Origin of the sequence: Atopobium sp. oral taxon 199 str. F0494 (assembly GCF_000411555.1) — a bacterium.
Classification (GTDB): Bacteria; Actinomycetota; Coriobacteriia; order Coriobacteriales; family Atopobiaceae; genus Lancefieldella.
The window spans coordinates 1,153,430-1,210,460 of sequence record NZ_KE150486.1 but is presented as its reverse complement, the minus strand read 5'-3'; the positions used below and the strand labels follow the sequence as shown (position 1 = coordinate 1,210,460).

Here is a 57,031-nt window from a genome sequence, read left to right as displayed (position 1 = left end):
TTCTGTGGTACACGTCGCTTTGTCAAGCAGTGGGCGGCAAGAAAGATCCTTGGTATGGGATTTATGCGCTATGTAACCGCCTTGCTGACCTTATAGACCCAACATGCACAGCATGCGAGCAGGGCTGGCGTGTGGTTTGCTCGATGTGCGGTAGGGCTTTACCCGATGGAAATTATTGCCATCATTGCGGCGCAAGGGTGGTGAGCGAGAGTGAAAGATCATAGTGCAGTAACGTGTTACAGAGACGCCTTTCTCTTCTGTTTAATCTTGCTTCTCTCGGTCTTCTTAGAGCCCCTTTTGGACGTCCTTAATCTTTGGGACGTCCTTTTTATTCCATCAATCGTCCTTATCGCTTTGATTTATGGCTATGGCGTTTGGTGGCTCTGGTCACAACTTAAAGCTGAGGAGGGCATATGAGAGAAGCCATTTTGTTGTCATGTTTGGTAGTTGTGCTCACCTGCGTTATTGCAGCCGGCACTATGAGATGGGACTAGCTATGGAACCATTACTTTCCGGAGTTGTAACTCCGGAGGAATTGACTGATTTTAAACAGCAATCCGCACATCAGGAGCCAAAAGAAGCAGTTGTTAGGCTCTTGGCCCCATCGGGGAGTACTGCACCTCACTCGATTGTGATTCGCTGCCCCATTGAACTTCGCGGGACATATGAAAAGTGGCTCGTAAGTGTTGGGAATCGCAACCAATGGGACGCAGTCGTTAAAAGCTGGCTGGAATAAGCGCTTACAACGTGCAAACAATAAGGAGCAATAATGCTGACTAAACAAGAGCGCGAGGAAATCACGCGGAGAGTGAAAGACGAGCTAGACAGAGACTACATAGATTACACGGTTTTTTACAGAGCAATAACTGGCAAAGACGTTTCGATTGGCAAATCTTTAGATTATGACAATCGAACGATGTTTTCTATCATCCTCGACCTTTGCGACACGTCGAACATGATCGAGCTACCACGCGATAAAGACGGCGTACCGATACACATTGGTGATACCGTCTGGTATGACGGTGAAGTTTACAAGGTGTCAAGTATCAGATATGACGACATCGGACTTTTTGGCATAGAAATATATATACGCCGTAATACCGAGAGGTTCCGCGCTTTTTGGCGCAAGCCAAGTGAAATCACCCACGCTGACCCTATCAGCGAGTATGAGCGCATAGCACAGGAGATTGAGGAGATAGCAGCTGGAAGCAGCGGAACTGTCATAGCTGATGACTTGCGACTCGTCGCCAAGGAGATACGAGAGCTTAGTGATAGCAATGACTGAGCGCCAAGAGATAGCAGAGCGGCTACGTGAAAACAGCACTGCGCACACCGCCGACGAAGCGTTACAGATTATCTGCAAGTGCACCGTTAGAGCAATGAGGGGCTCCAAATCAGTTATGGAAGTTCTTGCTGACCTCATAGATCCTACATGTCACGTGGTCATCTGTGGTCAATCAGACAAATACCATGCCTGTAAGACGTGCAGCGAATGTCACTTTGGATGGCATGAAGACATATATGACAAGGACTTTTCATTCTGCCCTAACTGCGGTGCAAGGGTGATACGAGATGAAGCCTAACAACTTCCGCGTTCCCGTAGCAACGGTTGGGCGCAAACCAACAGCTGACGAACTGTACTTGAAAGCGTTGATAGCAAAGCATGAGTGTTTGATTGCATACCTGCAAAGTAATGTCACGAATCAAGCTCTCGAAAAATGCAGATACGATTTCGACGCAGCAATCGCGTATTACAAGCAACTAGTTGAGGAGGGGCGATGAAAGAAGAGGAATATGTCGGTGGCGCCGATGGTAACGGTGGGTATTGGCTCACAGACGAGCTAATTGTGAGATGTCGAGATTGTAAGTACATAGAGACAGTTGATCTAAGTTCCCATTTTGATGGAGACCATAGGCACGATCAGCAGCAATGCACCCGTCTTCGTAGTCTCGATTGTTTTACCATGCCGGTCGATTTAGATGACTTCTGCTCTTTTGGAGAGAGGAAGAGCAATGCGTAGCTGTGAAAATTGCATATATGCAAGATGTCTCCTCGCATCTTCTCCTGGAATGTCTGATGTATGGATATGCAAGGCCCGCGCCGGTGAGATACAGACGCGTCTAATCTTACGTGCCCTTACATGCATAGCATACAAAAGTAGATACAGACTTCGTGTTAAAAGGAAGAAGGAGAAATGACTGATAAAGAAACCCTTGCACAGACCATCGAAAACATAGAAAAAGTATTTAGCCAGTTCCGTCTAGCATGTATGCACTATTGCGGCATTCTCGCCGATGAAGTTTGCCAAGCACCAGAACCCATTATGAAAGCAGCCGAAGATGCAGAAAAAGCCAATCGTGAAACGCAACGCCAAAGGGATATGGTGCTGCAGGCTATATCTCGGAAGAGATATTAATGGGAAACCAATACAGCCATACACATCATTTCCCGATGCCGCTACCGAGTCAGAAGCTCAAGCTATGGCCGAACTGTGGGCTGCTCATCTCACTATAGACGGCAAGGTAAAAAGCACTAAGCTCGTCTCTCTTCTCGCCGAATATATCGATATTAAGAAGAACAACGGAGCGAGCCCCAATACCATACGTCAGTATAAGACCTTCACGAAAATCCACATAAGCAACTACCTTGGCGCTGCTGATGCTCGTGAGCTCACATCATCTGACTTTACATCATTCGAGCAACAGCTTCTAAAGGATACTAAGTCAGGTGGTGAGGATCTCTCGAGAAACACGGTAATGTGTCTCCATCAGTTTCTACGTGGAGCTTATAACTATTTTGTATCAGCAGGCGGAATATGTGAGACGAATCCGCTCTTTAATACAGCCAAGCCCTCACGAGAAATACACGAGGCAACGACACTAGAAGAGTGGAGTTTCACCGAAATAGATCATGCACTTACCACAGAGCTTGAGAAAGCCTTTACCAGCAATACCTTTACCCTCAAAGCTGCTCACACCTTCGCTGCATGGTTGACCCTTAGGACGGGTCTCAGGTGTGGCGAGGTATGTGCTCTTCGGCGTAAAGACGTTAACCGGCTGCAGGGCTACATACACGTTGGTGGCACTGTCATTGAAGAGCCGCGTAAAGAGCCCTATAGACGTGATGTGACAAAAGGTAAGAAGTGCCGTAATGTCGCTATAACTGATTCAGACCTTTTAATGATCAACCGCTATCTAAAGCTTCAGACAGCTTTTCTTACGGATGTTAGCGGAGTATCGCCGCTAATTACTGCTAACGGCTCATACGCACGCCCCACGAATGTCTCACGCTCTTTCACACACTTGAGACGCTCTCTTATACTTCCGGCGAATATTACGTTTCACTCACTTAGGCACACGCATGCCTCGTGGTGCTTGGCTAACGGAGTCGATCTTAAAACGCTTTCGGAAAGATTGGGACACGCCGATGAAGCCACAACCCTCAGAATCTACGCACACGTGCTCCCTGGGCGTGACAGAGCAGCTGCAGAGACGTTTGAGAGGGTTTCACGCACACTTTTAGACGCACGCTAAGTTTTTAGGAGCATTTGCAATAAGTTGCAATAGGCATTTTTTAGCAGTTTTTACAAAGTACTAAAAATATCTGTTCAACTGTATGTTCTCTTAGCACCCGTCTTTATTTGACAGATAAGAAGTAATTATCTGTCAAGCCATTAGAAAGGACTAATGTTTGATGAAAATATCAGAACCGATGCAGAGTTTAAGGGACGCTCTTTCGGTGCGCCGCATTGACTGGGAAGATAAGTCAGATTGTGTGAACCGTGGAAGCTCCGGACGCTACGTAATCGAGCGCACGCTCTTTCGTAGTGGCAATGAGACCATAAGTGCCATCTATGCCTATAACGAGGACTCCTGCGGCCGCTATGGCCTTACCTACGGCTGGCCTGACATGGTTGAGGTTATGCCCTTAGATGACATCGACTATGTAGATCCAAGACCTATGACGACAGATCAAATACTCGAATGCATTATCGCTTAAGGAGAAATCATGAAAAAGCAAGACATGTATGACAGCGATGTTATGGCAGCTCGTCCGCTTGAAAGCTTCCTGCACGATTCAAATGCTCACGATGATATGAAGATCAAGCGTGTGCGCTTTCGCCTGGGGAAAGAAGGCGTATGTACCTTCTGGCTTCTCTGTGAAGCCTTAGCACTCACTGACGGACACATTCTCTCTTATAGAAATGACGAAGACATTTTGACATTGATGGACTATCTCTGGTGTGAAAGTTTCGAAGAAGTCGAGCGCAATTTATCGTGTTTCGCGGACGTTGGACTCATCAATTCCGAGTACTTGCGCGATGGTCGGATTGTATCGGAGAGGATGCTTGAAAATGCTTTCCAGGTTGGTAAAAAGAGGGCTGCGGGAGCAAAAGCGGCGTCTAATAGATGGGCAAAAAAGAAGCAATGAACAGCATATTTATACGACCGTATAGCGACCGCATATACGGTCGTAGTACGACCGTTATACGACATCGCATTACAAAGATAAAGATAAAGATAAAGAAAAGACTTACTACTAAACCTTACTAGTAGTAGGCGAACACATGTATCAATGATTTTGGAAAGAAAAAAGAACAGAACAGGAGTGAACAATGAGCGAGACGAAACCAGAAGATGTCTTCAGAGGAGAGCAGTGCTTCATTTCAGGTCCCGTCACCGGCGTTGAGAATCGCAACAAACCAGCTTTCGACGCAGTTAAGAAGTGGCTACTCTACGAAGGGGCTGAGGTTGCATATAACCCAACTGAAGATATAAACCCAGATATAAGTTGGGAAGAAGCTATGCGTACATGCATTCGAGTGTTAGCTGAATATCCCTTCAGTGTGCTCGTATGCTTGCCTGGATCACTTGAAAGTTCTGGTTCGACTCTTGAGCAGTCTATTGCCGAAGCGCTCGATATGAAGATTGTGTATCTTGACCAATCTGCAGTAGACAAACTCAAGGCAGAGGTTGGTGTGTAATGGGGTTCGGAGGGTATGCCTCGGCGCTTGAGTTCTTCGAAGGTGTCAGGGCCGCAGCAACAGAGGCTGATAGAACTTGGCGCGAACTCTCGGTCATGCAAGCGTCAGAGGGGGTTAAGGCTCAAAGATACACATCGGCTGTAGCACCTGGATCAAACCACGATGTGATGGGATTGGTTGATAAGCGCATCGACTATGAGCGCAAACTCCACCGCCAGCTTGAGCAGGACTATGCACTCATAGGCACTGCCTGCGAGGTACTCTTTGGTAAGGATTGCAAAGGATCAGGAGGGATTGAGAGCCTGCTCGGCTCTGACTATGCCAGCGTGCTTTACTGGCGCTATATCGGCCACATGAGCACACGGGAGGTCAGCAGTCTTGTAGGGTGTTCAGCAGCAACGTGCATCACCATGACAAACGTTTCACTAGAGACGTGCGACTCGCTTGGATTTGATAAGGTCATCAAAGGTGCTGGAAGCGATGAGGGATAGCGGCCAATGTGGTGTTTTACTGCCTTTCAATTGTGTAGAAATTGTAAACCAATACATAAAAATAACTTGCTATATATAGGTAATAGTTATATACTATATATAGCAGGAGAGGAGGTGAGAGATGGAAGAAAAGATATGGCAGCTATTCCTCGCAGTCTTCACAGCAGTAACCACAGTAGCAGTCGAAAAGATTGCAGAGGAAATAAAAAAGTCCCACCCCGGTAAAGAGTAAGGACTTTAAGCCAAGGGGTATCAGTTCCAGCTGGTACCCCAACTAGCTCTAGACTACCACAAAAGGAGCAGACAATGAACAACATAATCCTCATACTGGCAACCGTAGCAATTACCCATATTGCCTATCGATGGATACGCCGAAAGGAGAGATAGCATGTCAACAAGCGATGCGCAGAAGAGAGCTTCAGCAAAGTACCGGAAGCGCAATGTTAAGACAGTGGCAATAAACTTCTATCCTTCCGAAGCAGATCTATATAGCTATCTCACCGCACAAAAAAACCGTTCTGGATACATAAAGGACCTTATCAAACAAGATATGGAGAAACCAAGGAGATAGACAAAGAAATTCTTTGCTGAACACTTTGAACGCAAATTGTGCAAATATGCTAGTGTGCGATAGTTGTCGGAAGTCAGCGCATCACTTTTAGGTGGTGCGCTTTTTCTTTAGCTTTTGATTGGGGCGTCATGGCAAAGAACGTACGGCAGACCAATGGGAATGCCCGTCGAAAGCTTAGGGCATGGCTCATGGCTCAGCAGTTGCCTTGCGCAATTTGCGACGAGCCAATCAACTACAGCCTGCCGGCAAACCATCCAGATGCCTTCGAGGTGGATGAAGTTGTACCGGTATCACGATACTGGTTGAGGTTGTACAACGCTCAGCAGCGCTGCTGGGCGGGACCCTATGAATCAGGACAGGCGGCAGCCCTGGACCGTGCCAACGTACAGGCTGCTCACAGACATTGTAATCGCGAGAAAAGTAACAAAGTCGTTCATGGGATGAACGCCGGAAAAATATACCGTTCTCGACAGTGGTAAGGGGCGTGTTAACCCTCCCCGCCCAGGTAGTAGCGGCACTCTCGGCGGCATAGAGCCGTTTTTTCAGACCGTCCAAACAATGGGTGCACGCCCTCATGTGCACATATGCACGCTTACAGAAAAGGAGGTGTAATGACGCCACAAAACCCGCTGACCCAGTCAGAAATTGACTACATTCTGAAAGCCAAAGAACAACATGTCCCAAATAAGAAGATTGCGGAGACATTAGGCCGGTCTATCAGGGTCGTGCAGAAGTACGCCGCAAAGTACAGAAAGCGTGAAACAACGGTCAAAGATGCCCTCAAAGAGCTGCCTGGCGTCTCGTATGCAGTCCCATTCCGTGAGGGTGAACGGCAAAATACTGCCGCACGTCTCAGAGAAGAACGCAATCTGCTCAGGGAAAGCTTACTTACTGCCGAGACGAGAAACATAGCGACCATCGCAAAAGAGTATCGAGCCGTCTGCATGCAAATTGAAGAGTTGGAGGGAGCAAAGGTCGATGACAAGCAAGACCGCACAGACGACCCACTTGAGCGCTCCCTCAAGCTCGTTGTTGGATCCTAGGTATTGTATCCATGAACCCTATGAAAAATCACTGTCGCCGCTCGTAGTCACACTCGCCGACCAAGCAAATGTAACATTTGCTGACTGGCAACTAAGAGATTTGGAAATCATCGCCGCCGTTGATGAGCAGCTCCAGTTTGTACAGAGAATCATCGGCCTTGCCATCCCGCGTCAAAATGGCAAAACGACAATCATCATGTGGTATTCCATCATGCTTGCCATGGTTTTTGGAGCACGGATTCTCTGGACGGCGCACAACTATTCAACAACCATGAAGACCCTTGAGGACTTCCGAAACATCTTGGGAACGAAAGTTCACGATTCTGTTCGTGGCATCAGGTACTTCAATGATCGCCTTTGCAGAGTGTCATCTAAGACGGCGCAGGAAAGCTATACGTTCAAGCCTTATGCAGCCGATAAGAACGAGGGCTTCATTGCCTTTTCAACCCGTACTAAGACAGCAAACCTTGGCAACACCTTTGACATTGTCGTCATCGACGAGGCACAAGAACTTTTGCCTGAGCACGTCCAGGCTCTTTTGCCAACAACCTCAAGCGGTCCTATGGAGAACCCGCAGTACATCTATATGGGCACACCTCGCCGCGCAGGATCTGTAGCAGACAAGTTTGAAAAGATGAGATCACGAGCCCTCGCTGGAACCGACGTTGAAAACACTTGCTGGATTGAATATGGGCTTGAAGAGGTAGGAGACGTCTCAGATGAAAGCCGTTGGTATAAGGCAGCGCCTTCTCTTGCCGCCGGCATCGTTAACGTCACTGCTCTGCGTGAGATACGCAAGCAGATGGACGATTTGCAATTCGCGCAGGAGTGCTTGGGCGTATGGCTGACGCCGCAGGAGCTTGCAGGAGGAGCCGGAGCGCCTCTTATTGACAAGGAGACGTGGGATGCCTGTAAAACGCACTGTGCGCCGCAGGGAAAACCTACAGCCTATGGCGTCAAGTTCTCCGTCGATGGCACATACTTCGCGGTATGCGTGGCTGTCAAAGAAGATGATCACATCCACGTGGAGCTTGTCGATAAGCGTGCCAGTATCGGTGGGAAGAAGGCGCTTGCCGATTTTGTCACAAAACGAGCGCAGACTGTGCCGGTAGTGATTGATGGCAAGGCAGGCGCCGAGTCGCTTATCAAGCGCATCGGTGAAGCCGCTCCTGAAGAAAACCTCATAAGTCCAACGCCAGCTGATTTGGTAACGGCAAACGTTGACTTTGTCGACGCTGTCAGTGAGCAAACACTTACCTGGTATGAGCCGGACATCCTAGATGAGGATGAAGAAGATGAGCTAACAAAAGCGATAACCCAATCGTATAAACGCCCCATTGGCCGTACGGGCGGCTGGGGATTTGATGGTGAGGGTGCAGCTGTAGCAGAAGCTGCGACCCTCGCCTTTTGGATGGCAAGCCAAGTTGAAGACGAAGAGGCTGGGGAGGTCTACTTCTGATGATCGACAGAGGACTAAGTGCGTCTATGGCCGCTGCAGCCAACTTATCACCTAAAAACCGTGAGACTGTCATGGAGCTTGTGGAGGTGTGGCGCAGGCATTACTACCGAAACCGCCTTCGCGACAAGTACTATGCCGGAGACGTCAAGGTTAAAGATCTGGGTGTTTCGGTATTGCCGGAGATCTCCTGTAAGCTTGATCCCAGAATCGACTGGGCCGCGAAATGCGTTAACTGGTGGGCGGACCGCGTGCAGTTTGAGGGCTTTAACTCTACAGACAATGCCATAAAAGACGAGCTCTATGCAATTGCTCATCAAAACGATATGGACAACCTGGTTCGTAAGGTCACCATGAGTTCACTTCGCCATTCGGTAGCCTTTGTGAGCGTCACTTCCGGCAATACAGAGCTTGGTGAGCCTGATGTCGTGGTGTCGGGATATCCTGCCACAGCGGCGTCAGCTCTTTGGTCTGATGCCTTAAAGCGGATCACAGCGGCGCTTGTAGTTGTTGACGTCGAGTGGAACCGTGCACATAACATCAAGACACCCAAGCTGGTATACGTCTTTACCGATACTCAGTTCATAGTACTCTCTCTTGTCGATGGGCGCTGGGTAGCTGATGAAGCAGAGCATGCCATGGGACGAGTTCCCGTAGAGCAGGTGGCCTACCACGGGACCTTGGAGCATCCCTTCGGTACTTCCCGTATCACCCCGACGGTAATGAGCCTTGTTGACGATGCGCAACGTGAGATCATGAACATGAGCGCAACAGCTGCTTTCGCTTCTGCCCCACAAAAGTTCTTTATGGGAGCCGATAAAGAACAGGCGAAAAAGATCGCAGAGACTCCTTTTGGCGCCTTCATCGGGTCGATCTTCGTTGGAACGCCAAATAAGAACAAGCAAATACCGAACTACGGACAGCTCCCTCAGCTGACCATGCAGCCGCACAGCGACTACATGAGACTCTTGGCATCGATGTTCTCAGATGCAACAAATGTGCCTTTGTCCTCACTCAGCTTCACGACCGCAAACCCGACATCCGCCGACGCGATCATAGCTAGCCAGGAAGACGCCATTATTGACATCAACAGTTATATCCTAGCTTGTAAGCGCGCCTTCACGAATGTCGCTACTATGGCGCTCTCGGTGACCCATGACCTGAACTTCTTTGAAGCTCTCAAGGCCTATGACATAACGACACTGTTTGCTAAGCCGGAGACGCCCTCTCCGGTATCTATGTCCGATGCGGTCACTAAGCGCGTAGCGGCCTTCCCATGGATGGCAAACTCCGACGTACCTCTGCGCGACCTCGGTTATAAGGATGACGAACTGAGGGAGCTTCAAGCCGACCGCAAGCGCCTGGCTGCACAGAACCTTGTTCGGGAAGCAACGCAAAGTGAGTAAACATGAATATCTCTAAGCAGGCGATGGATGCATATCACAGCAATCTATCCAAGCTGCAGGGCAAGGCCAAGCAGGCATTCGAGAAGCTCGTAAGCGCCGGTATCAAGGTCAACCCTGACATGTCTGATAGTGAGTTTATGGAGCTCATCAGCAACTCCCTTATCAGTACGACCCTCTCCTATGGGGATGCTGCAGGGTCTGTAGCCCTTGATTTCTTCGAGGAGTCTACAGGCCTCGAGGCGAAGAATACCGATCTTGCAAAAGTACCGCGTTTTGTTAACGACAAGTACCGCGAGAAAGTCGATCAATACGCTGCCAATAATGCTTTGCATGGAGATGAGTTCATGGAAGCCTGCGGCAACATCATGCAAAGCGAGGTTCTACAACAGGCGAACAGAACGATGATAAACGCCGGCAAGCGCTATGGTTTGAGGTTTGCCCGCGTACCGCAAGGCGGCGAATGCGCTTTTTGTGCCATGCTGGCGTCCCGCGGATTCGTATACTCAGAGGCTGGCGCCAACTCCCACTATCACAACCACTGCAAGTGTAAGGTGGTTGCCGGCAAGCCTGGGACGAAGGTCGGCGGATACGACCATACGAAAACAGAGAAGAGTTTCAATACCATCTGCAAGAATCTCGGTATCAAGGAAAGCCTTGAGGAAGTCGAAAACAACAAAGAGTTGAGAGACAAAGTCCTTGCAGAAGCTGGTAGGAGAAATAAAGACTGGCTCTATAGAGGAGAGGTAACGAAACCTTGGTACATCAAACCACGTGAAAAGCTATCGGCTGATGAGAAACGCGGGATAGATATCCTCTCCTCAATGGGATTCAGTCCTGTCGCGCTACCTGAAGATGCACCGGATGGCAGTAAGAACATTGATTTTTGGCTTCGAGATCAGCACCTCTTCGTTGAGCATAAGAATGCAGGTGGCGGTAAACATTCCATTGAGGATAACCTCGGATCCGCTAAAAAGAAATGGGACAACCTGAAATGCGATCAGCCAAAAATTGTGATCCTTACAACCGAGGGAAGCACTCGCTCATATGAAGACGACATGAGATCTATCAGGAGGTGCAAAAGATACTATGACGAAGTATGGTACGTCCCTCCGGGAGGAACAGACTTCCTGATTATAAAAAACGAGGGTTGACCCCCCCCATTACTGGGCAGGACCAACCCTGTTAACCACAATATACCACAGTTCCCGCTAGTTTAACGGCAAAACACGAGATTCTGGTTCTTGAGATCTGTGTTCGATTCGCAGGCGGGAAGCCATTATGTGTAACCAACCAGCCGCACGGCTGGTTTTTTATTAGGCCGCACGGCCGGAAAGGGGCAAGAAATGCCAGACCCAACGACAGATCCAGCGCTTGAGCCAACTGCCGATCCGCAAGCTGCACAGCAAGCAGGCGAGAATACGCTCGAATACTGGAAAAGCCAGGCACGCAAATGGGAGAAGCGCAGCAAGGAAAACTCAAGCGCCCAAGAAGAGCTTGAGCAGCTCAAAAACTCCCAGAGCGCAGCACTTGAAGAGGCACTCAAAAAAGCGAAGACAGCTGAAGAGGAGCTTGCCGCTCTTAAGTCAACGGAGGCAACACGAGCTTTGAAGGCTAAGGTTGCCGCTGATGTCGGCATTCCGGAAGCGCTCATCCATGGTGCCACCGAAGAGGAGATGCGCTCTGCTGCAGAGGCTATGGTTGCGTATTTCAAGCCCAAAGCGGGGGCAAAGGTCCCCAATCCCGGCAAGTTCACTATGGGAAGTCCAAACGACGATCCCAAGCGTGAAGTTGCCGCACAACTATTTGGCCATACCAACTAACGAAAGGAATCATCATGGCTACTCCGTTTTCTACTACCAACATCAAGCTCCCTTCTCAGGTTGCTGACGAGCTCGTTAGCAAGGTGGCGGACACCTCTGTGATTCAGACACTCTCCGCCTCCTCTCCTGCTATCTTTGCCAACCGCTCCTCTATCCTCTTCACCAAGGATCCTGAGGCGGAAGTCGTCGGCGAGAATGCGCCGCACAATCCCTCCGAAGCTAAGACAGAGCCTATCGACCACATCATTAAGAAGCTGTCTGTCACGGTCCGCTTCTCCGATGAGGTTCGCTGGGCTGATGAGGACAACCAACTCAAGATTGTCGACGCCATCGTCGACAAGTCCTCCGCCGCCCTCGGCCGTGGTCTTGACTATGTCGTCTTCCACGCCTTAAATCCGCTTACCGGACTGGCTGTTGCCGGCCTGACTGCGCTGACCGCAGGAGCCACTGCAGTGACCGCTACGACTGACGCTGCTGCAGACCTCGATACGATGGCCGACAAGGTAGACCAGGGATATGATATCTCCGGTCTTGCACTCTCTAAGACCCAAGCCTCGGCGCTTCGCAAGGTTCGCGTCAAGAACACTGGACTGCGTCTCTTCCCCGAGATTCCGCTAAACCTTAAGACCGGCTCTGTTGATGGCATCCCGGCTGCAACGTCCAATACCGTTTCCGGCGCCCTTGCTAAGACGCCTACCAAGGTGCTTGCTATCATGGGAGACTTCTCCCTTATCAAATGGGGCATCGTCCGTGATATCAACCTGGAGATCATTGAGACCGGCGACCCCGACGGCCTTGGCGATCTCAAGCGCTTGGGCCAGATCGCCTACCGCGCTGAGGTCGTATACAGCTGGGCTGTTATCGATCCCAAGGGCTTCTCCGTCCTAAAGAGTGCCTAACATGGGCGCCAAAGCCCCGGAGCATCCCTTTGCCACGCTTGATGACCTTAAAGCACTCTATCCAGCGCTTGAAGACAGTGAGAGGGAGCGGGCTCAAAGCCTGCTCTCTCTTGTCACTGCCGCTGTTGCCTCTCTTTGCGATTGGGCTGATAAGGATCCAGCTGTGCTCAAGCTTGTTGTCTGTCAGGCAACGATACGAGTTTTGCAAGCAGGAGAAGAGACGCCTATCGGCGTAACCAGTCAGTCTTGGATGGCGTCACAATTTCAAGGTTCGACATCGTATGCCAATCCCACAGGAGATATCTATTTCACGACGTTTGAGAAGAATCTGCTTGGGGTTGATGAGGGAGACGTGCTCTACGCAAATCCCTTGCCAAAGGAGCCGTGATGTATCACCCAAAGATGACATTGTTTGTAAAAGAGCGCACATCGTCCGGTAAAGACCGACTGGGCAACGAGACTTTTACGTATGCTGAGCCGGTACCGGTCGAGGGATGTATGTTTGCCCCCGGCCAGCCAAAAGACCTTGTGATTGAGCGCCCAGAAGGCGTTGAGATCAGGGCAACCGCCTACTTCCCAAAGGGATGGGCTCAAAGGCTTAAGAAGGCCAAAGTCAGTACAGATGGCAAGCTGTGGCTTACGGTCATCGGAGAGCCCGTCGAATACCCGGATAAGATGTTGCCACCTCGGTGGCCGTGGCGCTGCATTGTACCTTTAGGAGCGACTGATGGCTAAGACATACAGCGCATCCACTGCTCACGGTACGGTGCATCTACGTTATGAGCCAAGCAAGCTTGATGAACTGCTTAAAGGCGACAAGATGCAGCGAAAACTCTTAAGAAAAGCTGAAAAGGTAAGAGATCGCGCAACGTCCATGTATGGAGGACGCCGCTATGGGGCACGTGTGACCGTAGGAAAAAAGCGTGCTCACGGCGTTGTCTATACCGCCGACAGACATGCTATGAGATCAAACGTCTTACATAACACACTGCAGAAGGCTCTGGGAAACAGTAAAGGATAACTATGATCTTTAGCTCTATGGAGTTTATGGTGAAGTGGGTATCCGAGACGCTCAAAGTCCCCTGCTCGACTAGGGTTCCTCGTGATACTCCGAACACCTTTACTCAGATTGACCGTACCGGTGGAACTATGGATTATCCACATGATAGCCCTGAATACACTGTGTCAATCTGGGCTAAAAGCGAAGCTGAGTGTGAGCAGCTTGCTCACGAACTCGCAATCGCACTTAAACTAACGCCCCCTACTGACAAACACATCAACCAGGTTGATGTTCCAAACGTGTTCAGCTATGGGGTGCAAGACGGTGGCTATACCACTTGGCAAGTCACGTTTCAAATGCAAATAAACATCAAAAATGAGGAGGTCTAATTATGGCCGTTGATGCAAGTAAAGTATTAGTCGGTGCTCTTGATCAAGAGACCACGGGGGCGGTTTTGGATGCCCCCGTTGGTACTGTTCTTCCGACTGATGTAACAGGCGCTATTAACGCTGCTTTTAAGGATTCGGGCTACGTCGATAGCGATGGTGTACAGCTCACTACCGACTTCTCGACAAAAGACATCACCGAAGCAAATGGTGCAGCGGTGCGACAACTCTTAGAATCGTTTAACGGTGAGATTAAATACACCGAACTCGAAATGAGTGAGCGTTCGCTTATCCGCGCCTTTGGCTCCAAGTCGGTAACTACTACTCCCGCAACAAATAGCCACGGCACACAAATCAAGCTCGCCATTGGCGCGCGACTGCCTGAGGTTCGCTCTTGGGTTTACAAGATAAAAGATGGCGCTGCGAAGGTACTAATCGTTATCCCACGCGGGCAGGCAATTCCACCGAGTGAGATGACCTTCCAAGCTTCTGAGCCTATCAAGGTGCCCATCACACTCAAGTGCCAGCGTGATGCCGCCGGCAACAGTATCTATATCTATCTGGACGATGGAGTCGTGACCAAATAATGCTGAAACTCGTAACCAAGCACGCCACACTTGACGTTGAGGTCAATGGTAAGGTGTGCCATATCCCACTTGAGCCGACACTAGCAGATGTACGCCGTGCCGGCATGGTAATGCCGGATACAGAAAATCTCGAAGCCGTTGAGTGGTTCATCCGCTTTCTTGAGCCCTATATGCCTAAGGTAGAAGAGCTCAGTGTTACCGATTTGTCGGTACTTATGAGTGAGTGGAACAAACTCCGTACAGATGCCGGAGGCGCTACAACGGGGGAATAATAAGTCTCGCGTGTTTGGTTGTCGAGCACACCGAGGCACTTGAGTATGACCTTATGACAACAACAAGCTTTACTCTGGATGATTTGGGAGGGCGTCTTAGTTTTAGGGCGCTCTCCTCTTTTGTGAAAAGACTTCCCAAAACAAGTGAGACATGGCAAGAACTCAATCCTGAGTATGCCGAGTTTGCAACATGGGAGTCGAGCGCAATCATTCCTCAGCTTCTGGCCACGATTTCCGATCAGTTGAACTGGCTGATGTGGCTTTATAGCTCAACCAACTCGACCAAGAAACAACCGAAGCCGAAGCCACTTAAGCGTCCGGGAGTCAAAGAAACAACAAAGCGCTATGGCAAAGACCCAATCCCCATCAGTGAATTTAACGACTGGTGGGACAACAACTAACCCTTATAGGAGGTGAACATGGCTAACACAGAGGTAGGCTCCGGGTACATTTCTATCATTCCTTCCTTAAAAGGGTTTAATAGCAATGCAGCGTTTGGTGCTTTTAGTGGCATGAAGCTTGCTGCCCTCGGTGTAACTGCCTCAGTCGCCGCCATTGGATCGGCAGTTGTTGCTGTCGGAAAACAGGCTTTTGACTCTTATGCAAACTTTGAGCAGCTCTCCGGTGGTGTTCAGAAGATCTTCGGCAGCGCGTCTGACCAGGTAATGAAAAATGCGCAAGACGCCTATGCTATTGCCGGCGTTTCCATGAACCAATACATGGATCAGCTGAATAGCATGGGAGCAGCCCTCAAGCAATCCTTTGGCGGCGATGTCGTCAAGGCCGCAGCCGCGGGCAACATGGCGATCACCGATATGGCAGATAACGCCTCTATCTTCGGAACTAATCTTCAGTCCGTCCAAGATGCCTACCAAGGCTTCGCCAAGCAGAACTACACCATGCTTGACAACTTGAAGCTCGGTTACGGCGGCACGAAGACCGAGATGGAACGTCTCATCAAAGACGCCAACGAGTTCGAGAAGGCAAACGGCCGCGCCGGAGATCTTACGATTGAAAAGTACGGCGATGTAGTCCAGGCAATACATGACATCCAAGAGCAGCAGGGTATTATGGGCAACTCTGCCCATGAGGCATCCGAAACTATTCAAGGTTCTATTCAGACCATGAAGGCGGCTTGGGAGAACTGGCTCACTGCTATCGCCGATCCCAACGGCGATATCGAAGGCATGTCCGAGAAGCTGCTTAAGTCGGTAGGAGATGTAGCCAAGAACCTGATCCCAACGATTGCCCGTATTACTCAGGGGCTCTTTGCTTCACTTCCTGGAGTCATTTCAGGAGTCAGCTCAGAGCTCGGCAACCTTATCCATACCGTCATTGAAAATATCGACTTCAAAGCCATAGCCCAAGGCATCGCCGATGGGCTGCGCGGGGCCTTTGATGCCGCAGTGTCTCTGCTTGGCTCTCTACCGGAGCTTGCCGGTAGTCTCACACAAAACTTAAGCGGGCTTTTTGAGGGCGTTGACTTGAGTAGTATCGGTACAGATATTGCTGACAGCATCTATAACGGCATTACCGGCTTTATGGATGCCAACAAAGTTGCTATTGACCGGTTTATTGATGTCACCGGTATTGATGTCTACGCAATATTTGGTTCACTGGAAGAGGAGTTTAGCTCCATCTTTGACTTCTTCAGCCAGCTTGGCGAAAGCATCAGCAACGTACTTAGTGACTCTGACGCCATAAACCAAGTCGGTGAGATCTTCCAAAGTGTAGGCGAAATCATCACTACCGTCTTAACAGGGATGATTGATCTTACGGGATCACTCTACAGCATCCTTCAACCCTTTATTGATCCTCTCATTCAGCTTGGCGTTTCTATCCTCCCGGTCATTAACGCTGCCCTAGGGTTGCTCAATGGCGCTTTCAACCTTCTAGTATCGGTTCTGCAGGGTGTGTTTGCCATGCTTCAACCAGTAGCAAACATACTCGGCGCTGCTTTAAGTGTGGCAATACAGGCGTTGCAGCCGTTACTTTCTGCCGTCAGTGCAAATCTTTCAAACCTTGGTAGTGCCTTTACGATACTGGGCAATATCGCCTACTCAATATTTTCTGCTATTGGCACTGCCATATCCGGATTTGCAGCCTTTGCACAATCAGCATTTTCTGCATGCTCAAGCGCCGTTTTTGCCGTTGGTAATGCCTTCCACTCATTTCAGTCTGCTGTGGGAAGCGTCATCGGTAACGTACGTAGCAAGGTTCAAGGAGTCGTTGACTTCATCGCAGGTGTTCCCGGTAGGATTATGGGATTCTTCAGTGGTATGCACATTGAGCTACCCCATATCAAGCTTCCACACTTCTCGATTACAGGCAGCTTCTCTCTTAATCCACCATCGATACCACACCTTGGAGTGGAATGGTATGCCAAAGGAGCCATTCTTACCAAGCCGACTATCTTCGGCTCAAATCGCAACGGCCTTATGGGCGGTGGTGAAGCAGGCGACGAAGCAATACTGCCAATCGACAATCTTAAAGGCTATGTCGTTGATGCTGTCGAAACCGCTGATACCGGACAAATCAACGTTGTAGAAGAACTCCGAGCACTCCGCGATGACATTCGGAGCTTGAAGATCTACATGGATGGCCGCGAAGTCGGAGGAATTGTCACTCCCTACGTTGATGCAATCCTTGGTGAGAGAAAGGTGGTGGCGTATAGATGACAGCCGAAATTGTCGTAGGCGGTACACCTCTCTGTGAGACCTACCAATGTTTTCTCACCTCATATAACGATGATCCGCCGGAGCAAAAGGTCTCGCATGTAGAGATACCAGGTTCCGACGGCATCATCGATCTATCTGAGTGGATGGCCGGCAGACCCCTATTTGAGACACGCTCGATTGATTTCACGCTTTATCCGATTGAGTGCGACGGATGGGAAGACATTGAACAGCTTCTTACTGCTCTTAGAAATTATCTGCACGGCAGAACCTATAACTTTACTCTCTCATGGGATAAGCCCTATACCTATCGCGGACGCTTTGAAGTTGTGTCTCAAAAGCTCTACACAAAGACCGTTGGCGTAAAGATTAAGGTTACGTGTGACCCCTACAAATCAAAAGGAGTCTATGAGTACGTCCTTAACGGAGAGCTCGGCAAAACCTACATCGTAAACGGTCCCGCTAAGGTAGTTACCCCAGTAATAACTTGCACCACTTCTACGATCATCAACATCAACGGCCAAAGCTTTGCTTTAGACGCTGGTTCTTGGGTAAATGAAGATGCTAAGTTACACAACGGCAAAAACATTGTTGTGGTAAACACTACTCCCAACTACGGTACAGCCATATGGCGCGACTATAAGGGTGACACGTGGAGCAAGTATGAAAGTCTGCGTTTTGGCTATATGGCCAGAGCCGGCATCGGTCGCCTTAAAGGCATCAAGTGGTCTGCCTATACAGGCAGGACATGGGACAGCATACACGGTATGTGGCATGACAACGCTTATGTTGGCGACAACGAATCTCACGATGGCAACGACATAACCCTTACCTTTGAATGGAAGGATATCTGATGAGTACCAAGACAAAGAATCTCAAGCTTATAAAACCTGATGTAACCGACGAGGTTACGCAAACCATAAAGGACCTGGCAACAAACTTCGATTTGCTCGATGCCCTCTATCCGGTAGGCAGCATCTACCAGTCTACCAAGCCGACCGACCCCGGAACCTTCCTCGGCGGTACCTGGTCGCCTATCAATGGCGTCTTTTTGCTGGCGCAATCTCAGAAGCACCCAGTAGGCTCTACCGGCGGCGAGGAAGAGCACACGCTTACTGTGGCTGAGATGCCTTCGCACAACCACGATACTTCCATGCACTATGGCACCGACTGGGGCGGCGGTAACCAGTGGTCAGCGGCATCTGCTGACACACACACTGACTACCGCTTTAGAGTAGACGCGACTGGTGGCAACCAGCCACATAACAACATGCCGCCTTACAGGTCAGTCTTCATGTGGGAAAGGACGGCATAACCGATGTATGCCATGAACTATGCGGGGCAAGTGCTCCACAACCCGCGTACCGATATACAGGTCATAAGCGCAGAGCTGAAAGAAGAGTCGGGACAATCCCCGACTCTTACTTTTAAGATTGCACCCACACACCCGCTTTGGTCTACTTTTGGCCATGATGCAGTCATGGCAACCGAGCGTGAAGTCGAACTTAAAGAGATTGAGAGCGGAGAGATCCTTTTTCGCGGCCGTATACGCTCTGTATCCATGGACATGGATGGACAGAAAAAGATCGTTTGCGAGAGCGCTATGGCCTACCTCAACGATACGACCGTACGGCCTTACAAGACCTATGACACGCAAGAGATCGACTGCCCTGTCAATGCTCCACAAGAAGCCGATAAGCTCTTTTCATGGTTTATCGACCAGCACAACAAACACGTAGCAAATCGCTGCTCAACATTTCGTATTGGCATCAATGCAGGCATTGATTATGGACGTCTGCAGCGTGGCACTGGAAGTCGTCCGACCACGATAAAAGAGATGCGCGACAAGCTTACAAAGCTCTGTGGGGGCTATTTCCGCGTGCGATACGATGACTACGGCTCTGTTATCGACTGGCTACCTTCTCGCGGTGCTGCGGAGTCTACACAGGCTGTAGAGCTCGGGCAAAATCTTTTAGATCTCTCAACCGGCGCTGACGGTAAGGATATCTTTACGGCTGTTGTGCCAGTTGGAAAAGCAGGCGAGGGCGAGCACGAGCACGACGTTACCATCGATGATGGAGAGCAAGACGGCGTGTATGTAGCCGTCAGCCCTGACTACTATATCCTTGGCGACGCAATCGTTGATAAGACTAAATCAGAGCGCTACGGAGTCATCGAGAAAACCGTCCAGTATCGAGACATAGCCGACAAAAAGCAGCTCGCCGAGAAGGCTATGGCCGAGCTCGCAGCAGCGCGCTTTGATGACGCTATCGAGGTGTCAGCCTTTGACCTGCACTACGCAGATAAGAGCATTCGACCTATTAACTTCCTCGAAAGAGTGTCTGTCGAGAGCAAGCCGCACGGACTGTCTCGCATGATGCTTTGCGTGGGCCGTACGATTGATATCTGTGACCCCACTCACACAAAGTATAAGTTCGGTGCCATTGCATCTACGCTCACTAAGGAAGGCACAAGCGCACAAGACGACGCAGACGCTCAGCAACGACGCGTCACAGCGCTCTCAGCGTCCACTCGCACTATCGCGGAGGACACCAAGAAAACCACTATTAAGGTGGCAGAGGTAGATGACCGCGCTGTCAAAGCTGACAAGAAAGCCGAGGAAGCCAAAAAGACCGTTGTCAAAGTGGAAGAGCAAGTCACTACGGCGACTAAGAAGGCGGATGCCGCGGCGTCTAAGGTGGAAGAAGTAAGTACCAAAGCCGAGAAGGCAGCGCAAGCCGTCACGACGGTTGTATCTGATGTTGCAGCGGCTAAAGCAGCAGCTACGGAAGCCAAAGAGACCGCAGAGGCAGCCGGTCAAGAAGCACATGACGCCAAGACACAGGCCAAGACTGCGGCCACGCAAGCTGCAGCAGTAGACGGCAAGGCAACAGAAGCAAAACAAATGGCCAGTGCAGCCGGTACAGTTGCCACACAAGCTGAAGAGACGGCTACAGCCGCTAAGCAAGCAGTAGATAAGCTCGGTAATGCTTTTAGCACTGACGCAGACGGAGCGCACGTAGGGAGCAAGTCAAGCGCTCACACGACAGTTGACCATCAAGGGCTACATGTCATGGATGGTAATACGGAGCAGACCTCTATTACCAAAGGGTTGATTGAGCTCGCAAAGAACAACGTATCGGCTGTCATCAAGCTTTGCGCTGGTGCATTGGTAATCAGTGCAAAGAAGATTAAAGACAGCGTTGGGGAGTGGTTGTGTGTCGAATGGCACTCGGAAAGTCTCCGCATCAAAAATGAGCAAGATTTCTACGTAACGGCTCTACGGGCTGGAGTTAACGCACTTACTCTCGGCCACAGCTCGCGCATCTCCTTTGATGCCGAGCAGTACGTTATGAGCTATCACGAAGATGACCCATCGCAGCGTACAGCGGCCGGAAGTTTTGCTCACATGGTAAACCTGCTTACCGTCACGCCATGGGTCACGATGAAGGTAACAGATGGCTCAAATGTCATACCTCGTGCATATGTCAAGTGGCGTATTTATGGTGGTTTTTTGCTCTTGGATGTATACGTTCCGGCCGGATACTCCGGTGTGCACACCGTTGAGAAGCTTCCGGAGAAATGGCGCCCGGCTGACAGCAACTACGTAGTACTTGCAACACAGCAAGCGCAGTCTACAGCTGGCGTATGGGTTGATGGCGTGGGCGGCTCATACGGCGATATATGGGTTTACAACAGCAGCTCTGGGTACTGTAGTGGGCTATGCCTTGTCATGCCTAAGGCTTTTGCGTAGGGGAGGTGAAATCACATGGAAGATAGTGAAATCGCCACCGAAGTTGCCAAACTACAAGATCGTGTAGAGATACACGATAGACGGCTTACTGAGCACGGAAAGCAAATAGATCAGCTCCGGATGGACGGTATTGCAGTGCGCACTGAGCTTAATAACATCTCCGCCATGCTTGGCGAAATTAAAGGTGACCTTAAGGAGCTGAAAGAGAGACCGGCCCAGAGCTGGCGAGACGCAATAAAGCAGCTGACACAGCTCGTGATAGCTGCAATTTTTGGTTATTTTTTCAACCGTTTTTCACATTAGAGAAAGGATCAACCATGATCAATTTAACCGTACGTATGAAGAATAAAGCTTTTTGGTTAGCCATTGTGCCGGCTGTACTTTTGCTTGTGCAGGTATGTGCGGCTCCCTTTGGCTATAAGTGGGATTTTGTCGTACTGAACCGCCAGATTGCAGACATTATCAATGCCGCTTTTGCGGTGCTGTCGATTTTGGGCATCGTCAATGACCCGACTACACAGGGTCTCGGCGACTCTGCACGCGCAATGACATATACAAAGCCATCTGAGAAGCCAACTCATACTGCTATGGAGGGTGGCACTAATGCTTAAGGGTATCGATGTCTCCGGCTACCAGTCCATAAGTGGCGGTACCTATGACAGCAGCTACGTGGAGACGGCTTACAGCGGCTCTGACTTCGTGATTGCCAAAGCAACACAAGGCACGCGACCAATGAATAGCTATATGACGGCTCAGCTTGAGCGAGCACTTTCTGACGGAAAGCTGATTGGCGTATACCACTACGCAGACGGTGGAGACCCCGCAGCTGAAGCTGACGCTTTCCTCGACCGTATTAGTGGCTATATCGGCCGCGCTCTCTTAGCACTCGACTGGGAGACTACTGACAACGACGCCTGGGGCTCCACGACCTGGCCGCGCCGCTTCGTTGATAGGGTACACGAGCGTACCGGTATATGGCCGGTGGTATATACCTATCCGGCTGGACGTCCTCACGTGGCATCGTGCGCGAGTGATTGCGCTTTGTGGATTGCAGGCTATCCGGACAATCGCTTCTCGTGGGAGCTGCCGGAGATGATTTATAACACCGGCGCGTGGCAAGATTGGACCATTTGGCAGTTCTCAAGCTCAGGTGGTCGATGCGACCTTAATGTGGCGCAAATCGAGCCTGCTGGCTGGGCGAGAATTGCAGGTGGCACCGATACCGCCTTTACCCCGCACTGGGTACACAACGATTATGGCTGGTGGTATGCGCTAAGCTCTACGACGTGGTACTACGATTGCTGGGCGTTTATTGATGGCTATTGGTACGCTTTTGATAAGGACGGCTATGCTCGCAAAGGCTGGTACTTTGACGGTGAGCACTGGTACTATCTCCGCGAGGTCGAAGACGGCTACGAGTGCTCTATGGCTGTTGGTTGGCAGGATGTCGGACGCTATCGCTATTACCTCAAGCCGGATGCGGGCGCTCCCATGGGTGCTATAGCTACCGGGCTTTTTAAGGTTGACGGCAAGATGTATCTTGCCGGAGAAAATGGCAACCTCTTAGACAAGGGTGTACATGTGTTGGACGGCCACGCTTACGCTGTGGCTGAGGATGGCTCGGTACTGTCTGACAGCACCGTGCAGGCTGACACAGACGCACAGGGACGCTTGACAGCATTGCACTAAGGCTCAAGTGGTATACTGTAACTGTTGATTTTTGGGAGCAAGCTCTCCTCAAACAAACCCCCTCTCGCTTCGTGCGGGAGGGGGTTTTTTATGCCGGTTTTACCATTACAAATGAGCAGGTAAACGGCTTACTACAATCGATTTTAAGAGCTTAAACTACAGTAGCCGGAGTATCACAGCCGGCTATTTAAGCTCAAAAATGATTGATTCTTTGATAAATACACTTTGTCCCTTTTCTGTCCCCTACTTTGTCCCGAGAAAATGAAAAGACCTGTTCAGGCATTACGTACAAATTGTAATGTTTAGACGAATTGAACCTTTTTAGAGTTTATAAAACCACAGTTAAAACCGTATGTCTGAAACAAACAACATGGCGGAGGAGGAGGGATTCGAACCCTCGTACCCCCGAAGGGGTAAACGGTTTTCGAGACCGCCGCATTCGACCACTCTGCCACCCCTCCAAGGGTGAAACGGCGCCCGCAGGCGCCGTGAAAGCTCTGGCGGAGAGTCAGGGATTTGAACCCTGGAGACGCTTTAGGCGCCTACACGATTTCCAATCGTGCTCCTTCGGCCACTCGGACAACTCTCCTTATAAAAGTGCATGCGTCAGTATAACTGAATTTTACACAAAACGCACGGTCATTTTTGCTTTCCGTTAAAGTGGCGAGAAAAACACAGGTATAGTATGGGTCTGCTTTGAAATCACCGCGCAGCCGCAGACTTCGCTATCCTTTGTTAGCTATCCTTTGTGTAGTGGTTGTGTCGCGCTTATGTGTGTCCGTTCTTGGGAGGTCAGGATGCCGCCGTTCTTCTCGCCCTGTGGCATGGATTATATTTCCGTAGCCGTGCCTTCATGGCTTGACCTTACAACGGTTATCGTCGGCGCGCTTGCAGGCATTATCGTGGCTCGCAAACGTCACTTAGATCTTGTAGGTTTCGTAGGTTTAGGACTTCTGGGAGGCCTTGGTGGAGGGCTCATCCGTGACGTAATGATGCAGCATGGCGGCGTCTATATGCTCGATAGTCCCTATGCCATACCAGCCGCTGTTCTCACGGCTCTTATTGTCTTTTTCTTTCCGCGGCCACTCGACAAATTTCCGCGCGCCCTCGAATGGGTTGATATCATCTCCGTTGCTTTGTTTGCCGTAGTCGGCACCGACAAAGCTCTCATCTATCATCTGCTTCCCATGTCCATCATCTTGATGGGGTCTATCACCGGCGTGGGTGGCGGCATGCTGCGTGATGTCTTTTTGGGCGATATCCCTCGCATTTTTCAGCGCAGCAATCTATACGCGTTTTGCGCTGTAGCGGGCTCCACATCGTATTGGGCGGCCGTAACCTACGCCCACATCTCAAAACCGTGGGCAGCCGTCCTGTGTGTCATTGTCACAGTTGGCCTGCGCCGCTGGTCACTTCATTACGATGTGCTTTCCCCCGCCGACGTCGATTTGACCCCTCATGTCATGGAGCGAGTCCACAAGTTCCGCGCAAAGCCCAACTCAAAGCTCACGCAAGAAAAGCCCGAGGACTGAGAATTTTTCTCGCCCGCTCTTGCTCGCTCTTCTGAAGGCCGCTGTTTCTCAATCGCCTGAAAGCACTTCTTGCTTACTTGGTTCTATTTCTTGACCATACCGTTTCGCACTGCCCACTTGCGGCGCTCGGTATCGGACAGAATACGCTTACGCATGCGGATGTTTTGCGGCGTAACCTCAACCAGCTCGTCATCCATAATATATTCCAGCGCCTCTTCCAGCGTAAACGTACGTGGAGGCGTCAGCTGCACGGAGATATCCGCCGTTGCCGAACGCTGATTACCTAAATTTTTGGTGCGAGCAATGTTGACTACCATGTCGCCAGGCTTTGAGCGCTCTCCTACCAGCATTCCCTCATAGCACTCAGTGCCCGGAGCGACAAAGAGCTGTCCGCGTTCCTGCAGCGTACCCAAGGCATAGGCAACGGCCTTCTCGGTAGACATTGATATCATAGCGCCATTTTGCCTGCCGCCAATATCGCCAGCGAAAGGACCATACTCCAGGAAAGTATGATAGAAAACAGCGTCACCATGGGTTACATTGAGGACGCGCGTTTTGAGGCCCATAATGCCGCGTGTAGGAATCTTGAACTCAAGGTGCGTCTGCGTTGCGCCAGTATTCATGCTGACCATGGTGCCGCCCGCGTTGCCAAAGACCTCAATGACTTTACCGGAATACTCACCGGGGCACTCGACAACGGCCTGCTCAATGGGCTCAACCTTGTGTCCTTGAGCGTCCTTCTTAAAAAGAACACGCGGACGCCCTACCTGAAACTCAAAGCCCTCGCGGCGCATATCCTCCATAAGGACGGAAAGGTGCAAAATACCGCGGCCGGAAACCTCAATGCCCGTCTTATCGGGAAGCTCCTCGATATGCATGGTGACATTGTTTTCCGCTTCGGTCATCAAGCGCTCTTTGAGCTGACGGCCTCCTACAATGTCTCCTTCACAACCCACTAAAGGCGAACTTGAGGGCTCAAAAATGATGGATAGCGTGGGAGGATCAATCTCGATAGGATCAAGCTCAACGGGATTTTCAGGATCAGTATATACATCGCCAATATCAGTCGATTCAATGCCTACAACGGCTCCAATATCGCCAGCGGCAACCTCAGACGTCTCTTTGCGTCCCAAATAATCAAAGGTAAAGAGCTGTTTTACCTGACTCATAGCACGAGATCCGTCATTTTTTACCACGAGAATCTTATCGCCCGTATGGATGGTGCCCGAATACACGCGCCCAATACCAATTCTGCCGACATACTCTGAGTGATCGATGGTCACACACTGCATGGCCAAAGGACCTTCAATGTCCACATCAGGAGCAGGCAAGCCCTCAACAATCATGTCCAAAAGCGGCAGCATGTTGTCATTGTCGTCTTCCGGCTTAAGCCGAGCATATCCATTTACCGCGGAAGCAAAAACCACGTGTTCCATCGTAAACTCAAGCTGCTCATCAGTGGCGCCAAGATCCATCATCAAATCGAGGGCGTCATTCACTACTTCTTCCGGGCGGGCACCATCGCGATCAATCTTGTTCACCACCATCATGATAGAAAGACCTGCATCAATGGCGTGGCGCAGAACAAAGCGTGTCTGCGGCATAGGGCCCTCAGCTGCGTCAACTAGCAAAAGCGCGCCGTCGGCCATTTTAAGCACACGCTCGACTTCGCCGCCAAAATCCGCGTGGCCAGGCGTGTCGATTACATTAATCTTAACGCCGTCATATTCAATCGAAATATTTTTGGCCAGAATGGTGATACCACGCTCGCGCTCCTGATCATTTGAGTCAAGAATACGCTCCTGAACCTGCTGATTTTCACGGAACGCGTCCGTGGCTTTCAGCATTTGGTCAACGAGCGTGGTCTTGCCGTGGTCGACGTGGGCGATAATGGCGATATTTCTAATCTTTTCCTGACGCATAGGCTTCATTTCTCCCTGTCCGTACGCGTAGCAAGAAGTACCGCCGCGCACGGCTTTTTTAAACGGTTAGCTTTGGTACTTTAGTCCAAAATCGCCGATAAATACAGAGTTTATTTTCGATACGCAGTAATTTACACGGAATTGGCGCGGGTATCGGCGTGGCATGGACGTGGGCGAAGCGCTTACCGCGGCGTGGCGTAGGTACAAGCAACGGTGTGGATAGCAGCACCGCATTCTTATAGGAGGGGCTCAAGCTCCCCTGCCGGAGCAGGATCTGTCCATGTGAAGGCGTCCCCTTTTCCCTTACCTTCCACCAGCGAAAACGCTGAATAACTTCGGTAGTTCCTCTCGCCAAATTCAAGGAGCACCGCATCGTTGTAGGCGCCATGTTCATCGGCAACGGCGCCTTCATAGACAAGCGCGTATCTCACGGGCATACCGAGATTTTGTTCCACATCACCCGCGTGCCGCGCCAAAGTCAACACTCGCTTTCGCGCTTCCTCCAAAAGCTCTTCGGGGCCATCGTCAGAAAACTCATAGCTGGCCACCATGCCCTTGTCGTCTTCAACCGCCAGCACTACGTTAAGCGTCCCACCTTCGGCGAGCACGTCAAAAGCATCGCCCATCAACGCAGAAGAGAGCTCGTCAAGTTCGGGCGAGACGCCATCTCGGCGCTTGTTCACCTTGTGCTCACGACTAGGCACGATGCCTCCTCCTATACGCTCCACTACAAAACATGCACTTCATCCCTGGTGAAGTTGACGTAAGCATGGTCTCCCACGTTATAAATCTTATGTGTGCGGGGGTTGAAGTCGGTAATTTTCACAAGCGTGTCGCCAACCATAACCTGGTAATTTTGGTAATGACCCATAAAGCGGGAAAGCACCACATCACACGTCAAGACGCCTTCATCGGCAAGCCTTGCTGACTCGGGCCGCAAAACGATGCAGCAGCTGTCCCCTTCCTTCAGGTGGGAGCATCCGCTTACCTCAAAGTTGTGGCCCTCAAACTCACACAAAGCCGTGTCGGCGTCGGTCTTTTTCGTAATCGACGCGTGCAAAAAGTTTGACTCGCCAATAAAGTCGGCGACAAATTCATCGATTGGGTGATAGTACACCGTCTGCGGATCGCCAATCTGGTCGACAACGCCCTTCTTCATAATGATGATGTTATCCGAAAGCGCCATTGCCTCGGACTGGTCGTGCGTCACGTAGATAGCAGTGATGCCTGCCTCTTGCTGTATCCGGCGAATCTCATTGCGCATATCCACGCGCAACTTCGCGTCAAGATTGGAGAGCGGCTCGTCAAAGAGCAATACGCTGGGCTCTATGACAAGGGCGCGAGCCAAGGCGACGCGCTGCTGCTGACCGCCGGAAAGCTGGTTGGTCATGCGCTCTTCCATGCCTTCAAGTCCGACAAGCGCAAGAATGTGCAGGACCTTCTCGCGAATAGTAGCCTTATCCATCTTACGGAGCTTGAGTCCATAGGCGACATTATCAAAAATGTTATAGTGTGGCAGCAGGGCGTAGCTCTGAAATACCATGGCGGTATCACGCTTGTTGGGCGTCAGTTCGTCGATTTGCTCGTCACCAAGGAAAATCTTTCCCTCATCGGGGCTCTCAAAACCGGCAATCATACGCAAAATAGTGGTTTTGCCACAGCCTGAAGGCCCAAGCAGCGTTACAAACTCGCCGGGAGCGATAGTAATATTGGCGTCTTGCACGGCGTAGAAGTCTTTGCTGGTCTTTTGGTCTTGGTAGATTTTGGAAAGATGTTCGAGGCGGATCCCTTTTTTCTCTATTGCCATGAGCTACTCCTCCTTGAGCGCGCGGCTAGTTCCAAAGTGCTTTATAGCCCAGTTCATCAGCAAAACCGAACCGTAGGTAATAACAATCAGGATTGTCGCAAAGGCGCACGCCATGCCATACGATCCTTTGCCCGCAAATTCATTGATTTGAACGGTAATAAGCAGATACTGCGGGGTTACCAGCAAAATAACGGCGGAAATTGCCGTAATGGAGCGCACGAACGCCGTAACAAGGCCTGAAAGGAACGAATCCTTAATAAGTGGCAGGGTAACCGTCATGAACACGGTAAAGCTGTCTGCGCCCATATCGTAAGCAGACTCCTCGATGGACTTGTCAATCTGGCGCAGCGCCGAAATGCCCGAGCGTGTGCCCGTAGGAAGCGAGCGCACTACAAATACGATGATTAGAATAATGCCCGTACCGTAGAGACCCTGCAAAAAGCCGGTATGCATAACGCCGCTGGAAAAACCTCGGATGTAGCCGACACCCAAAACCGTACCGGGAACAGCCATGGCAAGCATAGAAACGGCCTCGATAAAACCGCGGAACCTGAAGCGCCTCTTTACCACCAGATACGAGATAATCATCGAGAGAAGAGCGGTGATGGGCGCCGCGATGAGTGACAACATGAATGAGTCGTGGAAGGCCTGCAGACCGTGATACTTAGTGAAGACCTGTGTAAACCATTTTGTCGTAAGCTCATAGTTGGAACCCCAGGAGCGGACAAATGATCCGTAGGGAACACACAGGTACATACCTACGACAAAGAGGGCAACCGCTGCACAAAGAATGGAAAGTGGAATGCGAACTGAATTGTCGGTAATAAGCATACGTGCACGCGTCGCCTTTCCCGACAGCGTCGAGGTACTTTTCGCCTCCAGCACAAACTTTTGTACCGCAAACATGAGCAGGGTAATCGAAAGCAGGATAACTGCCATAGCAGCCGCTCCCTGCTTGTCATAGGCGCCGGTAATCTGCAGGTAGATAGTTGTTGCCAGAGTGTCGTACGAACCGCCGATAATCATGGGGTTTGCAAAGTCGGCAATCGACTCGATAAATGACACGAGAAACGCGTTACCTAATCCGGGTAAAATAAGCGGCAGCGTAACGCTGGTAAACACTTTCCAGCGGCTGGCGCCCATATCGCGCGCGGCCTCTTCCAGGGACGGGTCAATGTTTTTGAGTAGTCCTCTGAGCATCATGTAACACACGGGGAAAAAGGTCATGGCCTGTACGATGAAAATACCCCAGAACCCGTAGATATTGTTGTCAAAAATTCCCAAGAGACCACGGGTGATAAGGCCTTTTTTGCCAAACATCATAATCATGGAAAGCGACAGCACAAAGGGAGGAGAGACTACCGGAAGCATGGACACCACACGGAACAGCCCCGTCATAACGCGTGTGCGGAGCTTTACATACACCTCAACATAGGCGAAAAGGAGTCCTACAAGCGCGGACAGGATACCTACGGCAAAACCGACCCTCAGCGTATTGGTAATGGCGTTGATAAATGTGGGCATCGCCAATACGCGCGTAAACACGTCAAATGTAAATCCCTTATCCGATACAACGGAGTCAACCAAAAGAATGGCCAAGGGATACAGGATAAAGAGGGTGAGAAATGCGATGAGCACGACAATGGTCGATACCAAAATCGGGTCGCCCAGCAGCTTCTTTCTTTCAAGCCGCGCGCTTTGAGTCTTTGCCATACCGGTTCCTAACTCCATCGCACTGTATGTTCTATTCAAAACCTGTACGCAAAACCGGGTAGACAGAAATCTGTCTACCCAGCATGCGTTAGAAACCTACAGATGCTCTACTGTCGCCATACCTTATACGTATTATTCTGTCTTAAAGCGGTTGTCTCCGCCGCCTAGGGCTGTCATTACATCTTTAACGTACTGCTCGGTATTCTTCTTCGCGTCCTCAAAGTTGTAATCCATAACGTTGTTCGGATCCAGACCGTACTCCTCGGCAATCTTTGGCTGCTGAGCGTTATCAATCACCAGGAACTGATAGGAACCGTTCTCCTGAGCGAGGTTCACGCAGGCGGGAGACAGGGCGTATTCAACCCAAAGCTTTGCCGCATTGGCGTGCTCCGCTCCCTTGAAGATCGCTGTTGCACCAACCTCATAGGATGCGCCTGAACTTGGAATCTGAAGACCGATGTTGTCATGCTCCTGGTCAACAATCTGGTAGATACCGTCGTGGAGCATGCCGATGCCGATAACGCACTCGCCAGTGCCAATGGCCTTAGAGGGGCCAGAGCCGCTCTTGGTATATTGGGCGATGTTTTTATCGAGATCAACAAGATACTGCACACCCTGGTCGTGACCATACTTCTGAATAACGGTATTGATAATCAGCTTCGCAGTACCGGCGGTATTGTAGTTGGACGACCAGATAAGACCCTTATACTTAGCGTCAGTGAGGTCCTTGTAGTCCTGCGGAGGATCAACCTTGAGACGCTCAAGCTCGTTCTTATCGTACATAATACCCAAGATGCCCTTGTAAATGCCATACCAATCGTTATTCGTGCTCTTGAACTTATCAGAAATCAAGTGGGACGCGTTCTTTGGCTCATACTGCTCAAGCAGGCCTTTTGCGGATGTCACATTATAGGGATCAGTTGTGCCACCGAACCACACGTCAGCAGACGGATGTCCGTTTTCTTCCTCAATCTTTGCGGCAACTTCACCGGTGGACAGACGCTGCGCCTGAACCTCAATGCCATACAGCTTTTTGAAGTTGTTGCACACGGCATTCATATACTCCTCTTCACAGGAGCCATACACTACCAGCTTGCCCTCTTCTTTAGCGGCTTTTACCAGCTCTTCAGAAGCGCCAACAGTCTCAATAGAGTTGACGTCGGCCGCGCCTTTTGAGTCACCGCTCTTGTCGGAATCGTCTTTTTTGTCTGAATTGTTGCACGCTGCAAGACCTAGGCCGGCCGCAATCGCGCTCATGCCAAAAAAGCCGCGACGAGTAAGGTTAGTCATAAGAACTCTTTTCTCTTTTGTGGGTATCCACAGCTCCAATGAAAAGAACGTACTCTTAGTAAAATCCTACTCACTTTTTTGTGAAATGTTGCGACTTTTCGCCAAGCGGACAATATTAACGCCTTGCGGTATCCGCTTTGAATTTTTTCGACAGTAAAAAGGTCAGAGACGCACGCCTCTGACCTGAATGTTTGGTGGAGAATAGGGGGATCGAACCCCTGACCTCAGGCTTGCAAAGCCCGCGCTCTCCCAGCTGAGCTAATTCCCCGTACAGATACGCCTAAACACACCTCAGGCGCTTTTAATAATCACCCCAGCGGCGACTCGGCTATCGCTGGGGTGACTATTGTCAAGAAAGTGGTGGGCCTGACAAGGTTCGAACTTGTGACCTCCCGGTTATCAGCCGGACGCTCTGACCAACTGAGCTACAGGCCCAACGCAGGAAGCAATAATACAACGCAGCTTTCACAGGGTCAACACTTTTTTCGATTTGTTTTAAGAATACCCAACAATGGGTACAACTATCCAGCAAACATGAGATGATAGTAACTCTTTTGAGGCACTTCTCGTCTCAGAACGCGCAGGACGTTTATACAGGGGTACCAGCAGTGTCATTGCGAAAGATGGATATCAAGTCAGTCGTCGTCGGTGGGGGTCCCATCGCGTCAATTATTGTGCTCGAACCTCAAGATGCGCTCCATAAATCCTCTTTGAGGCTTCCGATTCGCATTGGCCACATAGAAGCTATGGCTATCAGCCTTGGTGTTGACCAGACGCCGCAAGGCCGCCCTCTCACCCACGACCTCATGCGCTCCCTGCTTGACGCGCTCAACGCGGACCTTAAAAGCGTGCGGATTACTGGGGTTTCGGGCACCACCTTCTTTGCGCAGCTGGAAATCATCTCCGATGAGGGAAAACACCACTATATCGATGCTCGCCCCTCTGACGCCGTTGCCCTTGCCGTCCGTACGGGATCTCCCATCTATGCTGATGAAATGGTTCTTGAAACCGCTGCAGCGCCCGATTTCGCCGATGTCGAGAAGGACGTCAAAAAGCAAGAGATAGCCGATTTCCATGAGTTTGTCGAGAGCCTTAATCCCGAGGATTTCTCGTAGAGATCTCACCCTCTCGTAGGTGCAGGATTCTTTTCCCTACCTTTTACCTTCCCTATCCTTTGCCTTCACTTCTGCTGTCTCGCGATAGCAAAAGGCACCCGAAGATATGCCTTCGGATGCCTTGTTGGAGCTTATGGCCGAGAAGAACTTCGCGTTCCCTCACTGTCACAAAAACGCCTGCGCTCGCTTTACGAACAACGAACGCACCGTCTTCTTCCTCGCTACTCTTCGTCCTCGTCAATCAGAGCGTCATCGAACTCGTCTTCGCCGTCGCCAAGGTCAATAGTTTCAGTTTCGTCAGCGTCTTTCGCACCAGCCGCTGCCAAATCAAGCATGCCTTGACCCGCACCGTGCTTCGGCGCCTTCTTCTTATGGACAATCATGCGCGCGATAGCGGAAACATGATCGTCGACGCCGATGTTCATGACTTTGACTCCCTGCGTGGAGCGACCGAGCTTAGAGATGTCTACCGCCTTGACACGGATAACTACGCCCTCTTCCGACATAATCATAATCTCATGCTGCGGGCCAACCACACGACAGGCAACCAGCTTGCCCTTCTTCGCCGTCATGGAAATGGTAAAGACACCCTGGCCGCCGCGCTTGTGCTCAGGATATTCGGAAACGGCCGTGCGCTTGCCGTAGCCCTTCTCGGTAATGACAAAGAGGTCGCCGTTGCCGTTAGTAATCTCCATGCCGAGCATCGTCGCTTCGCCTTTGAGGGTAATACCGCGCACGCCCGAGGTGCCACGGCCCATAGCACGAGCCTGAGACTCATCAAAGAGGATCGCCTTACCATCGGAGGAGCACAGGATAACCTTGTCACCCGGATGGACACGGCGGACATTGACGAGCTCATCGCCCTGCTTGAGGTTAATGGCGATAATACCGTCGCGGCGCGTACGATCATACTCAGACATAGCGGTCTTTTTAACCATGCCCTGCTTAGTGGCGAACATCAGATAGTTGTCAGCCGGGAAATCGCGGGTCGTGATAACGGCTGCAACTTTTTCTCCTTCCGCCAGCGGAAGCACATTGACGATAGCACTGCCGCGCGCGGTACGGGACCCGATTGGCAGCTCGTGAACCTTCAGGCGGTACACCTTGCCGAAGTTAGTAAAGAACATGACGTAGTCATGGGTAGAAGCGACAAAGAGATCCTCGACAAAATCATTGTCTTTGAGCGAAAGTCCCTGAACACCCTTGCCGCCACGCTTTTGAGAGCGATAAGTTGCCACCGGCAAACGCTTCACATAGCCGGCGTGGGTAACCGTAACCACCATATCTTCTTCGGCAATAAGGTCTTCAACATCCAGATTCTGTACGCCCTGCGCGGAAATCGCGGTGCGGCGCTTATTGGAGAAGCGATTGGAAATGTCTCGAAGCTCATCAGCGATAACCGCTAAGATCTTTTCCTCATGGGCAAGAAGATCCTCATAGTAGGCAATGTCCTCACGCAGCTGAGAAATCTCATCAACAAGATCTTGGCGTGCAAGACCGGTGAGGCGACGCAGACGCATCTGAAGAATGGCCTCACCTTGAATGTCATCAAGGTCAAAGCGCTCATGCATGCGCTTTTTCGCCTCGGCGTCATCTTGGGAGCTTCGAATGATGTGGACAATCTCATCGATATTATCGACAGCGGTCAGCAGGCCTTCCAAGATGTGAACACGCTTGAGCGCTTTGTCCAGATCAAACTCGATGCGCCGGCGCACTACATCAATCTGGTGGTCGATGTAGCACCGAAGAATCTCTCGTAGCGAAAGCGTGCGAGGAACACCATCGACCAGCGCCAAATCAATAATGCCGAAGTTGGCCTGAAGCTGCGTGCGCTTGTAGAGGTTGTTGAGAACAACCTGAGGAATGGCTCCCTGCTTAAGGTCGATGACAATGCGCATTCCCTTGCGGTTGGACTCATCGCGCATATCGGAAATGCCTTCGATCTTCTTTTCGTTGACCGCTTGCGCGATTTTCTCCTGAAGAAGGCCTTTGTTGACCTGATAGGGAATCTCCGTGACCACCAACCGCTGGCGACCGTTTTTAACCTGCTCAACGTGAACCTTTGAACGCACGGTAATGGAACCGCGGCCAGTTTCATAGGCGTCTTTGATACCGTCGGTGCCCATGATGATGCCGCCCGTTGGAAAGTCGGGGCCGGGAAGAACGCTCATGAGCTCTTCGGTGGTGACATCGGGGTTGTCAATCATCATGCAGACGGCGTCGGTAACCTCACCTAGATTGTGAGGAGGAATGTTGGTGGCCATACCAACGGCGATGCCTGATGAGCCGTTTACCAAAAGGTTTGGGAAACGAGCCGGAAGAACGACAGGTTCTGTCAGAGCCTCATCGTAGTTTGGCTGCATATCCACGGTGTTTTTATTGAGATCGGCCAGCATCTCCATAGCAGAGCGGGTCAGGCGAGCCTCGGTATAACGCATAGCCGCAGGAGGATCGCCATCGATGGAGCCGAAGTTACCGTGACCATCGATGAGCGGTAGGCGCATCGAGAAGTCCTGTGACATGCGGACCATTGAGTCGTAAATGGCGGAGTCACCATGCGGGTGATATTTACCCATGACTTCACCGACAGCCCAGGCGGATTTTTTGTGCGGCTTGTTAGGCGTGATGCCCGCCTCGTTCATAGCATAGAGAATACGGCGGTGCACCGGCTTCAGCCCGTCGCGCACGTCAGGAAGGGCGCGCGCCACGATAACGGACATCGAATATTCCAAAAACGATGTACGCATTTCGTCAGCCATATCGGTCGGCTTAAGCGTGCCGCCATGAATGTCGGACAGATCAAGGCGCGTGCCTGCTTCGTCCGTAATAGTATGCGACACCGTAGCGCCGGCAAGACTTACGCCGGTCTCAGCGTCAAACTCATCCTCGCCGGAAGCGTCAAACTCATCGTCATTGTCGCCATGCTCGTCATATTCATCTTCGAACTCGTTCTGGGCGTCGAGGTCTCTATCCTCTTCATTGTCCAGAAAATCATCATGCGTATGTGTATCGTCTGCCACTATCTACCCTTTCATGAACCTCAACGTATCTTTCGCGTTCCCTATTAGCAGCGAGAAGGACTAAATGTCGAGGAAGCGGACGTCTTTTGCGTGGGTTTGAATGAAGTCCTTGCGCTTCTCCACCTGATTGCCCATAAGATCGGCGACCGCGCGGTCAGCGGCCATGGCGTCATCAATGGTAACTTTTAAGAGAATGCGGTTTTTTGGCTCCATCGTAGTTGACCAGAGCTGCTCCGGATCCATTTCTCCCAGGCCTTTATAGCGCTGCACGGTATATTTTGAACTATCCTCAAACTGCTTTGCCTCGACAGCAAGCTCCTCATCGGTATAGATGTATTTACCGTGCTTTTTGCCTTTAGCCTTGATTTGATAGAGCGGGGGTTGCGCCACATAGATATAGCCGGCGTCGATCATAGGCTTCATGTACCGATAGAAGAACGTCAGAAGCAGAATACGGATGTGTGAGCCGTCAACATCAGCATCGGTCATGATGACAATCTTATGATAGCGAGCTTTCTCAAGACTGAACTCCTCACCTACGCCCGTACCAATCGCGGTAATAAGTGAGGTAATGGTATCGGAAGAAAGAGCACGGTGAGCTTGGACGCGTTCAACGTTTAGAATCTTTCCGCGCAGAGGAAGCACCGCTTGAATGGAACGGTCACGCGCCATCTTAGCGGATCCGCCTGCGGAATCTCCCTCGACAATAAAAAGTTCCGTCATTTCAGGATCTTTTACCGAGCAGTCTGCAAGCTTTCCTGGAAGCGACGCCGATTCAAGCAGACCTTTGCGCCGTGTCGCTTCGCGAGCTTTACGAGCAGCAAGGCGCCCCTTCGCCGCTTGAGTTGCCTTTTTGAGAATTTCTTTCGCTTGATTGGGATGCTCTTCAAGATATTCCGCAAGGCCGTGCGATACGATCTTATTGGTGAGCGTACGCATATAGGAGCTGCCAAGCTTTGCCTTGGTTTGACCCTCAAATTGCGGATCAGGAAGTTTGACCGAGATAACCGCCGTCAGTCCTTCGCGAATATCATCACCGGTCAACTTGGGATCTTTCTCTTTTATGATTCCTTGGCGCGTCCCATAGTCGTTGATTGCCTTGGTGAGTGCCGTACGGAATCCCTCAAGATGCATGCCGCCTTCCTCGGTATAAATGTCGTTGGCAAACGAGAGAGTACGGTCATTAAACTCGGTGTTCCACTGCATAGCAACTTCAACTTCACCCATTTTCGCAACGGGCGTATCGGGCTCGGTAGAACCTTCGATGTAGATTGGCTTAGAAAGACCGGGCAGGACGGTTTTCTCGTCATTGAGGTACTTAACGAAGTCAATAATACCGCCGGCATACTGATACTCGACGACACGAGGAGTAAGCTCACGCTCATCAATAAGGGTGATTTTGAGGTTTTTATTGAGAAACGCGGTTTCTTGCAGGCGGTCACGCAGCGTATCAAAGTTATACGTCGTTGTCTCAAAGATGGTATCGTCAGGCCAGAAGGTAATGGTAGTTCCGCATGTCTTCGTTTTGCCTATCTCTTTCATCTTTTGAGTAGTTTTACCGCGCTTAAACTCCATTTGATAAATCTTGCCATCGCGCTTAACTTCAGCAACCATGCGTTTTGAAAGCGCGTTGACGACAGAAACACCTACGCCGTGCAGACCTCCTGAAACTTTATACGCGCTGTTATCAAACTTTCCGCCTGCATGCAAGATGGTAAGAACAACCTCAAGCGTTGGCATTTTTTTCTTTGGGTGCATATCAACGGGAATGCCGCGACCATTATCTTCAACTGAAACGGAGTTATCGGCGTGCACGGTTACTTTGATTTTTGTACAAAACCCGGCAAGAGCCTCATCGACTGAGTTATCAACAATCTCCCAAACCAAATGGTGAAGGCCTGCTGAGGAAGTAGTACCGATATACATGCCAGGGCGCTTACGAACCGGCTCAAGTCCTTCAAGAACGGTAATAGAATCGTGATCGTATGTTTCTTTTGCCACCCGCTATCCTCTCTCTTGGTGAATAAAAATCCTTTCTAGTTTACTGCTTTTTTTATAAAACACCTTCAGCCTTACGAAAAACCTACTGATTTATCATTTTGAAATAGCTATAAACGCACTCTGAACGGATTTGTAGGGTAGTTTTGTTTTTTACGTCTACTTATCCTCTTTATGAAGAAATGATGCGAGAATCGCCTTATATCCTGTTTCACGCAAAGCTTCGGGGAGTGTTTTTACGATTGAAGCGATTTGTTCTTTTTCCTTAAGAGTAAGGCTTTCTTCGCTTCTGACATGATAGCTCTTTTTTTGCCTTTTTTGTATGTAGCTATCCTGTTGTATCTGCTTCTTTTTATATTTTGAGAGCTTAAAGTCGATACTTGAGAACTCCATACCAACGGTAGCCAGCCGTTGTACATACACGTCTCGCTTCGCCATTAAATCAATACGCAGAGCATTAGAATCAACGTAGATAACTAGTTTAGGAGCTTGTTTAAACTTTGCTTTTCCAACAAACGCTCCTACGGTGTGATTCCTTTCGTTTTCTCCAATAACTTTTTGCCAAGCGAGAAGAGCCGTGTGGTTTTCACTCGCTGTATCAAAGGCGCGTGTCGTTTTAAAGTAAGACGAAAGAATCTCATCAAGGGGCTTTTCACCTCCCCTTTCTTCTTGAGATACAGACCATCCACTATTGGAGAAAGCTTTGGAAAAATAGCGTCTAATCATCAAAGCTCACCACCTGCGCTGCGTCTAAAATATCCTGTGAAAAGTAACCGAGATTTGTGGTGGTGATAACGGTTTGAATGTCTGTAAGAGCAAACTTCATGATTGCTTCTCGGCGCGAGGCATCGAGCTCTGACATAACATCATCAAGCAACAAAAGGGGTTTTGTCCCAAGAATCTCTTCCGCGACGAGTACTTCCGCCATTTTTAGGGCAAGTACAACCGAGCGCTGTTGCCCTTGTGAGCCGAAGGCGCGCGCGTCCTTTCCTTCAATCATAAAAACGCAATCATCTCTATGCGGACCGACAGTCGTTTGCTGACGGCGGATGTCAATGTTGCGCGCGCGTTGTAGCGCTGTTAAAAAAAGACCTGTTAGCTCCTCTTTCGTTTGCGTCGGAGAAACATCTCCTAGCGTTGACACATATGAAAGGGAGAGGTTTTCTCCACCACTTATCTGCCTATAAATATCAGCCGTTTTTGTTTCGAGGCGTTTGAAAAGCTGTAGGCGGGCGCGTAGCAACGTAGCCCCTCCAAGCGCAACTGAACTATCCCACGCGTCAAGAAGAGCGTGATTTATTATTGCTTCTTTTAAAAGGCGGTTCCTCTGCTCAATACTTTTCGTATAAGAAGCAAGTACTTTCGCATACGTTTTGTTTGCCTGGCGGCCGAACCCATCAAACTCTTCTCGCCTTTGAGAAGCACTTCGTTTAATTAACGCTAAGTCATCAGGAGTAAAAAGGATTGACATGAGCGTACCGGAAACCTCCGATGCACGACATTTCTTTCTGTTTTTTTCAAACTGCCGCTTAAGCGGAGTAATTGTACAGGCGATGTCAATAAAACGACCATCTCCTGTAAAAACCGCCTTCACTTTTCCTTGCTCTTTTCCTTCATGAATGAGTTGCGAAGGTGTCGGCTTTCGAAACGAATATCCCGTAGTAACCATTTGAAGTGATTCAACAACATTGGTCTTTCCTGCGGCGTTTTTACCCACGAGAATAGTCGCAGCTTCTGAAAACGTAATAGCAAGTTCACAAAAGCTGCGAAAATTAACAAGAGAAAGCTGTTGAACGGTCAGACTCACGGCACATTCTTACAATCGAATAGGAATAAGCAGATAAAGATAGTTAATTTTTCCAGTTGCCTTAAAAACAGCCGGTTGAGTTTCACTGAGAAGCTCAAGTCTCACCGTATCTTGATCAGAGAGAGCATTGAGGCAATCAAAGACATAGTGATAGTTAAAGGCGACCGAAAGAGAGGTTCCTTCAACATCAGCTTTTATCGTTTCAGAAGCATCCCCTTGGTCGGGAGAAAATGCCGAAAAGCGAACTTGTCCATTATCAGCGTCAATATCAAAGCGCACCGCAGGATTTTGCATAGCCACAACAGATACGCGTTTAATAGCCGCAGAGGTCTCAGGGACCATAAGATTTAAAGCCGCATTGCATGTTTGAGGAAGTAGCTTTTTATAGTCAGGATAGTTTCCCTCAATTTTTCGTGAGATGTGCGTAGTATTTCCAAAAGAGAAGACAACTTGATTGTCGGTTGTTCCAATTAAAATCTTCTCTGTCATAGTCCTCATAGACAAAACATCATGCAGCGCTTCACCTGAAACTATAGCCTCAAATTTTTCTCCTGCAGGAGTATCGGTATTTGCATCACACACAGCAAGGCGATACGAATCGGTCGCTACCAAACGAATCGTATTCTCTTCAGCGGAAAGATGAATTCCTTGCAGAATAGGGCGAGAAACATCATGAGAAACTACTCTATATACTTTACCCACCATAGTGGCGAGAAGAGCACTTGGAAGCTCTACTGTTTTTTCAGGAATAAGCTCTGGAAAAGAAGGCCAATCTTGTACGGGAAGTATATTGAGATGATAGGTTGATCTCTGACACATTAGTTTTACTCCCCTTTCCTCATCCTGAAGAGTAATAGCGGCGTCAGGAAGGTTCTTTACAATGTTTTGAAGAACCTTTGAAGATACGACAGTTTCTCCTTCTTCTATCACATTTGCAGGGAGCTTATGGCGAATGGAAACATTTAAGTCGTTTGATTGAATCTCAAGTGTTCCTTCACTGGCTTTAAGATATATACCAAAAAGAATTGGAAGTGCTGGATTTGATCCTATTCCTTTTAAAACAATGTCAAGAGCTGTCTGTAGCGCTGATTGGTTTACGGTAAAGTTCATAACATTCCTTTCTTTATATTAAAGTATAAGAAAAAGAACAGCAGTAGTAATAAGCTCTGTTAAAAAGAAGAAAAACCTCTTCCCTTACAGGTAGATAGGGTCTTTTTTATGTAAGGAGAGACATCTTTTTTCTTCCTTTCTCGCGCTTTAAACTACCCGCTTTATAGTTTGACAGCAATAGATCACTATTTTCAACAGTTATCACCAAGTTACGAACAGGTTTTCATCATTGTTCCGCTTTTCCGCTTGTAATGTCTTGCTGAAGGTGAAAAACACGATCGTATAGCTGCTTATTATCTTTTTGCCACTCATCAACGACCTTAATACTATGTTTGATTGTTGCGTGAGATCTTCCACCAAAGTGCTTACCAATGTCTCCTAACGTTAAGTCACAGAGGTTTCTAGAAAGCCAGATTGCAATATGGCGCGCTTCGGCTATTTCTTGACTTCTCTTTTGCCCGACTAAATCGTCATGGCTGACTGCATAGCGAGAAGAGATAACCTGTTGAATTTTAGCGACGGTAATAGTTTTTGTCTCTTTTGGCCATACCGTGGCTGCTATTTTATCGATATCCTGGTGTGATATGCTTAACCCTTTCGCTTCATACCTCGTTTGTTCTCCAACGCAACGATTACAAAATCCTTCAATAACTCGAATGCTTTGACCGCTTTTTTCGGCCATATAGTGAATAGTTTCTTCGGAGAGCGTTCCACCGAGATAGGTAAGACCTTCTTGGATAGCTTCTGTATGAATACGGTCGCAAAAGGTCGTAATAAGATTGACTTTCATCTCATAACTCGGCTGCTCAATCCCTATAACTACTCCTGCGCTTACCCGAGAAGTAATGCGTTCATCAAAACCCTCTGCTCCAAGGCCGAGTTCTAACGGAGTTCGATCAGCTGCAAGGACAATCTGTTTTCCATCTGTTCTCAGTGAATTAAAGGTATCAAAAAAGAAACTTAGTGTACCTGCCTTTCCGGCAAGTTTTTGTACATCATCAATAATAAGAACATCGATATCTCTATATGCTTCAGTAAGAATTTGAGGTGCTCCATCTGCTTTGTTACGCATAGCATGAGTGTAATCATCAATGAAAGCCGTTGCGTTTTTATACACACAAAGACGGGATGGGTCATTTTCAAGAATATAGTTTTGGATAGATCGAAGAAGGTGTGTTTTTCCAAGTCCGCTGTTGCCGTAAATAAAAAGAGGATTGCCCTTTCCCTTTTCATCATTTGCGACTCGAAGAGCCTGTTCAAAGGCAAAATCATTTTCTTCGCCGACAACAAAGCGATCAAATGTCAATTTTGACGTTTCAACAGTAGTTTTTGTTTCGACAAGAGGGTTGCTGTTTCTCCGGTCAAGGATGGTTCTTTTATTAGAATCACTACTCAAACTACGCGGCTCTTCTTGCCTTGGTTTTATTGTTTCATTTGATTGTGTTTGAGAGTTCCACTTGTCAAGTTCTTGAGATGAAAAGACAGAGGAGAATGGATTAAATGAAGCTTCTTTCCTATCCTCGGCAGGGTGAGATTGGTTTTGAGAAACCTTTTCTTCTTTACTGTAAAAAGCGCCGGTGTCAGATTCTTGAGAGGGTTCTTGTAAAGAAGAGGCCGCCTGAAAATCAGTTTGTTGTCCTTGTTTAGTAAAGGTAATAGTGAGCGTCATATCCTTAAAAGCGGCTTGAGAGAGATAGTGTTCTACCACGCTTTTGTTGTTTACGATGTTGGTATATGCGCCGCGGAGGCTTGTCGTAACATAAAGAGTTGAATCATCAAGCGTACACGGAGTGCACGTCTTAAGCATAGCAATGAACTGTTCCTGTTGATGGTCCTGAATAAGGAGATCAATGGTATCCTGCCACAGAGCAGTTATGTCTGATTCAAGCGAAATGTTCATGCACACACCAAACGTCGAATGGTGAAAAGGGCTATCCAGTATAGTTGATTGTTGAAAACTTCGGTATGGATTTCTTAAAATGTTGAAAACTTCACGATATAAAAACCCTACGCGAAAGTATGTGGCTGTTATGCTCTGTATAAGCAGGTAAAGAGTGAGTTAGGTTAATTCAGGAACGAAAGACCAGCCTGGGTAAGTTTGTATTTTTGAGTTACCTTTCTGATTACCCCTAACTGCTCAAGACTTCTCAGTTCCCGAGACCAGGTTGGATGTGAAAGACCATAGCTGACGACAAGCTCTGTGGGGCCAACCAGTTCGTGCTCAGAAAGATATTCAAGAACCTTTTGTCCGCGTTGAGAGATTTTTATCTCAAAAACAGGAGCGGGAGCTAACTGAAGTGGTAATTCTTGGTTTTTAAGAGAAATGTCTTGTGTGTTGGATTCCTGCGCGCTAGAAGATAGCGGTTTTAGAGGTTCCGTTTCCTTTTCAGAGGTTGGATGTGTTTGATTGTGAGCATCAACGGAGTGGCGTGTAGAAATGGTAACAACAGTGCCGCCCGAAATGTTATCTTCAATAGTAAGACTGCCTCCTTTATCCACCATATATTGCTGTGCATAAGGAAGCCCGGAACCAACACCGCGAATATAGTGTTTCATCTCTTCAGTGGCGCTTGAAGTTCCATATTGGAGGGCTAATTCCTTTTCTTTAATGCCAGGGCCTCTGTCGGAAAACCGGATAGTATTTCCGTGATCAAGAATAGTGATTGTTGGAGAGGCAAAATGAGCGTGGATAAAGTTCTCAACGATTTCTCGCATAACCATGAAAGGGATTTGTCCGCCCTGCTCATGAGAGAGAGTATTGACCGCCTGTATGATCTCTTCAAGATATGAGCGCACATCAGTGGGAGCAATAACTACAACGCGCGGCGCTGCAGCAACATCATCATAAATAGCAATACGCGTTTCATACCGCACGCGAAGACCGTCTTCAGTTGTCTTGCTTGTAGAAGACACATTTTCTGCTGAGTCTTCCACAAAAGGATAAAAGTCGCGGGTCACCACTAGTCCTTTTCAACAAGTTTTCAACAAATTGATGAAAACTTTTCATAACATTTCAGAACGAAAGAACGTTTTCAACAAATTGTAAACATCATGTTGAAAATAGATAATCACTCTGAAATTTCACGAAATAATAGTAGCATTTTAATAAAAGCACCTGAAATAAGAAATATATCATTCATGTAAAAAATGATATGTGAAAAGAATCAGCGTAGCTATGTTTTTCACAGGTCGCACAAGAATCTGATTATTTATCTGCAATTCCATTGACATTTACAGGAAGAGACACGTACAATTTGAAGGCTTTTTACTCGATGTCGTACCCGTCTGGGAGGAAATAGTTATGAAGCGTACCTATCAGCCAAACAAGCGCAAGCGCGCTACAACCCATGGTTTCCGTGCACGTATGGCTACTAAGAACGGCCGTGCAGTTCTCGCTCGCCGCCGCCTTAAAGGCCGCAAGCGCCTTACTGTTTAAGGATACGTTCTGTGAAGACCATTAAGTCTCCCCGTGAGTTCGAAAGGGTCTTCTCCTGCGGAAAGAGGGCTAATGCTTCTCTTCTCCGCATCCGAGTAGCGGTTGATGAAGGCGCAGGTGCAGGAGTTGCTTTTGTTGCACCAAAAAGATTAGGTAATGCCGTATTTAGAAACAGGTGTAAGCGAGTACTGAGAGAGGCCGCGCGCATAAGCGGTTTACCTGTATGTGGATACGGCGTTATTCTTTTTGCAACGTCTCAAACATATGACGCTTCTCCTCAAGAAGTATCATATGAATTACAGAAACTACTCAGGAAAACAGGCATCCAATGAGCGCGCTAAGAACACCATCTTTTCTCGCTCGCTTTGTTTTGAAGGCGATTCGCTTTTATCAGCGAAACATCTCTCCTTTGTTTCGTCCGCACTGTATTTATAGACCTACCTGTTCTGAGTATGCGGTTCAGGCTATACAAAAGTATGGTGTTGGAAAGGGATGTTTACTTGCCGGTAAACGAATTTTGAGGTGCCATCCTTTTCATGTTGGAGGCTATGATCCCGTTCCATAAAGGGACGGACCGGAGGAACTATGTGGGATTGGATTATTAATCTACTTACGTCGATTTTGTCGGGTATTTACGGCTTTTGTGGTGACTGGGGCCTTGCCGTTATTATTCTGACATTCATTATTCGTTTGCTTCTTGTACCGCTTACTAACAAGCAGACCGCGTCAATGGCGCGCATGCAGGTGGTGCAGCCTAAACTCAAAGAGATTCAAGAGCGCTATGCTGATGATCCTATGAAGCAGCAGGAAGAAATGCGTAAGCTCTATGCTGAGATTAAGTTCAATCCTATAGGGGGATGTCTTCCAATTTTCCTGCAGATGCCTATCTTCTTTGCTCTCTTTACCGTTGCAAGAAATGTCCCCAAAGATGCTCACTTCTATGGAATTCTTTCATCAATCGCTTCTTCTCCTTCAGAGGTTTTTGCCTCTTCAGGGCTTACCGCTGCTATCCCCTATCTTATTTTTGTGATTCTTTTTGGTGTTTTGACATTTGTTCCCCTGATGATGAACGCAAACAATAGCGCTGCTGACCAAAAACGACAGCAAATGATTATGGGGGGCATGATGTCTCTTGTGATGCTTTGGTTTGGTTGGACAGTACCCGCTGCGGTTCTTTTGTATTACGTTACATCGTCGCTTTGGCAGGTAATACAGCAAAAACTTATTACGAACCGAATCCTTGAGTCTGAAAAAGCAAAGGCTGCGGCACAAATGGAAAACAAACCTGTTGAAGTTGATGTTGTACGCAAAGAGAAGAAGCCTCGGCAACATAAAAAAGGATGAGATAGAAAATAGTCTATAGCAAGAACAGGGTTTTCTCTTTATTGATTATAACAAAGCGACTACAAGTAATTTCTTAAAATACTAATTAAGTATTTTATATTGAATGGAGGTTGACGTGGAGGAATTGACTATGAATGAGAAGGAGAATTCTCAGGAAGCATCCTCTGCAGTTGATTTAGCGGATGAGTTTGCGGAGATTCGCGCTCACTACGAGGAAGGCCTAGAGCTTTCTTCTCTAGAGATGGATAAGATTGCTGATTTGGCTGTATCTTACCTTAAGCAACTTCTAGGGTTTTTTGGCGAGACGAACTGCGCGATTGATGAATATGACGGAGATGAAGGAGAGCTGATTCTCGATATAACCGATGGTGATCTTGCGATTCTTATAGGGCGCCACGGTAATACGCTTGAGTCATTACAGATGGTCCTCTCTTCTCTCATGAGCGCAACACTTCGTTTTCATTATCCGATACTTGTTGATGTTGAATCATATAAGAGTCGTCGCCGCGCAAAGATTCAAAATATGGCTCGATCCGCTGCTGAACGTGTGAGGAAGAACGGCGGGCGTATTGCTCTTGTTCCAATGAACGGCTACGAGCGTCGTCTTGTACATATAGCACTTAGAGAGGCTACGGATGTTACTACGCACTCAGAAGGTGAAGATCCTTACCGGCGCGTGGTTATTACTGCCGTGCATGAGTAATAGCTGTTAAAATTTATGGTAAAAAGAAAAAAGGGGAAGAGAGATCTTCCCCTTTTTGTCAAAAGATTGTGGAGCAGAAAGTTTTGTCAATCTGAGTATCAAGGAGCGACGTAATGTTTGGGAATGAGGATGAAAAAGCATTAGAAGAAATGCTTTTGGCATATGGAATAGAAACAACACACGAACAGCGCGCCTGTCTCCTAAAATACCTTGAGCTGCTTCTTGAGAAGAATAAAGTCCTTAACCTTACCAGTATTACTGATTCTGCTGAAGCTTTAATCCTTCATATTGTTGACTCCTTAGTGGTGTCGTTATATATGAAGGAAGGAAAGACATTCTGTGACATTGGCACAGGAGGAGGAACCCCTGGTATTCCCCTTGGGTGTGTAACAGGATTTGATGGGGTACTTATTGATTCTGTAAGAAAGAAAGTTACTGCAGTCAATGAGTTTATAGAACAACTTGGTCTGCAGAAACACCTTGTGGGAAAACATATGAGGGCTGAAGAAATCACCCCCGAGATGAAAAGAGTATTCGACTTTGTTGTTTCTAGAGCAGTTGGAAAAACAAACATTATTATTGAATATGCAGAGCCGTTTTTAACTCTTGGAGGATGTCTTTTAGTGCAAAAGGCAAACCTTGAGAAAGTAGAGCTGCAAGAGGCATCTCAGGCAGCAGCTCTTTGCGGATTTGAGAATGTTTCACGTGAAACATTTGAACTGCCCCAAGGATTAGGACATCGAGAAATACTTATATATAGAAAAGTTAAACAAGCACAGATAAAACTTCCTAGGAAGAACGGACAAGCGAAGCGTGAACCCCTAGGTCATATAAAGGAGTAGCCTCCGGGATTCTTTAAAATTGACAAATACCGAATGTTTCACGTGAAACATTCGGTATTATTCTTATAGAGAAACACCTGAGGTAGACGGAGGGTATATGAACTATACGGATCAGAAACGCTCTTATCCTGATAAGGATAGTAAAGTTATTGCCATAATCAACCAAAAAGGCGGAGTTGGAAAGTCAACGACAGCCATCAATCTGTCTGCAGCCTTAGGTGAAGCAAAGAAGAAAACGCTACTTATTGATTTTGATCCACAAGGAAATTCAACAAGTGGCTATGGAATCGAAAAAGATGAGCTTGAGTATGATATCTATGATGGAATTCTCAACGAGACTCCAATAGATTCCCTCATTCACTCGACTCCAGAAGACCGTGTTTATGTTATACCAGCTACGATTCAGCTTGCAGGAGCAGAAATCGAACTTGTCAATGAAGAAGACCGAGAGCATATTCTTAAAAAAGCAATTGAGCCGATAAAGAACGATTTTGATTACATCTTTATCGACTGTCCTCCCTCCCTTGGACTCCTTACGATTAATGCTTTGGTTGCCGCTGACAGCTTGTTAGTGCCTATTCAGTGTGAATATTATGCTCTTGAAGGAGTGTCAAAATTACTTGAATCTATGGAGATGGTAAAAAACAGTCTTAACCCCGCTCTTGAAGTGTTTGGCGTTGTAATGACGATGTTTGATAGTCGTACTACCCTCTCAAAACAGGTTGTGGAGGAAGTATCAACCTATTTTGGTGACAAAATGTTCAAAACAGTAATTCCAAGAAACATTAAAATTGCGGAGGCGCCAAGCCATGGGCTCCCGATTACGATGTATGCTCGTATCAGCAAAGGCGCTCTTGCCTATACAAAACTCTCAAAGGAAGTGACGCGTCGTGGCTAAAAAAAGCGGATTAGGAAAAGGACTTAGCTCGCTGATAACTGAGGCGAATGCAGAGACTGGCAGACCTAAAAAAACAGAGACACTTGCGCTTTCAAAACTTAAACCGAATAAGAATCAACCCCGTAAACAGTTTAATGAAACAGAACTCAGCGAGTTGGCGGATTCGATTAGACAGAATGGTATTTTACAGCCACTTCTTGTGCGCAAAAAGGGAGAGGCTTATGAAATTGTTGCTGGAGAACGTAGATACCAAGCCGCAAAACAAGCAGGACTTAAAGAAATTCCTGTGATTATACGAGAAATTTCTGATGAAGAGGTCTTTAAGCTTGCCCTTATCGAAAATTTACAGAGGTCAAATTTGACTCCTATCGAGGAAGCGAGAGGCTATCAAGAGCTTATAAAAAAGGACGGCCTGACACAAGAACAGCTTTCAAAAATTATTTCAAAATCACGATCTGCAATTACCAATACATTGCGCCTTCTCGATCTTCCTGACGAAATTCAGGAGTATATGGTATTAGGAACGTTGTCCGCAGGACATGCTCGAGCAATTCTCGCTGTTGTCGGCGAAGAGGGGCGTCTCAAGCTTGCTCAAAAAGTTATTAGTGAGAATCTCTCGGTTCGTCAGACAGAGAATCTCGCTCCACTTTTTTCTGGCGCAGAAGCAGTAAAACAGAAGCGCTTACCTACGCCACAGTCATATAAGCGTGCCGCTCGGCAATTGCGCATGGCGCTGGATACTACCGTGAAGGTAAGAAATGTGCGCGGGAAGAATAAGATAGAGATTGAGTTTGCGGATGATGATGAACTCGCAAAGCTCGTTGAACTCCTTACGAGTATCCATGAGTAGCATGAGAATAAAAATGAAACTCCTTTTAGCATCAGGAGCAGCAGGGGGCATAGCGATTGGCGCAATCTATTGTCTTCTTACCGAGGACGCAAGACGAAAAGTGCTTAAGGCGGGGAGAAGAACCATCTCCTCAGCTAAGCGCGCCCTTTCCTCGATTGATACAAAATTTATAGAGGGGGAGCAAGGAGATATAAAATTCCACAAACGACAAATTGATAAACAATGGTCTGAACTGGGATATTAGAACTAATGTTCTAATCGAGAAAGAAAAAAGAGGCTCTTGGGACCTCTTTTTCTGTATCCAGGAGAGAAAAAATTCTATTGTTGGCGAAGCTTTTGGCTCAGTTGCCCGCATGCCGCATCGATGTCCGCACCGCGAGAGAGTCTGATTGTTGCTTCGACACCGACTTCTCCAAGTTTATTAACAAACTGCTGAGCACGCGCAGGTGAGGATGGATGAAATCTGGAACCTGGAACCTCGTTCAGCTGGATAAGATTAACATGAGCTAGCGTTCCGCGACAAAAATCACGGAGAGCTCCCAGTTCGCTGTCGGAATCGTTTACACCGCCGATAAGAGCGTATTCATACGTTGGCCGTCGTCCCGTTTTATCGACATATTCGCCCATAACATCATAGAGATGTAAAAGGGAATACTTGCGCACACCCGGCATGAGAGCATCGCGAGTTTTTTGTACGGCCGAATGGAGAGAAATCGCAAGGGTAAATTGTTCCGGTTCGTTAGAAAAGCGCTTAATCATAGGGATAACACCACATGTAGAGACGGTTAGGTGGCGAGCTCCTATGCCAAGTCCGTCAGGGGAGTTAAGACGACGCAGGACGCTGAGCGTATTGTCATAGTTCATAAATGGTTCGCCTTGACCCATAAGCACAACGCTGGAAACACGCGTCTCAAAGTCGTTTCGCACATGAATAACTTGCTCGTAGATTTCAGAAGCGGTGAGGGAGCGTGCAAGGCCGGCTGCTCCGGTTGCACAGAAGGAGCAGCCCATAGCGCAGCCCGCCTGCGTAGAAGCGCAGACGGCGAGCTTTGTGCCTGAAGGCATACCAACACATTCAACGGTGGTGTTGTCCGGATAGCGAAGCAAATATTTACGGCTTCCGTCCTGCGAGAGCTGTCGAGCAATTTGCTGCGGTCCTTGAAGTACAGTTCTTTTATTCAGCGATTCTCGGAGCGATTTTGGGAGATTACTCATGTCCTCGAACGAGACAGCTCCCTTAGACCAGATCCACTCTTCGATTTGTTGTACGCGAAATTTTGGTTGATGAAGCTGATCCATAAGCTCAAGAAGCTCATTATGCGAGAAAGACCTCAGGTCGCGTCTGGAAGATGAGGCGCTATTCGATGACGTTTGATTATTGCTGCTATTGGTATCCGGGTACATTTTTATCCTTGTCCGTATTCTCAGGAGACTCTCGCGGTATCCTTTTGAGAGAAATCTTTTGGTGAGCCTATTCTAACAGCTGTACTTAAAGGAGCAGAAATGACACGCGACGAACTCAAAAAGCTTTCAGTCATTGTTGTGGCGGGAGGCTGGTCCGATGAGCATGAGATATCTTTGCAGTCAGGAGGAGAAGTTACAAAGGCGCTTAAAGAGGCTGGGTTTGAAAGCGTTGAACTTCTCGACATCTCCTCTGAAGGCGCAGTGGCAAAACTTGCGGAAGGCTCCTATGACGTCGCTTTTGTCGCCATGCACGGACGTTATGGTGAAGACGGCTGTATTCAGGGACTTCTTGAGATATTGCACATTCCATACACGTTTTCAGGCGTGCTTGCTTCCGCAATGGGCACGGAAAAAGAGATATCGAAGCTCATGTATGAGCGCGCAAACATTCCCATGCCGCGCGGGATTGACGTTGCTGCCGAAACTAGGCTTACCGAGAAGGAAGTTGACCAGATTATCAAAGACTTTAGTCTTCCTCTGTTTGTAAAACCTGCTGCAAACGGCTCAAGCTTTGGCGTTACGCGCGTGACAAACCGACAGCAACTGGCTCAGGCCGTCGCAGATGCTGGCGTACAGGGAGACCGCGTTCTCATCGAAGAATGTATCACTGGCACTGAGATTACCGTGCCGGTTGTCGGAAATGATGATCCTCAGGCGCTGCCAATCGTTGAAATCGTCTTTGATGACGAGTTTTATAGTATTGAGGTCAAAGCCGAACCTGCGGCGCTCCATCACATTACTCCCGCAAGACTTGACGCTGACGTGTACGCTCGGGCTCAGGATCTTGCCGTCCGCGCTCACAAAGCCCTTGGTTGCCGAGGTGCTTCTCGGAGTGACTTTATCGTTACGAAAGACGGCACTCCCGTGATTCTTGAGACTAATATGATTCCAGGCATGACGGAGCGCTCCCTCATTCCCGATTCCGCTCGTACGGCGGGGATACCTTTTTCCGAACTCTGCACCCGCTTTATCGAACTCGCTCTTCGCGGGCAATAAGCCTGTTCACGGCAGAGGCGCGCAAGCAGGTTTGTAAGGATTGTGTAGCGAGAAGGACGGTATGTCAGAGGCGCCATCAGAGCAAATAAACGCTCAAGAAAAACTGCAGAAGCTTCTTCTTCCGGATACGCCCGAGGCTGTTCAGGCCTCGTACCTTGCCCTGGAAGAGCAGGCGAAACATGCTGATTTTGACTTGCTTGAACAAGACATAGTGGTGCTTGATACCGAAACTACGGGACTCTCTTTTAAAACCTGCGCTTTGATTGAGATTTCAGCAGCAAAGATTTCCGGCAGAAAAGTACTTGAGCGCTTTGAGACATTTGTCGACCCGAAGATGCCTGTTCCCGCTGAGATTACGCGACTCACACATATTGATGACAGTGATGTTCAGGGCGCCCCGAGCCCCCAGGAGGCGGTCGCTGCGCTTGCGGACTTTGTAGGCGGTTTGCCCGTACTTGCTCATAACGCCACATTTGACCGTACCTTTATTGAAAGAGTGCCCGGCGGGCGTGAGGTTTCCGACACATGGATTGATACACTCTCGCTTTCGCGTATAGCGCTTCCGCGGCTAGCGTCGCATAAACTCTCAAGGATGGCCGAGGCGTTTGGCGCCCTGCCTGTTACGCATCGCGCAAGTGATGACGTGGATGCGCTCATCGGAATGTGGCGCATTATCCTTTTGGGACTATGCAATCTTCCACAGGGTCTTCTCGAGATGTTTGCCGCGATGCATGACGATGTTGATTGGGTATACCGGCCAATCTTTTCACACATCGCCACCCTACAGCAACGAATGAATCAAAATCCAGGCCAGAATCAGGCTTGCAACCTGGACCAGGATTACAGCCTGGACCAGGGTCACAATACTGATCTTGATTTGCAGGCGCATGAATTGGCCGCCGATGAAGCGTCGACTCTTGCGGAAGGCACCGCGCAGACGTCTCCGCAGCCGTTTTCGATGAAAAGCGTTCGCGCGGCGCTTGTGGCTGAGGGAAGAGGAAAGCCTCGAATTGACATTGAGGAGAAAGACGCTCCCGCCGTAGCTCCCTCTGCTCAAGAGATTGAGCAGGCTTTTAGCGCGCACGGAATGATTTCCCAGATGTATGAAAAGTATGAGATTCGTCCGGAACAAGTCGCCCTGTCGCTTGAAGTGCGAAAAGCGCTTGCGACATCGTCTCACCGTGCTATTGAAGCAGGTACGGGCGTTGGAAAATCGATCGCCTATCTGCTTCCTGAGGTGCTGTTTGCGAAAAAGAACAAGGTTACTGTTGGCATTGCGACAAAAACAAATGCCCTGACAGATCAGCTTATGTCACAAGAGCTCCCAAAACTCAGCCAGGCAATTTCCGGAGGCATTACATTTACAAGCCTCAAAGGATATGAGCACTATCCCTGTCTTCACAGGATGGATAGGGCTGTTGTGGAAGATTTGCCACTTGGCCTTTTTAAGAAGGAGAGCCGCTCCAAAAATTCTATTGCCGAAGATATGCTTACCGCGCTGGCGGTGTCGTATGCGTTTTCATGCCAGTCGGTTGATGGGGACTTGGATGCGCTTGGAATCCGTTGGCGCTATGTGCCCAGGCAATTTGTCACAACGACTTCGCGAGAATGTCTCCGCAGCCAGTGCCCTTATTTTCCACACGAATGTCTTGTGCACGGCGCGCGCAGGCGCGCCGCGGAGTCGGATGTCGTGGTCACAAACCACTCGCTTTTACTCAGAAATGTTGCCCTGGGAGGAAAGATTTTGCCTCCTATCAGGCATTGGGTAATAGATGAGGCACATAGTTTTGATGCTGAGGCTCGGCGTCAGTGGGCAGTTGAGCTGCAAGGAGATAAGATAAGCGCCGGTTTTGAAGTTCTCGGTTCAACACGCACGGGAGTGCTGTCGTCAATCATTAACGCTTCGGCAAAGCTCGAAGGCGCGTTGCTGCTTGAGCGTATGCTACTGAAAGTTGCAAGCACAACGAACCGCGCCATGGTTGCCAGCGCGGACTTTTTTGCGACTGTGCATGACCTTGTTTCGCTTGCAAAAAATGATGGCGGCTATAACGCCATAGCACTTTGGATTAGTGATGAAGTCAGAAAGAGTGATGTTTGGCAAGAAGTCGCCGAGGCAGGACAGCATTGCGCCGAAGTGCTTGAGCCAGCGATAAAAGCGATTACTGAGACAGAAGAAGCGCTCAAGCCGGTTGACGCCAGGCTTGCAAGCAACCTTGGCGAGTCAACAGCATTTCTTTTTGAATACTATGAAGGAATTCGTCTTATCTGTTCGGGCAGGGATGATAGCTACGTTTATTCAGCGCAGCTCTCTCGGGCAAAATCCGGTATCGGACAGGAAATGCTTCTCGCTGAGAAAATCGATATAGGAAAGGAGCTTGCGCGCAACTGGCTTCCCGATATGCATTCCGTCGTATTTACATCGGCGACCATTGCTGTTTCTCATAGCTTTGATTATTTTGCCACCGCGGTTGGCCTTGATTGCGGGAAGTTCTCCTATCAAAGCAAGCAGCTTGATTCGAGCTTTGACTTCGAAACTAACATGGCCGTTATCGTTCCCGAAGATATGCCCGTGCCAAATGACCCCACATACCTGCAAAAGCTTGAGGACCTGCTTTTTGATGTTCATGTCAGTATGGGAGGTTCTGTCCTTACGCTTTTCACTAATCGGCGAGATATGGAATGTCTCTATAGAAAGCTTGAGGCGCGTCTTTCGAAGCAGGGATTGCGGCTTACATGTCAGGAACGCTCCACCTCACCTCACCGTCTTCGCAAGCAGTTTTTAGCCGACACCGCGCTATCGCTCTTTGCGCTTAAGTCGTTTTGGGAAGGCTTTGACGCGTCCGGCGATACACTTCGATGCGTGGTTATTCCTCGTCTTCCCTTTGCCAGTCCCTATGATCCTCTTGCGAAGGAACGGGAGCGCCGCGAAGAAAAGGCCTGGTGGCGCTATTCGCTCCCGGAGGCTGTCATTGCTACCAAGCAGGCTGCGGGAAGGCTTATTCGAAGCGGCTCCGACAAGGGGATCCTGGTTCTGGCCGATTCCCGCGTTATCTCCAAGCGCTATGGGAAACAGTTTTTATCTTCTCTTCCAAAACAGCAGGCAAACGTCCTTACGCTCCATGAAGTCGAGGCCTTTATACAGAGCTGGCGAGAAGAACATGACGCTTAAAGGCGGCTTGGTAATAGAGGTTTTTGAGGTTTTGTTTGATCGGCCTGCTGGTTAAGTGTCAAGACGCTTTCTGACAAAGTCTTTGAGAATGTGAATCAATTCGGGGTCGTCCGTCCACACATGACCATCGCAAGCCAGTATATGCCTGGGTAACCATTCGGTTTTGAAAAAGGGAATGGTGGCCTTGATAACGCCTCCGGGAAGATTGTTTTCGATAACGGAAAGATCCTTCCAGTCAAACAGAGAGAGGTACTTCTCGTCATTGAAAAAGAGAGTAACCATAGACTGTTCAGCGGCTGAGGAAGTTGATTTTGCGCGCTTCATTTCGTTAAAAGTTGCAGGAATAGTTTCTACCTCACGCATTCCACGCATGAAAAACGTGCGCTGCTGTTGCTTATCAAAATCAAAGGCGTCCAGCTTCCAGCCTGTCGTGTCACAGGCGATATACAAAGGCGCAACGAAGCGTTTCTGCGGAGTTGATGCTTCCTGTGCAAGGCTTTTTTCCGCTGGGAAGTATGTAAATCGAAGATTGCGCTGACCAGCGAGCGCGTTTGAACAGACAAGCAGATTTTCTTGTTCTTCGGTGGATACTTTCTCTTGAACAATCTGCTTAATAAAAGGATGCAAATCGCCGCTGGACACGACAGGGGAAGCAAGGAGTTTCTGAAGGGGACTGTTATCGGGAGTCTTAAGGGCAAAAAGAGCTCCTGCAAGAGCGGTTGCTTCAGTATGCGTTAGCGCTGGGCGGCGTTCAAAAAGAGAAGGGGAAAGTGGCCCCTGCGCTACCAGATATGAGAGGTTATCGTCTGAGGTAAGCGGCAGCGGACGGCGGTCGCCCCGGTCTAGTGAAAGAAGCAGGTACATAAGACACTTGGCCTCGTCAGAGGTGATACTGAGCCTGCGTTCAACTTCCGCTCTACTTACATATGCTCCCTCAACGCTTAGAGCCTCGAGGAGGACCAAAAGTTTACGGGCGGTTTGCACCTGGCCATCGCGGCCTGAGTTATTGTTCGTTGCCATATAAACTCACACCCCTTGCGAGCGACTCTTTCCAAAGGGCAACGAAGTCCTGCGGCGCTTTAGGAAGAACGTTGTTGGCAATGCACCAAGAAATAGCTTTCAGCTGGTCACGGACGGAGATAGTCCAGGTGTTTGTTTCGCGGCCCTCAGACGCTCGCCGCATGAAGCGTTGGCGCAAGGCGGGAGGGAAGTTGTCTAAAAGTTTAACGGTGATCGTAAAGGGTTTATCGGGGCCAAACTCAAAGGGCAGAAGATAGAAGTCTCGGATGTCAAAGGTATCAGGAACGGTAAAGGAAACGTCTTTGCGCGCTTGGGCGCGATCAAACCGATCAACGCGAAACGTTTTTGGCTGTGAGATAGTACCGCCGGCCTCATCAAGTGTCATAGCCACGATGTATTTGCTGTCGTTGGCGAAAAAATACCCCAGAGGAGCAAGAAGTCGATTGGTTGTGGAGAAGGCTGGGTCGGTATACCAAGCGTTGATTGCATAGTGTTTCTCAAGAGCGTCAAGAAAAACTTCGAAAATTCTCGATTTCTCAGAGGGACACGGGGATTTGGGGCCTTCATTTATTTCGGTGCCGGCAAAATTTGGATCGAGTTTTGCCAGAGCGATTCGAAGGTCGTTTTGATAGGGGAGAGCGTTTGTATCGAGAAGCGCTTCGCAGGTTCTTATCGTTCCCAAAAGAAGCTCTTCAGGAGGTAAATCATCAAGGGAGTAGAGCGATGCAGTGTCAATCACTAGAGCAGTTTGTGTGGAATTTCCTGTTTTTTTGATGCTAACACCAAGGGCAGACGCTCGTTTACACAGGCGACTGAGTGTTTTTCGTGCCGCGTCAGGAGACTTTTCAGCGCAAAAGACATCTTTGAGCGTGCTCAACAAAACCGGTTTTTGAGCTTCAAAGAGAAAGAGAATAAAGGACACAAGCTCTCTCGCGCCGCTTTCATCTGCGGATATGGTAAAACTGTTTGTGAGCGGCACCGTGTGTCCTTTCCGAGCGTTCGGCATACAACAAGTCAGCACTCTGTAAAAAGTTCCTTTGCAGTATGCCTTGACATCCAAAATATATTCTGCCAATTTTTTATGCTGCAAGTAACTGTGAGCTCTTCTCTTTTTTATAAGAAGTATACTAACCATGTATGTTTCTGGTAGATTGAAGCCCGCAAAGGAACGCAGTATGGCAATTACACATGACTACGTGGACTATCTTGACGAGCAAATCACTATTGCTCCGGCAGGCAGTCAGGAAGAATTTCAAGCTGCTCAGCTTATCGCTGACGAGATGCGCCTGCATGGCCTTGAGCCTTCCGTTGAAGAGTTCGACGTTCATTCAATCAGTAGCATTGAAACCGCTTGCTCTGTGATTGTAATGTTTGTCGGAATTATTCTTGCGGGAGTCGGCAACGTAGCTTTATTTATTATCGGCGTGCTTTTGACACTTGGCGTGACTGCGCTCTTTGTGATGAAACATATAAACAGTAACGATGTACTTGCAAATCTTGGTCCACGCATGCGTAGCCAAAATGTTGTTGCCAAGCACGAGGCCACCGGCGCGCTTGTTGCCAAGGGCAATCGTCCTATTGTCATTGTCGCGCACTATGATTCTCCACATGAAAATGCTCTCTATAAATCTCCTGTTGCCAACTATATCTTTTTAGTTAAAAAGTATTGTAAGTACTGTGTCTTAGGCATCGCGGTTTGCGCCCTTGTTCAGTTGTTTCGTTTTCTCCCGGATGGCGTGCGCATGGCTTTTTGGATTGTTGGTATCATTGTCGCCCTTCCACTCGTAGTTATAGCTGTTATGAGAATTGCAGAGCGCTTTTCTCCGTGCACCATTGGAGCCAACGATAACAAATCTTCTGTTGCCGCTCTTCTTGGTATTCTCGAAAACGTTCGCCCAACCGGCCGCCGTCCTGAGTCGCATCGGCCTGCGGCGCCCGCTCTTCTTTTAGCGCCGCCAAAG

The 57,031-nt window shown here is 48.9% G+C and carries 58 protein-coding genes and 4 tRNA genes (1 of these 62 only partly in view); 43 read left to right on the top strand and 19 right to left on the bottom strand.

Annotation, left to right across the window (positions count from 1 at the left end; translation table 11 throughout):
* Positions 1-769: 769 nt before the first annotated feature.
* The 29 genes from HMPREF1527_RS05480 (at position 770) to HMPREF1527_RS05330 (ending at position 23,034) form a co-directional block, all read left to right on the top strand.
* The gene (locus tag HMPREF1527_RS05480) at positions 770-1,285 is read left to right on the top strand and encodes a hypothetical protein (RefSeq protein ID WP_016477708.1); all 516 of its coding nucleotides are present in this window, start codon (positions 770-772) and stop codon (positions 1,283-1,285) included.
* 910 nt (positions 1,286-2,195) lie between these two features.
* Positions 2,196-2,417, top strand: coding sequence for a hypothetical protein (locus HMPREF1527_RS07855; protein WP_016477704.1), 222 nt, complete (start codon positions 2,196-2,198; stop codon positions 2,415-2,417).
* 64 nt (positions 2,418-2,481) lie between these two features.
* Entirely contained in the window at positions 2,482-3,534 is a 1,053-nt protein-coding gene (locus HMPREF1527_RS05460) for a site-specific integrase (protein ID WP_016477703.1), read from the top strand.
* A gap of 160 nt (positions 3,535-3,694) precedes the next feature.
* Positions 3,695-4,000 carry a hypothetical protein gene (locus HMPREF1527_RS05455; protein WP_016477702.1) on the top strand — a complete coding sequence of 102 codons (306 nt, stop codon included), beginning with the start codon at positions 3,695-3,697 and terminating at the stop codon, positions 3,998-4,000.
* Positions 4,001-4,009: 9 nt separating this feature from the next.
* The gene (locus tag HMPREF1527_RS05450) at positions 4,010-4,432 is read left to right on the top strand and encodes a Lin1244/Lin1753 domain-containing protein (protein ID WP_016477701.1); all 423 of its coding nucleotides are present in this window, start codon (positions 4,010-4,012) and stop codon (positions 4,430-4,432) included.
* A 184-nt stretch (positions 4,433-4,616) separates the two neighbouring features.
* Positions 4,617-4,985 (top strand): DUF4406 domain-containing protein, encoded by a 369-nt coding sequence (locus tag HMPREF1527_RS05445; protein WP_016477700.1) that lies wholly within the window; start codon positions 4,617-4,619, stop codon positions 4,983-4,985.
* On the top strand, positions 4,985-5,476 hold the full coding sequence (locus HMPREF1527_RS05440; RefSeq protein WP_016477699.1) for a class I SAM-dependent rRNA methyltransferase: 492 nt from the start codon (positions 4,985-4,987) through the stop codon (positions 5,474-5,476). The genes HMPREF1527_RS05445 and HMPREF1527_RS05440 overlap by 1 nt, the downstream gene beginning before the upstream one ends.
* A gap of 388 nt (positions 5,477-5,864) precedes the next feature.
* Positions 5,865-6,047, top strand: a complete 183-nt coding sequence (locus HMPREF1527_RS05435) for a hypothetical protein (RefSeq protein ID WP_016477697.1) — start codon at positions 5,865-5,867, stop codon at positions 6,045-6,047.
* Between the two features lie 128 nt (positions 6,048-6,175).
* Positions 6,176-6,526 (top strand): HNH endonuclease, encoded by a 351-nt coding sequence (locus tag HMPREF1527_RS05430; RefSeq protein ID WP_035433723.1) that lies wholly within the window; start codon positions 6,176-6,178, stop codon positions 6,524-6,526.
* A gap of 132 nt (positions 6,527-6,658) precedes the next feature.
* Positions 6,659-7,090 carry a hypothetical protein gene (locus tag HMPREF1527_RS05425; RefSeq protein WP_016477695.1) on the top strand — a complete coding sequence of 144 codons (432 nt, stop codon included), beginning with the start codon at positions 6,659-6,661 and terminating at the stop codon, positions 7,088-7,090.
* Positions 7,026-8,549, top strand: coding sequence for a terminase large subunit (locus tag HMPREF1527_RS05420; RefSeq protein WP_156825457.1), 1,524 nt, complete (start codon positions 7,026-7,028; stop codon positions 8,547-8,549). The genes HMPREF1527_RS05425 and HMPREF1527_RS05420 overlap by 65 nt, the downstream gene beginning before the upstream one ends.
* Entirely contained in the window at positions 8,549-9,952 is a 1,404-nt protein-coding gene (locus HMPREF1527_RS05415; protein ID WP_016477693.1) for a phage portal protein, read from the top strand. The genes HMPREF1527_RS05420 and HMPREF1527_RS05415 overlap by 1 nt, the downstream gene beginning before the upstream one ends.
* A gap of 119 nt (positions 9,953-10,071) precedes the next feature.
* Entirely contained in the window at positions 10,072-11,103 is a 1,032-nt protein-coding gene (locus tag HMPREF1527_RS05410; protein WP_156825456.1) for a hypothetical protein, read from the top strand.
* 192 nt (positions 11,104-11,295) lie between these two features.
* Positions 11,296-11,772 carry a hypothetical protein gene (locus HMPREF1527_RS07580; RefSeq protein ID WP_016477691.1) on the top strand — a complete coding sequence of 159 codons (477 nt, stop codon included), beginning with the start codon at positions 11,296-11,298 and terminating at the stop codon, positions 11,770-11,772.
* Between the two features lie 14 nt (positions 11,773-11,786).
* Positions 11,787-12,671, top strand: a complete 885-nt coding sequence (locus HMPREF1527_RS05400; protein ID WP_016477690.1) for a phage major capsid protein — start codon at positions 11,787-11,789, stop codon at positions 12,669-12,671.
* A gap of 1 nt (position 12,672) precedes the next feature.
* Complete coding sequence (locus tag HMPREF1527_RS07575; protein WP_016477689.1) at positions 12,673-13,059, top strand: Gp19/Gp15/Gp42 family protein; 387 nt, start codon at positions 12,673-12,675, stop codon at positions 13,057-13,059.
* Positions 13,059-13,406, top strand: a complete 348-nt coding sequence (locus tag HMPREF1527_RS05390; RefSeq protein ID WP_016477688.1) for a hypothetical protein — start codon at positions 13,059-13,061, stop codon at positions 13,404-13,406. The genes HMPREF1527_RS07575 and HMPREF1527_RS05390 overlap by 1 nt, the downstream gene beginning before the upstream one ends.
* Positions 13,399-13,692 carry a hypothetical protein gene (locus tag HMPREF1527_RS05385; RefSeq protein WP_016477687.1) on the top strand — a complete coding sequence of 98 codons (294 nt, stop codon included), beginning with the start codon at positions 13,399-13,401 and terminating at the stop codon, positions 13,690-13,692. The genes HMPREF1527_RS05390 and HMPREF1527_RS05385 overlap by 8 nt, the downstream gene beginning before the upstream one ends.
* Before the next feature lie 2 nt (positions 13,693-13,694).
* Positions 13,695-14,060, top strand: coding sequence for a hypothetical protein (locus HMPREF1527_RS05380; RefSeq protein WP_016477686.1), 366 nt, complete (start codon positions 13,695-13,697; stop codon positions 14,058-14,060).
* A gap of 2 nt (positions 14,061-14,062) precedes the next feature.
* Positions 14,063-14,644: a hypothetical protein gene (locus HMPREF1527_RS07570; protein ID WP_016477685.1), complete on the top strand. Its 582-nt coding sequence runs from the start codon at positions 14,063-14,065 to the stop codon at positions 14,642-14,644.
* A complete protein-coding gene (locus tag HMPREF1527_RS05370; protein WP_016477684.1) occupies positions 14,644-14,916 on the top strand; it encodes a hypothetical protein in 273 nt (90 codons plus the stop codon). The genes HMPREF1527_RS07570 and HMPREF1527_RS05370 overlap by 1 nt, the downstream gene beginning before the upstream one ends.
* 14 nt (positions 14,917-14,930) lie before the next feature.
* Positions 14,931-15,317 carry a hypothetical protein gene (locus HMPREF1527_RS05365; protein WP_035433718.1) on the top strand — a complete coding sequence of 129 codons (387 nt, stop codon included), beginning with the start codon at positions 14,931-14,933 and terminating at the stop codon, positions 15,315-15,317.
* 18 nt (positions 15,318-15,335) lie between these two features.
* Positions 15,336-17,594: a hypothetical protein gene (locus tag HMPREF1527_RS07565; RefSeq protein WP_016477682.1), complete on the top strand. Its 2,259-nt coding sequence runs from the start codon at positions 15,336-15,338 to the stop codon at positions 17,592-17,594.
* The gene (locus HMPREF1527_RS05355) at positions 17,591-18,445 is read left to right on the top strand and encodes a hypothetical protein (RefSeq protein WP_016477681.1); all 855 of its coding nucleotides are present in this window, start codon (positions 17,591-17,593) and stop codon (positions 18,443-18,445) included. Before HMPREF1527_RS07565 ends, HMPREF1527_RS05355 begins: the two co-directional genes overlap by 4 nt.
* Entirely contained in the window at positions 18,445-18,906 is a 462-nt protein-coding gene (locus tag HMPREF1527_RS05350; RefSeq protein ID WP_016477680.1) for a hypothetical protein, read from the top strand. The genes HMPREF1527_RS05355 and HMPREF1527_RS05350 overlap by 1 nt, the downstream gene beginning before the upstream one ends.
* Positions 18,907-18,909: 3 nt before the next feature.
* Positions 18,910-21,345 carry a phage tail protein gene (locus HMPREF1527_RS05345; RefSeq protein WP_016477679.1) on the top strand — a complete coding sequence of 812 codons (2,436 nt, stop codon included), beginning with the start codon at positions 18,910-18,912 and terminating at the stop codon, positions 21,343-21,345.
* 15 nt (positions 21,346-21,360) lie between these two features.
* On the top strand, positions 21,361-21,648 hold the full coding sequence (locus HMPREF1527_RS05340) for a hypothetical protein (RefSeq protein WP_016477678.1): 288 nt from the start codon (positions 21,361-21,363) through the stop codon (positions 21,646-21,648).
* Between the two features lie 14 nt (positions 21,649-21,662).
* Positions 21,663-21,956 (top strand): phage holin, encoded by a 294-nt coding sequence (locus HMPREF1527_RS05335; protein WP_016477677.1) that lies wholly within the window; start codon positions 21,663-21,665, stop codon positions 21,954-21,956.
* A complete protein-coding gene (locus HMPREF1527_RS05330) occupies positions 21,949-23,034 on the top strand; it encodes a GH25 family lysozyme (RefSeq protein WP_016477676.1) in 1,086 nt (361 codons plus the stop codon). Before HMPREF1527_RS05335 ends, HMPREF1527_RS05330 begins: the two co-directional genes overlap by 8 nt.
* Positions 23,035-23,405: 371 nt before the next feature.
* Here the strand turns inward: HMPREF1527_RS05330 and HMPREF1527_RS05325 are convergent.
* Positions 23,406-23,495 (bottom strand) — tRNA-Ser (locus HMPREF1527_RS05325).
* A 37-nt stretch (positions 23,496-23,532) separates the two neighbouring features.
* Positions 23,533-23,623: transfer RNA gene (locus HMPREF1527_RS05320), tRNA-Ser, on the bottom strand.
* A gap of 208 nt (positions 23,624-23,831) precedes the next feature.
* On the opposite strand from HMPREF1527_RS05320, the gene HMPREF1527_RS05315 reads away from it, so the two are divergent.
* The gene (locus HMPREF1527_RS05315; RefSeq protein WP_016477675.1) at positions 23,832-24,566 is read left to right on the top strand and encodes a trimeric intracellular cation channel family protein; all 735 of its coding nucleotides are present in this window, start codon (positions 23,832-23,834) and stop codon (positions 24,564-24,566) included.
* Between the two features lie 83 nt (positions 24,567-24,649).
* Here the strand turns inward: HMPREF1527_RS05315 and typA are convergent, their stop codons facing one another.
* From typA to HMPREF1527_RS05280, 7 genes are all read right to left on the bottom strand, one after another.
* On the bottom strand, positions 24,650-26,488 hold the full coding sequence (gene typA, locus HMPREF1527_RS05310) for a translational GTPase TypA (RefSeq protein WP_035434039.1): 1,839 nt from the start codon (positions 26,486-26,488) through the stop codon (positions 24,650-24,652).
* A gap of 236 nt (positions 26,489-26,724) precedes the next feature.
* Entirely contained in the window at positions 26,725-27,192 is a 468-nt protein-coding gene (locus HMPREF1527_RS05305) for a hypothetical protein (RefSeq protein ID WP_016477673.1), read from the bottom strand.
* Between the two features lie 23 nt (positions 27,193-27,215).
* A complete protein-coding gene (locus HMPREF1527_RS05300; protein WP_016477672.1) occupies positions 27,216-28,295 on the bottom strand; it encodes an ABC transporter ATP-binding protein in 1,080 nt (359 codons plus the stop codon).
* 3 nt (positions 28,296-28,298) lie between these two features.
* On the bottom strand, positions 28,299-30,008 hold the full coding sequence (locus tag HMPREF1527_RS05295; protein WP_016477671.1) for an iron ABC transporter permease: 1,710 nt from the start codon (positions 30,006-30,008) through the stop codon (positions 28,299-28,301).
* Between the two features lie 132 nt (positions 30,009-30,140).
* Positions 30,141-31,298, bottom strand: coding sequence for an ABC transporter substrate-binding protein (locus tag HMPREF1527_RS05290; RefSeq protein ID WP_016477670.1), 1,158 nt, complete (start codon positions 31,296-31,298; stop codon positions 30,141-30,143).
* A gap of 192 nt (positions 31,299-31,490) precedes the next feature.
* Positions 31,491-31,566, bottom strand: a tRNA-Ala gene (locus tag HMPREF1527_RS05285).
* Positions 31,567-31,656: 90 nt separating this feature from the next.
* Positions 31,657-31,733, bottom strand: a tRNA-Ile gene (locus HMPREF1527_RS05280).
* Between the two features lie 173 nt (positions 31,734-31,906).
* Here HMPREF1527_RS05280 and HMPREF1527_RS05275 point away from each other — a divergent pair.
* Complete coding sequence (locus tag HMPREF1527_RS05275) at positions 31,907-32,413, top strand: bifunctional nuclease family protein (RefSeq protein WP_016477669.1); 507 nt, start codon at positions 31,907-31,909, stop codon at positions 32,411-32,413.
* A 221-nt stretch (positions 32,414-32,634) separates the two neighbouring features.
* On the opposite strand, the gene gyrA is transcribed toward HMPREF1527_RS05275, so the two are convergent.
* From gyrA to HMPREF1527_RS05240, 7 genes are all read right to left on the bottom strand, one after another.
* The gene (gyrA, locus tag HMPREF1527_RS05270) at positions 32,635-35,433 is read right to left on the bottom strand and encodes a DNA gyrase subunit A (RefSeq protein WP_016477668.1); all 2,799 of its coding nucleotides are present in this window, start codon (positions 35,431-35,433) and stop codon (positions 32,635-32,637) included.
* Between the two features lie 60 nt (positions 35,434-35,493).
* Positions 35,494-37,434 (bottom strand): DNA topoisomerase (ATP-hydrolyzing) subunit B, encoded by a 1,941-nt coding sequence (gyrB, locus tag HMPREF1527_RS05265; RefSeq protein WP_016477667.1) that lies wholly within the window; start codon positions 37,432-37,434, stop codon positions 35,494-35,496.
* A 156-nt stretch (positions 37,435-37,590) separates the two neighbouring features.
* The gene (locus HMPREF1527_RS05260) at positions 37,591-38,157 is read right to left on the bottom strand and encodes a hypothetical protein (protein ID WP_016477666.1); all 567 of its coding nucleotides are present in this window, start codon (positions 38,155-38,157) and stop codon (positions 37,591-37,593) included.
* Entirely contained in the window at positions 38,150-39,238 is a 1,089-nt protein-coding gene (locus HMPREF1527_RS05255; RefSeq protein WP_016477665.1) for a DNA replication/repair protein RecF, read from the bottom strand. Before HMPREF1527_RS05255 ends, HMPREF1527_RS05260 begins: the two co-directional genes overlap by 8 nt.
* Positions 39,239-39,247: 9 nt before the next feature.
* Positions 39,248-40,348, bottom strand: a complete 1,101-nt coding sequence (dnaN, locus tag HMPREF1527_RS05250; RefSeq protein ID WP_016477664.1) for a DNA polymerase III subunit beta — start codon at positions 40,346-40,348, stop codon at positions 39,248-39,250.
* A gap of 226 nt (positions 40,349-40,574) precedes the next feature.
* Positions 40,575-42,248 (bottom strand): DnaA ATPase domain-containing protein, encoded by a 1,674-nt coding sequence (locus HMPREF1527_RS05245; RefSeq protein WP_016477663.1) that lies wholly within the window; start codon positions 42,246-42,248, stop codon positions 40,575-40,577.
* Positions 42,249-42,412: 164 nt separating this feature from the next.
* Positions 42,413-43,306: an ATP-binding protein gene (locus HMPREF1527_RS05240; protein ID WP_016477662.1), complete on the bottom strand. Its 894-nt coding sequence runs from the start codon at positions 43,304-43,306 to the stop codon at positions 42,413-42,415.
* A gap of 343 nt (positions 43,307-43,649) precedes the next feature.
* On the opposite strand from HMPREF1527_RS05240, the gene rpmH reads away from it, so the two are divergent.
* From rpmH to HMPREF1527_RS05205, 9 genes are all read left to right on the top strand, one after another.
* The gene (gene rpmH / locus HMPREF1527_RS05235) at positions 43,650-43,784 is read left to right on the top strand and encodes a 50S ribosomal protein L34 (RefSeq protein WP_003148884.1); all 135 of its coding nucleotides are present in this window, start codon (positions 43,650-43,652) and stop codon (positions 43,782-43,784) included.
* Between the two features lie 11 nt (positions 43,785-43,795).
* The gene (rnpA, locus tag HMPREF1527_RS07640) at positions 43,796-44,116 is read left to right on the top strand and encodes a ribonuclease P protein component (protein WP_016477661.1); all 321 of its coding nucleotides are present in this window, start codon (positions 43,796-43,798) and stop codon (positions 44,114-44,116) included.
* Complete coding sequence (yidD, locus tag HMPREF1527_RS07635; RefSeq protein ID WP_016477660.1) at positions 44,113-44,349, top strand: membrane protein insertion efficiency factor YidD; 237 nt, start codon at positions 44,113-44,115, stop codon at positions 44,347-44,349. The genes rnpA and yidD overlap by 4 nt, the downstream gene beginning before the upstream one ends.
* A gap of 20 nt (positions 44,350-44,369) precedes the next feature.
* Positions 44,370-45,128 (top strand): membrane protein insertase YidC, encoded by a 759-nt coding sequence (locus tag HMPREF1527_RS05230; protein ID WP_016477659.1) that lies wholly within the window; start codon positions 44,370-44,372, stop codon positions 45,126-45,128.
* Between the two features lie 130 nt (positions 45,129-45,258).
* Entirely contained in the window at positions 45,259-45,831 is a 573-nt protein-coding gene (locus tag HMPREF1527_RS05225; protein WP_016477658.1) for a R3H domain-containing nucleic acid-binding protein, read from the top strand.
* A gap of 113 nt (positions 45,832-45,944) precedes the next feature.
* Positions 45,945-46,673 carry a 16S rRNA (guanine(527)-N(7))-methyltransferase RsmG gene (rsmG, locus tag HMPREF1527_RS05220; protein WP_016477657.1) on the top strand — a complete coding sequence of 243 codons (729 nt, stop codon included), beginning with the start codon at positions 45,945-45,947 and terminating at the stop codon, positions 46,671-46,673.
* A gap of 97 nt (positions 46,674-46,770) precedes the next feature.
* On the top strand, positions 46,771-47,571 hold the full coding sequence (locus tag HMPREF1527_RS05215; RefSeq protein ID WP_016477656.1) for a ParA family protein: 801 nt from the start codon (positions 46,771-46,773) through the stop codon (positions 47,569-47,571).
* A complete protein-coding gene (locus HMPREF1527_RS05210) occupies positions 47,564-48,421 on the top strand; it encodes a ParB/RepB/Spo0J family partition protein (RefSeq protein WP_016477655.1) in 858 nt (285 codons plus the stop codon). Before HMPREF1527_RS05215 ends, HMPREF1527_RS05210 begins: the two co-directional genes overlap by 8 nt.
* Positions 48,414-48,665 (top strand): hypothetical protein, encoded by a 252-nt coding sequence (locus tag HMPREF1527_RS05205; protein WP_232209531.1) that lies wholly within the window; start codon positions 48,414-48,416, stop codon positions 48,663-48,665. Before HMPREF1527_RS05210 ends, HMPREF1527_RS05205 begins: the two co-directional genes overlap by 8 nt.
* 74 nt (positions 48,666-48,739) lie before the next feature.
* Here HMPREF1527_RS05205 and rlmN read toward each other — a convergent pair whose 3' ends face one another.
* A complete protein-coding gene (gene rlmN / locus HMPREF1527_RS05200; protein WP_016477653.1) occupies positions 48,740-49,825 on the bottom strand; it encodes a 23S rRNA (adenine(2503)-C(2))-methyltransferase RlmN in 1,086 nt (361 codons plus the stop codon).
* A gap of 99 nt (positions 49,826-49,924) precedes the next feature.
* On the opposite strand from rlmN, the gene HMPREF1527_RS05195 reads away from it, so the two are divergent.
* Positions 49,925-50,881 (top strand): D-alanine--D-alanine ligase, encoded by a 957-nt coding sequence (locus HMPREF1527_RS05195; protein ID WP_016477652.1) that lies wholly within the window; start codon positions 49,925-49,927, stop codon positions 50,879-50,881.
* Between the two features lie 61 nt (positions 50,882-50,942).
* On the top strand, positions 50,943-54,050 hold the full coding sequence (locus HMPREF1527_RS05190; RefSeq protein WP_016477651.1) for a helicase C-terminal domain-containing protein: 3,108 nt from the start codon (positions 50,943-50,945) through the stop codon (positions 54,048-54,050).
* A 51-nt stretch (positions 54,051-54,101) separates the two neighbouring features.
* Here the strand turns inward: HMPREF1527_RS05190 and HMPREF1527_RS05185 are convergent, their stop codons facing one another.
* On the bottom strand, positions 54,102-55,070 hold the full coding sequence (locus HMPREF1527_RS05185; RefSeq protein ID WP_016477650.1) for a WYL domain-containing protein: 969 nt from the start codon (positions 55,068-55,070) through the stop codon (positions 54,102-54,104).
* Entirely contained in the window at positions 55,054-56,049 is a 996-nt protein-coding gene (locus HMPREF1527_RS05180; protein ID WP_016477649.1) for a WYL domain-containing protein, read from the bottom strand. The genes HMPREF1527_RS05185 and HMPREF1527_RS05180 overlap by 17 nt, the downstream gene beginning before the upstream one ends.
* Before the next feature lie 196 nt (positions 56,050-56,245).
* Here HMPREF1527_RS05180 and HMPREF1527_RS05175 point away from each other — a divergent pair, with 196 nt between their 5' ends.
* Positions 56,246-57,031: the start of a hypothetical protein gene (locus HMPREF1527_RS05175; RefSeq protein WP_016477648.1), read on the top strand. Its footprint extends 1,179 nt past the window's final position; only the first 786 of its 1,965 coding nucleotides appear in the window; its start codon is at positions 56,246-56,248; the stop codon falls past the right edge of the window.

Coding starts and splice junctions, on each gene's coding strand:
- HMPREF1527_RS05480 (WP_016477708.1), top strand. CDS start 770: ATGCTGACTAAACAAGAGCGCGAGGAAATCACGCGGAGAGTGAAAGAC.
- HMPREF1527_RS07855 (WP_016477704.1), top strand. CDS start 2,196: ATGACTGATAAAGAAACCCTTGCACAGACCATCGAAAACATAGAAAAA.
- HMPREF1527_RS05460 (WP_016477703.1), top strand. CDS start 2,482: ATGGCCGAACTGTGGGCTGCTCATCTCACTATAGACGGCAAGGTAAAA.
- HMPREF1527_RS05455 (WP_016477702.1), top strand. CDS start 3,695: ATGAAAATATCAGAACCGATGCAGAGTTTAAGGGACGCTCTTTCGGTG.
- HMPREF1527_RS05450 (WP_016477701.1), top strand. CDS start 4,010: ATGAAAAAGCAAGACATGTATGACAGCGATGTTATGGCAGCTCGTCCG.
- HMPREF1527_RS05445 (WP_016477700.1), top strand. CDS start 4,617: ATGAGCGAGACGAAACCAGAAGATGTCTTCAGAGGAGAGCAGTGCTTC.
- HMPREF1527_RS05440 (WP_016477699.1), top strand. CDS start 4,985: ATGGGGTTCGGAGGGTATGCCTCGGCGCTTGAGTTCTTCGAAGGTGTC.
- HMPREF1527_RS05435 (WP_016477697.1), top strand. CDS start 5,865: ATGTCAACAAGCGATGCGCAGAAGAGAGCTTCAGCAAAGTACCGGAAG.
- HMPREF1527_RS05430 (WP_035433723.1), top strand. CDS start 6,176: ATGGCAAAGAACGTACGGCAGACCAATGGGAATGCCCGTCGAAAGCTT.
- HMPREF1527_RS05425 (WP_016477695.1), top strand. CDS start 6,659: ATGACGCCACAAAACCCGCTGACCCAGTCAGAAATTGACTACATTCTG.
- HMPREF1527_RS05420 (WP_156825457.1), top strand. CDS start 7,026: ATGACAAGCAAGACCGCACAGACGACCCACTTGAGCGCTCCCTCAAGC.
- HMPREF1527_RS05415 (WP_016477693.1), top strand. CDS start 8,549: ATGATCGACAGAGGACTAAGTGCGTCTATGGCCGCTGCAGCCAACTTA.
- HMPREF1527_RS05410 (WP_156825456.1), top strand. CDS start 10,072: ATGTCTGATAGTGAGTTTATGGAGCTCATCAGCAACTCCCTTATCAGT.
- HMPREF1527_RS07580 (WP_016477691.1), top strand. CDS start 11,296: ATGCCAGACCCAACGACAGATCCAGCGCTTGAGCCAACTGCCGATCCG.
- HMPREF1527_RS05400 (WP_016477690.1), top strand. CDS start 11,787: ATGGCTACTCCGTTTTCTACTACCAACATCAAGCTCCCTTCTCAGGTT.
- HMPREF1527_RS07575 (WP_016477689.1), top strand. CDS start 12,673: ATGGGCGCCAAAGCCCCGGAGCATCCCTTTGCCACGCTTGATGACCTT.
- HMPREF1527_RS05390 (WP_016477688.1), top strand. CDS start 13,059: ATGTATCACCCAAAGATGACATTGTTTGTAAAAGAGCGCACATCGTCC.
- HMPREF1527_RS05385 (WP_016477687.1), top strand. CDS start 13,399: ATGGCTAAGACATACAGCGCATCCACTGCTCACGGTACGGTGCATCTA.
- HMPREF1527_RS05380 (WP_016477686.1), top strand. CDS start 13,695: ATGATCTTTAGCTCTATGGAGTTTATGGTGAAGTGGGTATCCGAGACG.
- HMPREF1527_RS07570 (WP_016477685.1), top strand. CDS start 14,063: ATGGCCGTTGATGCAAGTAAAGTATTAGTCGGTGCTCTTGATCAAGAG.
- HMPREF1527_RS05370 (WP_016477684.1), top strand. CDS start 14,644: ATGCTGAAACTCGTAACCAAGCACGCCACACTTGACGTTGAGGTCAAT.
- HMPREF1527_RS07565 (WP_016477682.1), top strand. CDS start 15,336: ATGGCTAACACAGAGGTAGGCTCCGGGTACATTTCTATCATTCCTTCC.
- HMPREF1527_RS05355 (WP_016477681.1), top strand. CDS start 17,591: ATGACAGCCGAAATTGTCGTAGGCGGTACACCTCTCTGTGAGACCTAC.
- HMPREF1527_RS05350 (WP_016477680.1), top strand. CDS start 18,445: ATGAGTACCAAGACAAAGAATCTCAAGCTTATAAAACCTGATGTAACC.
- HMPREF1527_RS05345 (WP_016477679.1), top strand. CDS start 18,910: ATGTATGCCATGAACTATGCGGGGCAAGTGCTCCACAACCCGCGTACC.
- HMPREF1527_RS05340 (WP_016477678.1), top strand. CDS start 21,361: ATGGAAGATAGTGAAATCGCCACCGAAGTTGCCAAACTACAAGATCGT.
- HMPREF1527_RS05335 (WP_016477677.1), top strand. CDS start 21,663: ATGATCAATTTAACCGTACGTATGAAGAATAAAGCTTTTTGGTTAGCC.
- HMPREF1527_RS05330 (WP_016477676.1), top strand. CDS start 21,949: ATGCTTAAGGGTATCGATGTCTCCGGCTACCAGTCCATAAGTGGCGGT.
- HMPREF1527_RS05315 (WP_016477675.1), top strand. CDS start 23,832: ATGCCGCCGTTCTTCTCGCCCTGTGGCATGGATTATATTTCCGTAGCC.
- typA (WP_035434039.1), bottom strand. CDS start 26,488: ATGCGTCAGGAAAAGATTAGAAATATCGCCATTATCGCCCACGTCGAC.
- HMPREF1527_RS05300 (WP_016477672.1), bottom strand. CDS start 28,295: ATGGCAATAGAGAAAAAAGGGATCCGCCTCGAACATCTTTCCAAAATC.
- HMPREF1527_RS05295 (WP_016477671.1), bottom strand. CDS start 30,008: ATGGCAAAGACTCAAAGCGCGCGGCTTGAAAGAAAGAAGCTGCTGGGC.
- HMPREF1527_RS05290 (WP_016477670.1), bottom strand. CDS start 31,298: ATGACTAACCTTACTCGTCGCGGCTTTTTTGGCATGAGCGCGATTGCG.
- HMPREF1527_RS05260 (WP_016477666.1), bottom strand. CDS start 38,157: ATGATTAGACGCTATTTTTCCAAAGCTTTCTCCAATAGTGGATGGTCT.
- dnaN (WP_016477664.1), bottom strand. CDS start 40,348: ATGAACTTTACCGTAAACCAATCAGCGCTACAGACAGCTCTTGACATT.
- HMPREF1527_RS05245 (WP_016477663.1), bottom strand. CDS start 42,248: ATGAACATTTCGCTTGAATCAGACATAACTGCTCTGTGGCAGGATACC.
- rpmH (WP_003148884.1), top strand. CDS start 43,650: ATGAAGCGTACCTATCAGCCAAACAAGCGCAAGCGCGCTACAACCCAT.
- yidD (WP_016477660.1), top strand. CDS start 44,113: ATGAGCGCGCTAAGAACACCATCTTTTCTCGCTCGCTTTGTTTTGAAG.
- HMPREF1527_RS05230 (WP_016477659.1), top strand. CDS start 44,370: ATGTGGGATTGGATTATTAATCTACTTACGTCGATTTTGTCGGGTATT.
- HMPREF1527_RS05225 (WP_016477658.1), top strand. CDS start 45,259: ATGAATGAGAAGGAGAATTCTCAGGAAGCATCCTCTGCAGTTGATTTA.
- rsmG (WP_016477657.1), top strand. CDS start 45,945: ATGTTTGGGAATGAGGATGAAAAAGCATTAGAAGAAATGCTTTTGGCA.
- HMPREF1527_RS05215 (WP_016477656.1), top strand. CDS start 46,771: ATGAACTATACGGATCAGAAACGCTCTTATCCTGATAAGGATAGTAAA.
- HMPREF1527_RS05205 (WP_232209531.1), top strand. CDS start 48,414: ATGAGTAGCATGAGAATAAAAATGAAACTCCTTTTAGCATCAGGAGCA.
- rlmN (WP_016477653.1), bottom strand. CDS start 49,825: ATGTACCCGGATACCAATAGCAGCAATAATCAAACGTCATCGAATAGC.
- HMPREF1527_RS05195 (WP_016477652.1), top strand. CDS start 49,925: ATGACACGCGACGAACTCAAAAAGCTTTCAGTCATTGTTGTGGCGGGA.
- HMPREF1527_RS05190 (WP_016477651.1), top strand. CDS start 50,943: ATGTCAGAGGCGCCATCAGAGCAAATAAACGCTCAAGAAAAACTGCAG.
- HMPREF1527_RS05185 (WP_016477650.1), bottom strand. CDS start 55,070: ATGGCAACGAACAATAACTCAGGCCGCGATGGCCAGGTGCAAACCGCC.